This window comes from Alteraurantiacibacter buctensis, assembly GCF_009827655.1.
In the GTDB taxonomy this organism is placed as follows: Bacteria; Pseudomonadota; Alphaproteobacteria; order Sphingomonadales; family Sphingomonadaceae; genus Alteraurantiacibacter; species Alteraurantiacibacter buctensis.
The window spans coordinates 143823-199701 of the sequence record NZ_WTYV01000007.1; the positions used below are offsets into that span (position 1 = coordinate 143823).

Sequence of the window (55879 nt, forward strand, 5' to 3'; positions counted from 1 at the left end):
CCGGTCACGTCGCCGGTCACGTCGCCCGTCAGGTTGCCGGTCACGTCGCCCGTCACGTTGCCAGCCAGGTTACCGGTCACGTCGCCGGTCACGTCGCCCGTCAGGTTGCCGGTCACATCGCCCGTCACGTTGCCAGCCAGGTTACCGGTCACGTCGCCGGTCACGTCGCCCGTCAGGTTGCCGGTCACATCGCCCGTCACGTTGCCAGTGATGTTCGTGGCATTGACGTTGGTTGCATTCAGGTTAGCAACATTGTTAATGTTGCCGCCGGCTGTATTTAGGTTCCCGCCGCCGGTGTTGATGTTTCCGCCGGCTGTATTGAGGGTGCCGCCAGTGTTAGCGACGCCAGGCTGGACAGTCACGACATCGCCGCCAATAGTAACCTGCGCCATAGCAGAGCCGCTCAGCGATATTGCCGCAATGGCGGTGCCGGTGAGCCAGGCAATTTTCTTGCTATTCATGTTGGTCTCCATTCAAAACAGTTGGATCTAAAAAATCGTGCGACCTGAAGGGCAACGCAGAAAGGCCGGGAGAACCCAGCCAACCGGTCACCTCAAATTTCTGAAGGACAATACGCCCTGCCAAATCATGCATCCCCCAAGTTTGCACGTGCAAACAGCCCCGAACTGCTAGCTGCGGAATATGAACGCAGCGCGACAGCGCGTTAAGACTCATTACTGGTTGTAGACCACCGGAAGCCCCGCCAAGTCAACACCTCAAATGGGGGGGGTGGTGGAAATGAGCATGATTCCCGATACTTTTGTGGAGGCTAAGTAGAGGAACAGAGGTCGAGCTATGCCTCGATCAGCCCGAGAAGGTAGACGGGCGGGGTTAAGGGGGCACGGAATCGCGAATAAAATATACCCCGGAAATTGCCGACTTTCACGTCAAAGGCAGCACATCTCCAGTCCGGGCCTTCTATTAAAGTATATAAATCAAATATATACTTAAAGTTCGCTTCAGGCTTGCCGTGGCGCGATTGCAGATGATCTGCTTGTCAGCCCGTTCAGCAAAATGGCGCGGTAGCGTCAGCTGCGCCTTTCGACTTCTTGCCACCAGGCTTCATTATCAAGGAACCAACGCAAGGTGGCGACCAGCCCGGTGGCGAAATCATGTTGCGGTGCATAGCCCAGGTCTGATCGGGCCTTGCGCTCGTCAATCGCATAGCGCCGATCATGGCCGGCGCGGTCGGTTACAAAGGTCTTGAGTTCACTGGTGGCGCGCCCTTGTGCTGCCGGGGCCTGCGGGAAGCGGCGGGCGAGATCGGGGTCTTCAGCAAAGGTGCGGTCCACTTCGGCGCAGATGCGGTCGATCACCGCCATGTTGGGCAGTTCTTCGCCGCCGCCGATGTTGTAGGTTTCGCCCGGTTGGCCGTGCTGCAGGCAGGCATCGATCCCGCGGCAATGGTCTTCCACGTGCAGCCAGTCGCGCACGTTCATCCCGTCGCCGTAGATCGGCAGGGCACGGCCGTTGAGCGCGTTGAGAAGGAATAGCGGGATCAGCTTTTCGGGGTACTGGTACGGCCCGTAGTTGTTCGAGCAGTTGGTGGTGGTCACCTCCAGCCCGAAGGTGTGGTGATAGGCGCGCACCAGGTGATCGGATGCCGCCTTTGAAGCCGAATAGGGTGAGTTGGGCGCATATGGCGTTACCTCGCTGAAGGCCGAGTCGTGCGGACCGAGCGAGCCGTAGACCTCATCAGTCGAAATATGGTGGAAGCGGTGCGGCACGCCCGACCCGTCCAGCCACACCGCGCGGGCGGCTTTCAGCAGGCTGTTGGTGCCCAGGATATTAGTGTCGATAAACGCATCGGGACCGCTGATTGATCGGTCCACATGGCTCTCGGCGGCGAAGTGAACGATGGTGGAAAGGCTCCGCTCGCGAAGCAGGCTTTCCACCAGCGCGGTGTCGCGGATGTCGCCAACCACCAGCTCGGCCTGGGTAATGCCGGCAATGGTAGCTGGATTTCCAGCGTAAGTCAGGCTGTCGAGCACCACGATCCGGTCAGCCGGATGGTGCTGCGCCCAGTAGTGGACGAAGTTGCCGCCGATAAATCCGGCGCCGCCCGTAACCAGCAAGTCAGCCAAGCGCCTTTTCCTCCAGCAGCATACGGCGCAGGTTGGTACGCCAGTGAGTGTACCCATCCCCAAGTAGGCCACGCGTGGCGCTGCAATCGAGCAGCGAAAAAGCCGGGCGCTGGGCAGGTGTGGGATAGTCCGCAGTCTTGATCGGAATAACGGGCACGGCCTTGTCCAGCAAGCCGCAGGCCAGCGCTTCTTCCTGAATCGCCACGGCAAAATCGTACCACGAGGCGACACCCGCATCACTGTGATGCCACAAACCCGTGCCTCCCCGCGCGACCAGCTTCCAGATCGTGGCCGCAAGCCCTGGCGCCCAGGTGGGGGCGCCAATCTGGTCGGAGACAACCGACAGCCGGTCCCGCTCGGCCATCAGCCGCAGCATGTTGCGCACGAAATTCTCTCCGCCGGCGGAGTGAACCCAAGCCGAACGCACGATCAGTGCGTCAGGACCTGCGGCATCCTCGCCCGCCGCCTTGGTCCGGCCATAGACCGACAGCGGATTGCGCGAGTCGTGAGGCCGGTAGGCGCGAGCGGCTCGGCCATCAAACACGAAGTCCGTGGAGATGTGGACCATGCGGCCGGCGGTTCCAGCCAGACCTGCCGCCATAGCGGTCACGGCTCCGGCGTTGATCGCCTGCGCCAGCGCTTCCTCGCTCTCCGCTTTGTCGACGGCTGTGTAAGCGGCGGCATTGATCAGCAGGTCCGGGCTTTCGGCACGCACCCTGGCTTCCACGGCGGCGGCATCAGCGAGGTCGAGGTCTGCCCTGCCGATCGCCAGCACCCGGGCATTGGCTGGCGCGCTGGCTTGCAGGGCGCGGCCCAACTGGCCCTCTGCTCCAGTGATAAGTACCTTCACGCGAAGGCTTCCACTTGGGCCAACGTCAAGCCTGCCTTGTCCTTGGCGGACAAGGCAGGCACGATCCCGTCAAGTGGCCACTCAATACCCACTTCGGGATCGTCCCAGGCCAGCGTATGCTCGTTAGCCGGAGAATAAGGATAAGTACATTTGTAGAGGAAATCGGTATCGTTCTCCAGCGTGACGAAGCCGTGGGCGAACCCTTCGGGCACCCAGAACATCCGGTGGTTGGTCGCGCTCAGCTCAACCCCGTACCACTGGCCGAAGGTGGGCGATGAGCGTCGCAGGTCAACGGCCACGTCCCACACCACGCCGCGCACTACCCGCACCAATTTGCCCTGCGGTCCCGGATTCTGGAAATGCAGCCCGCGCAGCACCCCCTTTTGCGAACGGCTGTGGTTGTCCTGCACGAAATCGAGATGAAGCCCGGCGGCGGCAAAGGTGGCCCTGTTCCAGCTCTCGGTAAAGAAGCCGCGCTCATCACCGAACACGCGCGGTTCGATGATGAGCAGGCCGGGGATTGGGCATTCAATGATATGCACGGTTCCTGCCCCTATTGGTGGAGCAGTTGCAGCAAGTATTCGCCGTAACCCGACTTGCGCAGTGGCTCGGCCACGGCGAGCAAGCCCTCGTCGTCTATAAAGCCTTGGCGCCAGGCTATTTCTTCCGGGCAGCAGATCTTCTGGCCCTGCCGCTCCTCGGTAATGCGGACAAATTGTGCGGCATCGATCAGCGATCCGTGGGTGCCGGTATCCAGCCAGGCAAATCCCCGGCCCATGATTTCAACGTGCAGGTGACCTTCGTCGAGATACAACCTGTTCAAATCAGTAATTTCGAGCTCTCCGCGTGCGGAGGGCTCCAGGTCCCGCGCCCTGTCCACAACCGTGCTGTCGTAGAAATACAATCCCGTTAAAGCGTAATGCGTCTTGGGCTGGGCGGGCTTCTCCTCGATCGAGCATGCGCGGCCCTCACCATCGAATTCGACGACGCCGTAATCCTGGGGGTTCCCCACGCGATAGGCGAACACGCTGGCCCCATCGACGCGCTCATCGGCGTTGCGCAGCAATTGCGGCAGGCCGTGGCCGTAGAAGATGTTGTCACCCAGCACCAGGGCACTGGGCTGGCCGGCAATGTAGTCCGCGCCGATGTGGAATGCCTGGGCCAGCCCCTCAGGCTTGGGCTGCACGGCATAATCGATCGCCAAGCCCCATTCCCGCCCATCACCCAGGACGCGACGGAACTGCTCGCTGTCTTCGGGCGTAGTGATGATCAGGATCTCGCGGATCCCGGCCAGCATCAGCGTGCTGATAGGGTAGTAAATCATTGGCTTGTCGAACACCGGCATGAGCTGCTTGGAGACACCGCGCGTCAGCGGAAAGAGCCGTGTGCCCGAGCCTCCCGCCAGCACCACCCCTTTGCGCCCCTTAGCCCGATCAGCAGCCTTCAAGCCGATTGCGCAATAATCCTGCATTCATACCTTCCAAAAAACTCAGACACAACACACTAGTGCGTCGGAAAACACGCTTCGCTGGCTGAGCGGTCTAACGCAAGAAGTGTGGATTACAACTCATACAAAGGGAAACTGGGCACCCAAACAAGCTATGTTCCAAGTCGGTGGTCACCGCCGTACACATGTCTTCCGTCGCGCCGTAGCATCTGATACGGGCTCTTCGCATGAAAACGTTTCTTCATGTAGGCTGCGGGCCGGCGCGCAAAGATCTAACGACAAGGGGATTCGCAAGACCCGAATGGAGCGAGGTCCGGCTGGACATCGACCCCGCTGTTGAACCCGACGTTTTGGGTACAATGACTGACATGTCGTGCGTTGCTGACGCCAGCATGGATGCAGTCTTTTCAAGCCACAATATCGAGCACCTCTATCCGCATGAGACCCCTCTCGCACTCGGTGAGTTCATTCGTGTGCTCAAAAGTGACGGCTTTGCTGTCATAACTTGCCCAGATCTCCAATCAGTTTGTGCCTTGGTCGCAGCAGACAAATTGATGGAGCCCGCATATTTGTCTCCTGCGGGACCAATTTCACCGATCGACATTCTGTACGGGCACCGCCCTGCAATGGCACGCGGAAACCTGTTTATGGCGCATAGAAGTGGTTACACGAAGAGAGATCTGGCAGCAGCATTGCTGCGTGCAGGCTTTGCTACCGTTACAGCTCGAGCCCGGCCTGAAAGCTTCGATCTCTGGGCCCTTGCGACAAAATCACCCAGAAGTGAAAATGAGATGAGAGATTTGGCAAGTGCCCATTTCCCTTTGTGACTCAATTGCAGAAATTTTGCTGGCTTTGCATGTTCATTCAAGGGGTTGCCAATCTCGATGAGCACAGATGACGAGAATCATGATCTGGACATCAACAGTCTTTATAAAAAGGCCTGCCATCTGAAAGAAAGTGGTTCTTGCGATGACGCAAAGGTTCTTTTCGAGACGGTTTTGCTACGCAAGCCAGATTGCTGGGAAGCATATTTTCACATCGGATGTATCCTTTTTGGCGAGAATGATTTCCAGGAAGCGGCACGAAGCTTCAAGAAATCGATTGCGATAAATCGTTTTTTCTATTTCTCTTACGCCAACTTAGGCTTATGCTTTGCGCGACTTAATCGGCACACCGATGCTATCGCGATGTACTGCGCCGCCATTGCAATTCAGCCCGAGAGTTATTCTGCATATTTTAATCTGGCGCTCACGTATTCGGAGATGGGCAAGACAGAAGAGGCCATTTCGACCCTAAAACGTGCGATCATGATTGATTCGGGGGCGGCCGAAGCAATGTTCAACCTTGCGAATGTCCTTGTGTCAGCTGGACGCCTGGAAGAAGCTATCGTAAATTATCGTCAGGCATTAACTCTGAAGCCAGATCTTCCTGGTGGTTATGGTCAACTGATCCATGCTAAGATGCTTATTTGCGATTGGTCAGATTTTCAAGAAATCAAACATTCGATTTTTGAGGGCCTTGAAAACGGCAATTCGACCTGTGCTCCTTTTGTAGCACTGTCTCTAACTGATTCAATTCATTTGCAACGGGCGGCTTCAAGTGCGTGGGCGCACCGGAATTATCCAGTGACGGCCCCCGCCCAACCCAAAAGAGAGCCTAGCAAGGATGGCCGCATCCGCGTTGGCTACTATTCGATGGATTACCGGGACCACCCGGTCTCGACCCTTGTGTCAGGCCTAATCGAGGCACATGATAGGGCAAAGTTTGAGATCTTTGCCTTTTCTTACGGCAGTCAGACAGGCGGTCCAATGCGCCAGCGGATGGAAAACGCTTTTGACCATTTCCTGGACGTAAAGGACATGTCAGACTGGGAAATTCAGGCGAAGTCTCGTGAGTTGGGAATCGATATTGCGGTTGATCTGGCCGGCTACACTACGAGATCGAGACCTGGCATCATGGCCCTGAGGCCTGCACCAATACAGGTAAGCTTCTTGGGCTTTGTTGGGCCTCAAGGCGTCGACTACATTGACTATCTGATTTCGGATCCTGTAATCGTACCAGAAGAATTTAGAGAACTATATTCGGAGAAAATTGTTTACCTGCCCTGTTTTCAACCGAATGATGGTAGCAGGGTTATTTCAGACCGCACCTTCGACAGGATCGAATTCGGTCTATCTGACAAGGATTTTGTATTTTGTTGCTTTAATCACAGCTATAAATTCTCTCCAGATGTATTCTCCGCATGGATGGAAATTCTGCACTCATGCCCACAAGGAAAGTTGCTGCTTCTGGCAAGCAATTCCGCCACAGAAGCAAACTTACGGCGCGAAGCGGCCGCACGTGGGGTACACCCAGATCGCCTGGTGTTTGCTGGGCGTGTCCCACCAGCCGATTACCTGGCGCGCTTTCGCATGGCCGATCTGTTTCTAGATACCCTACCTTACAATTCAGGCACCACCGCCAGCGATGCGCTCTGGGCGGGATTACCTGTGCTGACATGCGCCGGTGAGGCCTATGCAAGTCGTATGGCGGCAAGCCTGCTGACTGCAATTGGCGCATCTGAACTTATTACGGAGAATCTAGAAGACTACACAAAGAAAGCCATAATGCTTTCACAAAATATGTCCGAAATTGCGCGTTTAAGATCTAAAATCGAGAATTCGCGAAAATTAAGAGGGGTTTATGACATCAAATTCTTCACGACGGGGCTAGAAGAGGCATACCAAAAAATGTGGAGCCTTAAGGCCAATTCGCGCAATCCTGAGCACATTTCCATTATTCGAAATCGCAAGGGGCCGAAGAAGCGCTGATTACCATTAACACCTTCCTGATGCTGAGCGAGCACTTTGGAATGGTCCATGAGGACAGCAATTTGGATTGGTGAAAGTCGATGATTAGCAAGCTTTGCTTCACGCGCAGTAAGCGCTCAATATCCTGTCTGTTGTCGGTGATGCTTTCCTTGGGGGCGCCGATACACGTTCATGCCGAAGGCTTCGTCAACAGCCGCGCCGGGTGGGCATCGCTGACGCCGGAGGCGCGCGCCGCCTATGTCCAGGGCCTCAATGACAGCCTGAACTATTTCTTTGCCGACGATACGCTGATCGAGGCGCTGGCCAAACGCGGGCGCACCCGCTGCCTGATCGAGCAGGGGGCCACCGCCGCCGGTCTCGCCGCCCAGATCACCGCCGCCTATGACGAGCCGCAGTATTTCAACTCGGCCCCCGTGGCGGTCTATATCCTCAAGATCGGCGAGCTGTGCCGCCCATACATCAACCGCGAGCGGCAGGAATACGGGCTGGCCCCGCAGTGATTGCTGCCGGATCGGGATCGGGTGCAAAGGGGCTGATCGCCGCGCTGGGGCTGGAACCGCACCGCGAAGGCGGCTGGTACCGCGAGTTGTGGCGCGGCGCGCCGGGCGCGGACGGGCGGGCCGTGGCCACCTCGATCCATTTCCTGCTGCAGGCGGATGAACGCTCGCACTGGCACCGCGTCGATGCGGCGGAGATCTGGCTGTGGCACGCGGGCGATCCGCTGGTGTTGCGCGAGGCAGCGGACGAGGCCGGACCGGCCGGCCAGGTGGTGCTTGGCCCGGACCATGCGGCAGGCCAGGCCTTGCAGCACACCATCGCCCCGCACCACTGGCAGGCGGCGGAACCCGCAGCCGGCGGCACGCACGGCTATACGCTGGTGTCCTGCGTGGTTGCCCCGGGGTTCGACTTTGCCGGCTTCACCCTGGCGGCAGAGGGCTGGGAGCCGGGCCAGCCTTGATCCGTGCGGGCCTGCGGTGGCTACTGGGCCTGTTTTACCTGGCGGCGGGCTGGTTCCACCTGACCACGCCTGCCCCGTTCCTGGCCATCATGCCCGGCTGGGTGCCGTGGCCGCTGGAGGTGGTTTACTGGACCGGCCTTGCCGAGGTGGCCGGCGCACTGGCCCTGCTGCAACCCTTCGGTCCGCTATTGAGGAAGGCCGGCGGCGCGGGCCTGGCGGCCTATGCCCTGGCCGTGTGGCCGGCCAACTTCAACCACCTGCTGATCGATCTGGCCCGGCCCGATGGCGGCTGGGGGCTGGCCTATCACCTGCCCCGCCTGGCCGCCCAGCCGCTGCTGGTATGGGCCGCCTTGTGGACGGGCGGAGTGACCGGCTGGCCATTCCGCCCGCCCCCGGCTCATTCGGCTGGTTCTGCCTCCACCGAGTAATTGATCGCGGCGTTGCGCGTCTTCTGGAAGTCCGGCACGGACATGCCCTTCATCGCCGCATAGACATCGATGTTGCCCAGCCCCACCACCGGGGCCAGCTTCTCCAGGTTGAAGAAGATCACGCCGTAATGGATCATCCCGATCCAGTTCAGGTCGCGGATCAGGGTCTTTTCTTCCTCGGTTAGCGCGTATTCGTCGGCCAGCGCCTCGAAATCGGTCTTGAAGCGGGCGCGGAAGTCCGGCTTCACGATCGAGTGCAGGAAATTGTTGATCCGCCACGCCTTTGCGCTGCGGGTAATGGTGAAGGGATAGGTTCCCTCCAGCCCCAGCGCGGGGGCCACGTCGGCATAGATCCGTTCGCCATAGGCGGCAGGCGTTTCGGGTGAGGGGTCTTCCTCGGCATCCTCGAACACCATGCTGGCGATGGAGGTCATGCTGGGCAGGAAGAAGCTGCGGTGCAGTTCCTTCACCCTGGGGGCCAGGGCACCGCGCATCAGCATCCACATGACGATTTCGGCCCCTTCCATGCCGCCCAGCCTGACCAGTTCGCCCACCGGGATATCGATCAGGCTTTCCGGGTCGTTCGCCAGCCGGTCCATGAACTCGTGATCCCAGGCCACGTTGTTGAACCCGCAGCGCTCGCCATGCACCTGGTGGCTGAGGCCGCCGGTGCCGGCGATGGCCACCTTGATATCGGCCGGATAGTTCTGGATCGCCCGGCGCAAGGACCGGCCGAAGTTCCAGAACCGCCGCGCGCGCGGGATCGGCAGTTCCAGCACGCCGCATTGCAGCGGCACGATGCGGCACGGCCAGCCGGCTTCCTCGCTGTGCGGCAGCAGGACGCTGAGCGGGCTGAACGCCCCGTGGTCCAGCCCCATGCCCTGCCAGTAGCTGAGGTCGAAATCATCCGCCACCATGCCGAAGGCGATGTGCTGGGCCAAATCGGGATCGCCCTTGATCGGCGGCACCTTGCGCGGGCCGCCGCCTTCGTCGGCCGCGGCATATTCCTCGCCGATGCCGATGGCGAAGTGGCTGTAGTGCTGCATCCAGAAGCTGGTCATGTGATCGTTGTAGACATAAACGATCACGTCGGGCTTCACCTCGGCCAGCCAGTCCTTCACCGGCTGGAACCCGTCGAAGATGGGCTTCCACACCGGATCGTCCTGCTTGCCGGCATCCTGCGCGAAGGCGATGGTGGGGGTGTGCGATACGGCGAACCCGCCGACGATCTGGGCCATGTGAGACTCTCCCTGCTGTGCTGCCCGCGCTAGGGCAGGATGGCAAAACGCTCCTTGCGGCAGGTCAAACTCCGGTGGCTGGCATTTCGCGGGCGGCGCTGGTAGGGGCGCGCCCATGCTTACGATCAGGGATCTCACCGTCCGCCTTGGCGGCCGCACCATTCTGGACGGTGCCAGCGCTTCGCTGCCGCCGGGCAGCCGCGTGGGCCTGATCGGGCGCAACGGCGCGGGCAAGTCCACCCTGATGAAGGCGCTGATCGGCGAGATCGAGCCCGATGGCGGCGATATCAGCAAGCCGCAGCGCGCACGCCTGGGCTACATCGCGCAGGAAGCACCCGATGGCGCGATCACCCCGCTGGAAGCCGTGCTGGCGGCGGACGTGGAGCGGCTGGACCTGCTGGCCCGCGCCGAGGACTGCGCCGATCCCGAACAACTGGGCGACATCTACGACCGGCTGCTGGCGATCGATGCCTACACCGCCCCCACCCGCGCCGCCGTGATCCTGACCGGCCTTGGCTTCGACGAAGAGATGCAGGCCCGCCCCTTGAGCAGCTTCTCCGGCGGCTGGAAGATGCGCGTGGCGCTGGGATCGCTGCTGTTCAGCCAGCCCGAGATCCTGCTGCTGGACGAGCCGAGCAACCACCTGGATCTGGAAGCCACGCTGTGGCTGGAGAACTTCCTCAAGTCCTACCCCGCCACCCTGCTGGTGATCAGCCACGAGCGTGACCTGCTGAACAACGTGGTCGACCATATCCTGCATCTGCAGGGCGGCAAGCTGACGCTGTACGCCGGCGGCTACGACAGCTTCGAGCGGCAGCGGGCCGAGCGCGCCACCCAGCTTGCCGCCGCCAAGGCCGCGCAGGATGCCCAGCGCGCCCGGTTGCAGGACTATGTGGCGCGCAATTCCGCCCGCGCCTCCACCGCCAAGCAGGCGCAGAGCCGCGCCAAGATGCTGGACAAGATGCAGCCGATCACCGCGCTGATCGAGGATCCCAGCCTCAGCTTCGATTTCCCCGATCCGGCCGAACTGCGCCCGCCGCTGATCACGCTGGACATGGCCAGCGTAGGCTATGCCGACAAGCCGATCCTGAAGCGGCTGATGCTGCGGATCGACCCGGATGACCGGATCGCCCTGCTGGGCCGCAACGGCAACGGCAAGACCACGCTCGCCCGCCTGCTGGCCGCGCAACTGGCGTCGATGGACGGTTCGATGGCCGCCAGCGGGCAGATGAAGGTGGGCTATTTCACCCAGTACCAGGTGGAAGAGCTGGCCGGCGGCGATACCCCGCTGGAACACATGACGCGGGTGATGAAGGATCGCACCCCCGGCGCGGTGCGCGCCCAGCTTGGCCGCTTCGGCTTCTCCGGCCCGCGCGCCACGCAGGCGGTGGAAAAGCTGTCCGGCGGCGAGCGGGCCCGGCTGGCCCTGGCGCTGATCACCTATGAAGCGCCGCACCTGCTGATCCTGGACGAGCCGACCAACCACCTGGATGTCGATACCCGCGAGGCGCTGGTTCAGGCATTGAACGCCTATACCGGCGCGGTCATCCTGATCAGCCACGACCGGCACATGGTGGAACTGACCGCCGACCGGCTGGTGCTGGTCGATAACGGCACGGCGCGCGATTACGACGGCAGCATGGAGGACTACATCGACTTCGTGCTGGGCCGTAACCAGCCGAAGGATGCCAGCGGCAGCAAGGGCGCGAGGAAGGGCGGCAAGGCCGCTGTTGCGGAGCGTGACGAGGCGCGCCAGTTGCGCAGCAACGTCACCGCAGCGGAAAGCGCGATGGCGAAACTCCAGCAAGATTGCGCCGCGCTGGATGCCGCCCTGGCCGATCCCGCCAGCGCCACGGGCTGGATGGCCCGCATGAGCGCGGCCGAACTCGCCAAGCGTCGCGCCAGGGTGGCCGCGCAACTGGAAAGCGCCGAGGCCGAGTGGCTGGCCGCCAGCGAGGAACTGGAAGCTCTGGGCTAGCCCAAAGCGCGCACCAGCGGCTGCAGAAACTGCCGGTACGGGCCGGCCGAGCCAACCCCCGCGCGGTTGATCGGCTGGCGCACCTGAGCCGCGCTGGCCGTGGTGACGGCCCGCTGCGCCTGGTGCGGGGTGAAGACCTGCGGCTCCACCGCCAGCCCGCAATGGGTCAGCAGGCGGGGTATCCAGGCTTGCGGGTCGGTCACCAGTTCCTCGTAGGGGAGCACCAGCAGCCGTTCGCCCAGCAGGTCCTGCCAGCGGGCCAGCAGCTCCATCTCGTGGCGGAACTGCCAGCCGATATCGGCAAGCTCGTAGGTCCACGGCAGGCTCTGCGGAAAGAAGGTGCGGAACGCCGACCAGCCGCAATCGAGCGGGTTGCGCAGCACCCACACCACCGGCGCGTGCGGCGCCACCGTTGCGGCCAGGCCAAGGAAGCGGCTGGTGTTGAGCGACTTGTCGACCACCAGCCCGGCCCCGGGGAAGCGCTGGGCCAGCAGGTGGTCCCACAGGTCGGCCAGCGCCGGCATATCGGCCCGGGCCAGCGCAGCGGCATCGGGGCCGCGCACCTCCTGCGCGACCAGGGGCAGCAGGCTCAGCTCCGCGCCGCCGGCCACCTGGCTATGGCTGGTCAGGATCTGCTCGACCAGCGTGGTGCCCGATCGCGGCAGCCCGGTGACGAACAGCGTGCGGTTGGCCCTTTCGCCCGCCCGCCGGCCCGCTGCCGCCAGGCTTGCACGGCTGTGGCCTGCCAGCGCCAGCGCTCCGTGGCGCCGGTCCGCCGCGCGGTCGAACGGCTCCACCCGCCGCATGATCGCAGCCCCTTCGCTGAAGGCGGCAAAGGCGCGCGCATGATCGTGGCGAGCGTGGAACAGGTTGCCCACGGCATAGAGCCAGGCCGCGCGCAGCACGGGGGCCGCCCGTTGCGCATGCGCTTCGGCGGCCAGCATCTGCCGGGCCAGCGCATCATCCCGGGCCAGGTCGCTGACCATGCCCAGCGACAGCCAGGCAAAGCCGTTGCCCGGCTCCAGCCGCACCGCCTTGGCCAGGTCTGTGCGGGCACTATCGGCCAGGCCGAGGTGCAGGGCGCTGGTGCCCAGGCCAAAGGCATGGGCCGCGGGCGTGGGCACGGTGCGCGGGACGCCGGCCATCACCGCCCGCGCCTCCGCCAGGCGACCGGACTGCTCCAGCACCGCCGCCTTGAGGCACAGCGCCAGCGGCGCGCCGTTCTCGTGGGCGATGTGCAGGTCGGCAATCGCGACCGCCAGGTCCAGCTCGCCCGTGGCCACGGCCACCTGCGCCAGGTGCTGCCACTGCGGGCCCAGAGGAGCCCCGATCCGCACCAGTTCGCGCATGATCGCCACCTGGCGCGCGCGATCGGCCCGCGCGATGGCGGGCGACAGCTGCTGCAGCAGGGCAAGGGCATTGGCGAGGCCGCGCTGCCCGGTGGCAGGCGGCCCGGGAGAGGGAGGCACCAGGTCTCTCGTTTCGGTTTGATCGCCGGAAAACCTTGGCAGCGGGCGGTAAGGTTGCAACCCCCTGAAGTGTCGCGATTTGTAATCCGCCGCCCCGGACACAAATCTGTGACAGTTGTCGCAAATTGTATTGAACGGACACTGTCAACAAGTCATAGTCGGAAGCGGGAGATCGGGACCTGCCTCGCATGTGACGGCGCGGGCCCGGCCAAGTGGGGAGGCTTGGGGTCGTCAAATGCCGGCAGGGTCGCGGCGCAGTGCGCCATTGCAACTTCGTTCTCAGGGATTGGCCGCCGTGCCGGCCCACCGTGCAGGCAGCGGACTGTCCGCCTTTGCGGCCTTTCCGACAGACATGGCAGCGAAAATTCGCAAGCCCGGCCACTGGCGCGAGCGGGACCTGCGCCGCGCTCTGCTGGTGGCGCGGCAGGCTGGCCTGGGCAACTACCGGGTGGACATCGCCCCCGACGGCACGATCAGCATCATGGTGATCGAGGGCAAGGCGGGCGCGCGCCGCTAGGCTCCCTCGGCGCGCGCGCCGCCGCCTGTCCTACTTTTCCTTGCCGGCCACGCCGTAGTTGATCGCCGCGTTGCGGGTCTTCTGGAACTCGGGCACGGTCATGCCCTTCATGCTGGCGTAGATGTCGATGTTGCCGATGCCGGTGACGGCGCCCAGCTTTTCCAGCATGAAGAAGATCACCCCGTGGTGGATCATGCCGATCCAGTCGCGGCGGCGCACAAGGTCGGCCTCTTCCTCGGTCAGGCCGGCCTGCATGTAGGCGGCTTCCTCGTCCTCGCGGAACAGCTTGCGGACCGCGGGATCGGTCAGCGAGTGGAGGAAGTGGTTGAGGCGGAAGCCCTTGACGCTGCGTTCGATGGTGAAGGGATAGGTGCCTTCCATCTCCTCGGCTCCGACATACTGGTGATCGGCGCGGGCGCGGGTCACTTGCGGATCTTCCACCGGCGCATCGGGGGTGCGCTCCTCCAGGATCATCGTGGCGATCGGGCACATGGAGGGCAGGAAATAGGTCTTGTGGGTGCATTCCACGTCAGCCGACAGCGCGCCGCGCATCATCAGCCACATGACCACCTCGGCCCCTTCCCAGCCGCCCAGCTTGGCCAGCTCGGCCACGGTCATGTCGAGCAGGCTTTCCGGGTCCTTCTCCAGCCGCTCCATGAACTCGGCATCCCAGGCCGGGTTGTTGAACCCGCAGCCTTCGCCGTGGACCTGGTGGCTGAGGCCGCCGGTGCCGGCAATCGCCACCTTGATGTCTTCCGGGTAGCTCAGGATCGCCTGCCGCAGGCTCTTACCGAATTTGTAGAACCGGCGCGCGGAGGGCAGCGGCACGGTCAGCACGCCGCAGACCACCGGCAGCAGCTTGCAGGCCCAGCCGTCCGCTTCGTTGTAATCGACCATCACCGACAGCGGAGAAAAGGCCCCGTGGTCCAGCCCCTTGCCCTGGAAGTAGGACAGGTCGAATTCATTGGCGACCATCACGCGGGCCACGTGTTCGGCAAACTTCGGATCGCCCTTGATCGCCGGAATATCGCGCGGGCCGCCGCCTTCGTCCGCCGCCTTGAACTCTTCCCCCACGCCCAGTGCAAAGTGGCTGTAGTGGTCGAAGAACGAGGTCATGTGATCGTTGTAGATATAGACCAGGACGTCCGGCTTTTTCTCGCGGAACCACGCCTGCACCGGCTCATAGCCTTCGAAGATCGGCTGCCACACGGGATCGTTCTGCTTGCCGCCATCCTTGGCGAACGCGATGGTGGGGGTGTGCGACGTGGCGACGCCGCCAACGATGGTAGCCATGTGATCCCTTGTCCTCTCGTGCGGCGGGCGGCGCGCCCGCGCGCTCCTGCCGATATGGTGGCGCGGGTTTTGCCAGCCAAGGCGGGGCTGGGCAAGGCGCAATTCCGCATGGATGAAGTTTTCACATGGGCGAAACGACGGGCGCGGGAACCTTGGGCCAAGGTCCGGCTTACCGTTGCAGCAACCGGATGTGAAAATGTCCATGATGAAACCCCTGCATGCCCTCCTCGCCACGGCCGCCGGCCTCGCCGCCGCGCCCGCCTCCACCCCCGCCATGGCCCAGGGCGGCCCGCCGCCAGCGGGCGATACCGTAACCGTGGGCCTTGGGGTGGGCGTCACCACCGATTATGACGGGGCTGACGAATACAAGCTGATCCCCGGCGGGGTGCTGCAGGGCACCGTGGGCGGGCACGACTTCCGCCTCAACGGCCTGCAACTGTTCGTCGACGCCATTCCCAACGACCCTGCCCGCACGGTGGAGCTGGAGCTTGGCCCCGTGGCCGGCCTGCGCTTCAACCGCAGCGGCGGCGTGAAAGACCCGCAGGTGGCCGCGCTGGGCAAGCTGGACGAGGCGGTGGAACTGGGCCTCGCCGGATCGGTGGGTCTGCGCGGCGTGGGCAGCCGCACCGGCACGCTGTCATTGGGCACCAGCATGGTGTGGGACGTTGCCGGCGCGCATGGCGCATGGCGGCTGAACCCTTCGCTGGGCTATTCCACGGTTGTCGGTCGCCGCACCTTCGTGCGCGCCGCGCTGAGTGCCACCTTCGCGCCCGATGCCATGCCGACTATTACTTCGGCGTCAGCCCGACAGGCGCGCTGGCCAGCGGCCTGGCCCCGTTCGACCCCGACGGCGGGCTGGAGAGCCTTGGCGCGAACGTGCTGGCCACCCACTCGCTGTCCGGCGGGCGCAAGGGGTGGTCGGTATTCGGCATCGCCAGCTTCAGCCGGTTGCAGGGGGACTTTGCGCGCAGCCCCATCGTGCGGGATGCGGGATCGGCGGATCAGGTGTTTGGTTCGGTGGGGGTAGGGTATACTTTTTGAGGGGGGCTCAGCCGAAATGCTCTATGTGGCAATCACCCGTGCGCCCGAAATAGAGCACCCGCGCCCCGCTGAATGACGCGATATAGCCCGCGCATCCTGCCATCTTTACCCGGGTGCTGAAGGCCGGGAAGCTGTAGGCCGGATCGCCCGATTGCGCCCATTCGATAGCACGCCTGATCTCTTCCTGGTCGAAGGTGGCGACCACTTCGCCCGGATAGGCATCCAGCGGCATGGTCAGCGCCTCTCCCGACGGCAAGTAGAAGGTTTGTGAGGCAGCGCGGTAATCGACAAGGTAGCCTTCGAACTCTGCTGCCCTCAGCCTGCCGATGATCTGCGGGAAGGCCATCGAGCCATCGTGGGCGGCAGCGAGGCACGTGGCGGCGGTGTGTTTCTGGGAGGGTGTCATTGGAGGCTTCCGGTTGGCGATTGCAGGATCAGTCAACCGCCACGCCGGTAAGCGCGTGGTGGGTAATCAGCGCCTGTGCCAGCTTACGCAGGGTAGCGTTTTCAACGGGGGAAAGGGCGGCGAAGAACTCGCTGTCGTTGGTGTCGGCAATGGCGGCGAGATTCGGGACCAGTGCCCGGCCCGGCTCCGTGAGTTCCAGCATCTGCGCTCGTCCATCGTCCGGGTGGGCCCTGCTGGCCAGCAGGCCCTTGCCTGTCAGCCGCAGGGCCAGCTTGCTGATTGCCCCGCGGGTCATGCCCATCCGCGCCGCGAGCGCAGCCGGAGCGATCCCCGGCACGTCATACAGCACGCGGAGCAGCGCCCATTCGGCCACGGTCACTCCCTCCGATGTCAGCTTGCGTGCAAAAGCGTGCGAGACGGCATTGGAAACGGTGCGCAGCAGGTAGCCAAGATGGCCATCAAGTGGGGCGGGGTCGGGGGCCTGGCTCTTCATGTTGACTAGGAAGCTAATACAGATTTGTTTCCTTGTCAACATAATGAGCAGAAAGTGCTGTCCTACAAACCCTTCGTTCTGCCAGCACCAAATGCAGCTCTTTGCCCTGTCCAGCCCCTCTTTCCCACACGCCCCGCGCGGTCGCACCGGCGCGGCGGCCGTTCGTGCAACCGCGCGCCTTTGGGTCTTGTACAAGCCCCCGCCCCGGTATGTATTTCATCAACTAACCCTGCCCGCCCAAAAGAAACGGGCGGGAAGCCATCGCCTCCCGCCCGCTCGTAAAGTCCTGCCCCGAAAGGCGAAAGACGACTTAGCTCAGGTGCTTCGACACCGCGGCGGTCATCTTGAACATGCTGATCTGGTCCTTGCCGATCACGGCGCCCAGCTTGGCGTCCGGGTTGATCTGGCGCTTGTCCTTGGTGTCCTGCAGGCCGTTGGCCTTGATGTATTCCCACACCTTGCTGGTCACTTCGGCGCGGGTCATCGGGCCCTTGCCGACCACGGCTTCGAGATCGCCCGACACGGTAACCGGCTTGTTCAGCGCGTTGTTCTTGGCAGCCATTTCCACTTCCTTCCCTTACAAAAAATCGCCGGGCAGCTTACTGACAAAAAGGTCAGTCCGCATCCTCGGCTTCCCAGTTTTCCCAATCCTCGTCGGCCTCCTCGCGGGCATAAGTGCCCGTCAGGATGGCCACGGCGGATACGTGGCCAGTCATGGCCTTTACCAGATCCTCGCGGGATGCGCCGGGCATCAGGGCCAGCGGCTGGTCCAGCGCGAAGAGCTGGAATACGTAATCGTGCGGCTCGTCCCCCTGCGGCGGGGCGGGCAGCAGCCATTCGGAATTGCCATGGGCGTTCTTGCCCACGCGCGGCGGCACCTCGCCCTCCAGCAGCTTGCCGCGCTGGGCGGCCAGGCCCCAGACCAGCCAGTGGCAGGCCACCTTGCCCGGAGCGTCGGGATCTTCCACCACCAGCACCAGTTCCTGCGAACCGGCGGGCGGCGCGGTCCATTCCAGCGGCGGTGCAACCGAGTCTTCCTCGTCCGCGGTGAAGCTGGGATCCAGTTCCTCGCCGTGGAGGAAGGCGGCGCTGGTCAGCTCGAACCCGCCGGCGCCCACCATCTCGGCCGTCACCGCCCCGGCGTTGGCCAGCGTGGCAACCACCAGCCCGGCGTGCCCGGGACCGGGGTTGAGCAGCACGCCCTGCAGCCACTGGGGCACGGTCTGGGCCATGTGAACTCCACCATGCAGCCTGCAAAATGGCTGCCATTGACGACTCCCGCCCCCGTGGGAGCGGCCTTGTGGGGTGCGGCTGTGCCCGTGCCAAAGCGCCTTGGCAAGGGCAGCAGGGCGCAAACAGGGCGTAAATGGGCCCAAACGCACCCGCGCATGTGGATATCGGGGGCAATTCGCCCCCGAACACGGCCCCTGTAACCGCTTGAAAGGCCACGGATCGGCGAATACCGTATCATCCGCAACTGTCGCCCGGCGGGGGTTTCCGCCCGCTCAGCCACGGCAGATTCGGCAGAAAGGCCCGTTTGATGACCGCCCCCCGCACCCCCGCCCGCCTGGCCCTGACGCTGGGCTGTGCCGCCATGCTGGCCGCCTGCGGGGGCAGTTCGGGCGGCGGCGGGCTGCTCGGCGGCACGCCCACCCCGTCCCCCACGCCCACGCCATCGCCCAGCGCCACCACGGCCAGTTGCTCGCTCTCCGCCCGGCAGGACTGGGCGCTGGAACAGCTCAACGAATGGTACCTGTTCCCCGAACTGATGGTCCCCGGCACCAGCAAGACGGCCCATGCCGACCTGCAGAACTACATCGATGCCGTGGTCCAGCCCGCCCGGGACCGCTCGTTCGACCGCTACTTCACCTACGTCACCTCGATCAGGGAGGAGACCGCCTTCTTCCAGAGCGGTTCCAGCGCCGGCTTCGGCTTCCGCCTGGGTTACGACACCTCGGCGCGCCGGGTGTTCGTGATCGAAAGCTTCGAAGGCGCCCCCGCGCTGGCGCAGAACATCGACCGGGGGGCGGAGATCACCGCCATCGGCACCACCGGCAGCAACCTCCAGACGGTCAATGCGCTGATGGCCGGTGGCGGCGCGCAGGCGGTGGTGGATGCGCTGGGGCCGTCCGATCCGGGCGTGACCCGGGTGCTGCGGGTGCGCGACCCATCGGGCGCGGAACGCACGCTGACGTTGGCCAAGACCGACTTCACGCTGGACCCGGTTTCCAGCCGCTATGGCTACAGGATCATCAACGATGGCGGCAGGCAGGTCGGCTATATCAACCTGCGCACCTTCATCGACACCGCCGGGCCGGACCTGCGGGCCGCCTACCAGGCCTTCCGCGACGCGGGCGTTACCGACCTGGTGATCGATTTCCGCTACAACGGCGGCGGCCTGATCGACGTGGCCGAGCTGATGGGTGACCTGATGGGCCGCGACAAGGTGGGCCAGGTATACGATTACATCACCTTCCGGCAGTCCAAGTCCTCCGAGAGCTCGACCTACCTGTTCCGCTCGCAGCCGCAGGCGATCGCCCCCACCAGCATCGCCTTCATCGGCACCGGCGGCACGGCCAGTGCCAGCGAGATGGTGATCAATTCGATGCAGCCCTACCTGCCCAACACCCGCCTGGCGCTGGTGGGTGAGAATACATATGGCAAGCCGGTGGGCCAGATCGCGCTCGACCGGTCGGCCTGCGATGACCGGCTGCGGGTGATCGCCTTCCGGCTGGAGAACGCCAACCGCCAGGGCGACTACTACACGGGTCTCGCCAGCACCGTGCCCAACACCTGCCGCGCCACCGACGACATCAGCCGCCAGCTCGGCGACCCGGCGGAGCGGATGCTGGCCGTGGCGCTCGATTTCGTCAGCGGGCGGGGCTGCAGCCCCTTCTCCGCTACTACGCAGGCTACCGGGCGCGAGATCCTCCAGCCGCGGCGGCCCGATGCCGTGCAGGCCAACCTGCCGGGGAGTTTCTAGGCGACCGGCTATTCGCCGCCGGTGTAGCCCTGCCGGTCGGTCCATCCGCACCCGCTCAGCTGCTGCGCACCCACCTGCACCGTGACGGCATAGGGATAGGTCCGGTCGCTCATCCCGTCAGAACAGGTGGCGGGCGTGACGGCCATGTCGAACTGCTGGCCCTGCAGCGTCCCGGTGAACGAAAGGCCACCGCGCCCGGCAAAGCGGGAGACGGTGATGGTCTCGCCATCGGGGTTCTCCGGAGTGGACCAGCGCAAGGCCGTGCCATTCACCTCGCCGCCCCAGAACGGTTCGGTGCCCACGAAGCTGACCACCTCGTCCGCGGCGATGGCATGGAAGGGCACGCTGTCCCCGCCATCGCCGGGCACCTCGGCAGGGGCGCCGTCTGTCGGGCTGTCGGACGACGTGCAGGAGGCCAGCAGGGCCAGGCTGGCGCACAGGGGGGCGATTATTCTCATGCACCCGCCATAGACCACGATGCCTGCGGACGCTATCCGCGAGCTGGGCCAAACAGACCGGCCAGCAACGGATAAGGCGCAGATGAACGGGTTGCACACACCATGCTGATCCAGCTGGCCATCGCCACTGCCATGGTTCTGGCAACGGTCATCATGCACGGGCTGGGCCTGCTCGGGCTAACACGCGTGCTGCGGGCGGAGCGGAATGAGGAACGCCTTGCCAACCTCTCCCCTTTTTCGCTGCGAGGCCTTGCCGCTACCATCGGCGTGGTGCTGGCGCTGTTTGCCCTGCACGGGACGGAAATCTGGCTTTACGCGCTGGTCTACCTCCAGATCGGGGCGCTGCAGGGGCTGGAAGAAGCAGTCTACTTCTCGACCATCACCTACGGCACGGTGGGTTATGACGACGACGGCTTCCACCCGGCCTGGCAACTTGTCGCGGCTGTCGAGGGCATCAACGGCGTACTGCTGCTGGGCTGGTCGACCGCCTTCTTCATTTCACTCGCCGCGCGCCTGCGCTTGCACTAGGGACCGGACATGAGCGACGAAGACTACGTGTACGACGAGGACAGCGGCGAATGGCTGCCTGCATCCGAACTGGCCGCCCGCCGTGCCGAGGCCGACCGGGTGGAGGTGCGCGACGCGGTGGGCAACCTGCTGGCCGATGGCGATGCCGTTACCCTGATCAAGGATCTGACCGTCAAGGGCGCAGGCCAGACCCTGAAGCAGGGCACGGTGATCCCCTCTATCCGCCTGACAGGCGATGCGCAGGAGATCGACTGCAAGTACCCCGGCATCAAGGGCCTGGTGCTGCGGGCCGAGTTTGTCCGCAAGCGCTGATCGCTCAGCGGGCTGGTTCGATCACCTTGCCCAGCAGCCGCACCGAACACCGCTCCACCCCGCCTCCGGGACGCGGCACCAGCAGCGTTTCGTTGGTGCCGGTGCAAAGGCTGGTCATGGTACGCGGGTCGAACGCCACCCCTTGCGCGAAGTCGAGATCGTTGCAGCTGTTGCCGAAGGCCTCGAACAGCCATCCGTCATTGGGCCCGGTATGCACGATAAGCCGTTCCTCACCGTTGGGGCCGTCGGGGGCGTTGGAGAACCCGTTGACCTGACTGGTGAAGAAGCATTGGCGGGTGGTATCGAAGGCAACCTGGGCTTCGGGTTCGTCGGTCGTGGTGGCCGCACAGCCCCCCAGGGCCAAGGCCGATACGGCAAGGCTGAGATGCAGGCGATTCATGTCACGTACTCCTCTCTATGCCGATGAAATGGACCAGATGCAGCGGCCTATCCTTGTTGCAGGTCAAACCCGGACAGAGGCCGTCCGCGCCCGTCACGCACAGCCTTCCACATATCCCAGCACCGGCATCATGCCCACGTGCATGGCGCTCACCATCCCGTCGCCGTCCAGCTCGAAGCGCACCGCGGCATCGCCGCTGGCCGCGTTGGGGGCGGTGAGGTAGAGCCCGCCATCCACATACTTGTGCGGTTCCTCGGCAAAGCCAGGCAGGTCCGCATCGATGTTGGCGCGGGTGGAGCCGACGCCTAGGCCCTCCACCAGCTTGACCGCCGAGGCTCCGGCCACGGTGATACGCCGCACCGTTCCGCCTTCCACGATGGCATAGACCCCGGGGTAATCGGGCGAGCTGACCACGCGGCACTGGTCGCTGGTCTGCGCCCCGCGCTCGGCCCAGGTGCCGCGCGCCGGCACCGGCTGGCCCAGCTTCAGGGAGCCGAGCCCTTCCAGCGTCAGCGTGTTGAGCGCGGCGGGGGTGGCACCGGCAGGAGCAACCGGCAGCGAGGGATCGGCGGAGGGGGCGGCCGAGGCGCTGGCCTGGTCAGCCGGCACAGTATCGCCGCCCGACGAGCAGGCGGCAACGGTCGTAGTCAGGGCAAGCACGGCGGCAATAGCGGTGGTGATGCGGGGGTTCTTCATGCCCGTTACAACCGCCCACACGGCCTGCCGGTTCCAGCCATCGCGGCAGGGGCACGGTTTGTCGAGGTTGGCCTCAGCGCGCCTCGCGCCGGATCGTTTCCCTCAGCCGCGCCACGGTGATGCCGAAGCGCTTGATGCGCATAACGTTCTGCGCGCTCTGCCCGCCGGGGTTGACGGTGATTTCCTGGTGCACGCCCAGGTGGTTGTCCATCGTGTAGGTCAGGGTCAGCGTATCGCCTGACAGCGTGCCTTCCAGATCGTCCGCCGCATCGCTGATCGTGCCCGTAAAGCGCCCGGGCGAGGTTTCGCGCAGCCGCCACGTGCGGTTACGCACCGGCTGGTCGCCGATCTGCACCTGCTGGTCCAGCACCATGTCGCCGTTTCGCTGGCGGGTGCCGAAGGTGGATACGCGGGTGGTCTTGGTGCTGGCGAAGATCTGGCTCAGCGTGCCCTCGCTGGTGGTGCGCCCGGTGAAGAAGGCGGCCGGATCGAACGCGCGCGTGGCATTCTGGGCGTGCAGGCCGGACGAGGCGGCCAGCACCAGCGGCAGGGCCAGCGCCCGGCGCGAAACTGCAATCATGAAAATCGTGCTACCCTTCCAGCCGGCGCCGGTTCGCCCTTACCGTTCTGCCATAGGTCCGGACCGCCGTTGTTGCCGCAGCCTGCGGGCTGGTCAAGCCGCCCGTGAGCAGCAGCGCGGCCAGTTCCGCGTTGGCAGCGGCCTTTTCCGCCACCATCCGCTGCCCTTCGCGCGCCGCCAGCGGCCCGCCACCGGCCATGCGCGCAGAGCGCAGCCACATCACCGCAGCGGCATCCCACCACAGCGTCCAGCCGTCGAACCAGAGGTTTGACCATGCAGCATAGTCAGGGGCGAGCGAGGGGGTGGGTCTGGCCATGCAGGGGATACGGTTGCCGCGCGCGGCTGTTCCGCCCGCCACAGGAAAAAGGCGAGCCTTGCGGCCCGCCTTTCCCCGTTCGTCAAAACGATGCCTGCCGGATCAGGAGGGCATCAGCACGGTATCGATCACGTGGATCACGCCATTGTCGGCGGCCACGTCGGTCATGGTCACGGTGGAGGTGCCACCGGCGGCATCGGTGAGCTGTACCTTGCCGTCCACCAGCTTGGCATTCAGCGTGCCGCCGTTGACCGTGGTGATGGTGTAGCCGGCATCGCCCGCGCCCTCGATCGCGGCCAGCAGGTCGGACGAGTTCACCTGCCCGGCCACCACGTGATAGGTCAGGATGCCGCCCAGGGTATCGGTATCGGTGGTGGTCAGCGTTTCCACCGTGCCCTCGGGCAGCTTGGCGAAGGCGGCGTTGGCGGGCGCGAAGACCGTGAACGGGCCGGGGCCGCTCAGCGTCTCGGCGAGCCCTGCGGCCTGAACGGCGGCGACCAGGGTGGAGAAGTCCGGGTTGCCCACGGCCACGTCGACCACGGTGTTGCTGGCCACCGGCTCGGCGGTGGGGGTGGCGGCGGCCTGGTCGGCCTCGGCCGGCTCGCTGGAGCAGGCGGTCAGCACCAGGGCGGTGCCAGTCATCAGCGGGAGAAGGAAACGCTTGGTCATGGGTCAATCCTTTTGAAATCGTGTCGCGTAAAGGGATTCCCGTCCCGGACCGGGAACATGGGGATGGGCGCCGGGCGTTGCGACCTGACCGAAAGGGCAGCCTGCCCCAAAGGACAGGGTGCTTGCAGGGTGCCGGTTCAGCCCCCGGCAAGCGGCCAGCCTTGCGTCCGCCACCCGATGCGGCATGACGGGCGCGGAACGTTGGCGAGGAGGGGCAGAACGATGCACAAGGTCCGGATCATGGCGCTGGCGGCGCTGGCCACGCTGACCGCCGCCCCATCGGCGCAGGCCCAGCAGGGGGCCAGCTTCACCGTCGCGGTGAGTGAGCTGCGCTCCACCCAGGGGCAACTGATCGTCTGCCTGTTCGCCACGCGGGATCGCTTCCCCATCTGCCGCCAGGGCGACGGCGTGCCGCGTCATGTGTTCCGCGTGACCGGCCAGACGATGCGCGTGACCGTCCCCCTCCCCCGCCCCGGCAGCTACGCGGTGACCGTGATCCACGACGAGGACATGAACGGCCGCCTGAAGCAGAACTTCATCGGCATGCCGACCGAAGGCGTGGGCGTGACCGGCAACCCGGGCGGAATCCCGCGGTTTGCGGGGAGCGTGGTGGATTTGGCGGCGGGGTCTGTGGTGGGGGTTCGGGTGCGGTATTTGTGAGGGCTGTGGAGTGAGTTCGAGCGGAAACTCATCATATGTGCGGCCATGGAGTTCGCGCCCTTTAAGGGTCAATCCGGCATCACCGATTTCATACCCCCTCCCGCCCCCAACGCGCCTATACCCGCGCCAGGCATCTCGCCTGCAAGGAGCCCGGCCATGGCCAAGGGTCAGAAGAAATCGAACAAGGAAATCCGCAAGCCCAAGGCGGAAAAGCCCAAGGCCACGCCCGGCCTGCCGCCCCGTGAAGGCGCGGTGAAGGGGCTGGAGAACATGCGCAACACTTGAGGGGCGGCGGCTTGAGGGGGTTTGCGGCCCGCCCGCCGGTGTTACCCGGCGGGTTTGGCCTGCTTTGCCTTGTGGGCCGCTATCGCCTCGTCAATTGCGGCGATGCGCTGGCGTTCGGGCGTGTTGCGCGCCAGCCCTTTCAGCCGGCAGGTGGCCCACAGCGTCTTGCGTTCGGACTCGAGCTTCTTGAGGTAGAGGTCCGCCATCAGTCGTGCTCGCGCCCGCCCGCGCCGAGATAGAGCTCGCGGCCCATCTCGTCATACTTGCGGCTCATCTCGGCCATGCCCTTCTCCGCCTCCTCGGCGGCGATGAAGGCGCTGCTTTCCTGGTTCTGCTTCGCCGCAAAGTCCCGCACTTCCTGGGTGATCTTCATGGAGCAGAACTTGGGCCCGCACATGGAGCAGAAGTGCGCCGTCTTCGCGCCTTCGGCGGGCAGCGTCTGGTCATGGTACTGCTCGGCCGTATCGGGATCGAGGCTGAGGTTGAACTGGTCGCGCCAGCGGAATTCGAAGCGGGCGCGGCTGAGCGCGTCATCGCGCACCTTGGCGGCCGGGTGGCCCTTGGCCAGGTCCGCCGCGTGGGCGGCCAGTTTGTAGGTCACCACGCCAACCTTCACGTCATCCCTGTCAGGCAGGCCCAGGTGTTCCTTGGGCGTGACGTAGCAGAGCATGGCCGTGCCGTACCACCCGATCATGGCCGCGCCGATGCCGCTGGTGATGTGGTCGTACCCCGGCGCGATATCGGTGACGAGCGGCCCCAGGGTGTAGAACGGCGCTTCGCCGCAGGCGGCAAGCTGCTTGTCCATGTTCTCCTTGATCTTGTGCATCGGCACGTGGCCGGGGCCTTCGATCATCACCTGCACGTCCTGCTCCCAGGCGCGCTTGGTCAGCTCGCCCAGGGTGTAGAGCTCGGCGAACTGCGCCTCGTCGTTGGCATCGGCGATGGAGCCGGGGCGCAGGCCATCACCCAGCGAATAGGCAATGTCATACGCCTTCATGATCTCGGTGATCTCGTCGAACTTCTCGTAGAGGAAGCTCTCCTTGTGGTGCGCCAGGCACCACTTGGCCATGATCGAGCCGCCGCGCGAAACGATGCCGGTGACGCGCTTGGCGGTCATCGGGATGTACGGCAGGCGCACGCCGGCGTGGATGGTGAAGTAGTCCACGCCCTGTTCGGCCTGTTCGATCAGGGTATCGCGGAACACCTCCCACGTCAGGTCCTCGGCAATGCCGCCCACCTTCTCCAGCGCCTGGTAGATCGGCACGGTGCCGATGGGCACGGGGCTGTTGCGGATGATCCATTCGCGCGTGTCATGGATGTTGCGGCCGGTGCTGAGGTCCATCACGGTATCCGCACCCCAGCGGATCGACCAGACCATCTTGTCCACTTCGCTGGCGACATCGCTGGCGACGGCGGAATTGCCGATGTTGGCGTTGATCTTGACCAGGAAGTTGCGGCCGATCGCCATCGGTTCGCATTCGGGGTGGTTGACGTTGCTGGGAATGATGGCGCGGCCGCGCGCCACTTCGTCGCGCACGAATTCCGGCGTCACGTAATCGGGAATGGCGGCACCGAAATCCTGCCCGTCGCGCACATATTCGCGCAAGCGCTCGCGCCCCAGGTTCTCGCGGGTGGCGACGTATTCCATCTCCGGCGTGATGATGCCCCGGCGGGCATAGTGCATCTGGGAAAGGTTAGCGCCCGCCTTTGCACGCAGCACGCGCTTGTAGACGTTGGGGAAGGCCGGCACGCCGCCGCTGCGATCCGGGCCAAGCTGCCCGTTGTCTTCCGGCTTCACTTCGCGCGCGGCATATTCCTCCACGTCACCGCGTTCGAGCTGCCACTGGCGGCGCAGTTGCGGCAGGCCGGCGGCGATGTCGATGGTGGCGGCGGGATCGGTGTAGGGGCCGGAGGTGTCATAGACGCGCACCGGCGGCTCGCCGCTGCTGGGCTCCAGCTCGATCTCGCGCATGGCCACCTTGCGCGGCCCCACGTGGACCTTGCGGCTGCCGCGGATCGGCCCGGTGGTGACGCCGATTTCGAGGCGGGAGTTGATGTCGGCCATAGTCGCGCTCTCCTTGGAAGGCGGGAGAGGGTGCTGCGGCGCTGGCGACCGGCCCTTCCCTCCGCCCGTGCTAACGGGTTCAGGTTCAACGGGTCGGGCAGAGCTTACCTGCCCCTCTCAGCCACAGCAGGCTCCCCGGGGATGGCTGGACAATAGGCGAGGCGGCCAGCACAGTCCAGCCGAATGCCTGCCTTCTACCGCCTTGATGCCCCCGCCGCCGCGATCGCGCGCGCCTTTGCCGTGCCGGCGGGTGACGATCCATGGCAGGGTGGCGTGGTCGCCCCCGGCCAGTTCGCCCCCGTGATAACGGCAGGGCGCGAGTTCGTGGCCGGAGCGCGGCTGGAACGTCAGCCCCGCCGCCTGGTGCCGCGCCTGTGGGGCGTGCCGCCGCCGCCCTCCGCGCCCGACCAGCGCCGCGCCGTTCTGATCGTGCGCAACGCCGAAAGCCCGTTCTGGATCGGCAACCTCAGGAACAGCGAGTTCCGCTGCCTGGTGCCCGCCACCGGCTTTGCCGAGTGGGGTAGCGGCATCGATACCGAAGGGCGGCGGCTGCGCCACCTGTTCCGGGCAGGCAGCGGGGGACTGCTGGCGATGGCCGGCGTGTGGAAGGATGCCGAAGTCCCGGGTTTTGCTCTGGTCACCTGCCCGGCCAGAGGTGAAGCGCGGGCCATGGGCGTGGAGCGGCTGCCGGTGGTGGTGGCGCCTGCCGATTACGATACCTGGCTGCACGGCGGCTGGGATCGTGCGGGGGCGCTGCTCGCGCCGGCTCCCGAAGGAACGCTGCGGCTGCTCGATTGAGGGCGCGGCTCCGGCGTGGTATGCTGCGCGGTAGAGGGGGTCCCGACCTTGAGGAGAAGGACCATGCATTTACGCCTGATCGTGGCCGCCGCCACGCTGGTTGCCGTTCCGCTGACCGCCGCCGCCCACCACGGCTGGGGCTGGACGCAGGACCGCGAGAGCCGCCTTGCCGGCACGATCCAGTCAATCAGCTTCGGCAATCCGCACATGCATCTGCAACTGCGTGACGGCGATGGTGCGATCTGGGAGGTGGACCTGTCGCCCCCCATCGTCGGCCGCGCATCGGGCTTTGCGGCCGAGCATGCGCGCGCAGGTGACCGCGCAATCGTGACCGGTCACCGCGCCCGTGACATGGCCGTGCGCGGCTTCAAGGGCGAGACGATCACCGTGCGCGGGCGGACGTTTGACGTCTACCCGCAGCGTGAAAAGACGCTCTCGGCAGACTGATCTATCCGGCCTGCCAGGTTGCCACGGCTTCGAGGGGATAAAGCAGCATCAGCACGTTCAGCGTCAGGTTGTCGCGGATTACCGCCAGGGCAAGCAGTTCCAGGAACAGGCCCAGCGCCACGCTGGCCCACCAGGGCAGGCGCAGGGCCAATAGGAAGCCGGCCACCATCCAGCCGATGTCAGCGGCGGAATTGACGATGGAATCGCCCGAATAGCCCCAGCTTATCGTCACCTCGCGATAGCGGTTGATGATCAGCGGCGAATTCTCGGCAATCTCCCACGCGGCTTCCACGAAGACCGCGATCGGCAAGGCCCACCGCGCGGGCCGGCCACCGAACAGGTGCCACTTGCGCCACAGCAGAAAGGCCGCGCCTGCCATCAGCAGGCCATGGGTGAAATGGCTGGGGGCATACCAGTCGGTGATATGCTGGCTGTTCTCGGCAGACTGGACCACGCCGTGCCACAGCTTGATGGTGCCGCAGGCGCACATCGGCGGACGATCCATGAGGAACAGGGTCGCCACGGCGAGGACGAACAGCGCCAGCGTAGCCAGCCAGGCGCGGCTGCCGGGCCATAAGGTTGCTGCGCTTTTCATTCGATCTCCCCCGGTCCTGCCTGCAGCTTGTTCCGCCTCGCCCGCCGGATGGCAAGCCACTACCGCCCTAGTCCCGTCATTGCGCTGCCCATCCAATCGGCTAAGGCCTGCGCATGACCGGGCGCGACTGTGATATTGCCATTGCGGGCGGCGGGCTGGCCGGCGGGCTGATCGCGCTGGCGCTGGCACGGCACCGGCCGGACATGACGTTCCGCCTGGTGGAAGCCGGGCTGGAGCTGGGCGGCAACCACCGCTGGTCGTGGTTTGCCAGCGATCTTAAGGCCCCCGCGCAGGACCTTTTGCAACCGGTTCACACCAACCGTTGGCCGGCGGGCAACCAGGTGATCTTCCCGGGCCATCGCCGCCAGCTCGGCACGCCCTATTGCTCGATCGGATCGGCCGACTTTGCCGCCGCGCTGCACCGCGATCTGCCGCAGGGCACCATCATGACCGGGCGCACCGTGGCCGCGATCGACGCGCGCGGGCTGACCCTGGCCGATGGCGAGCGGATTGGCGCGCGCACGGTGATCGATGCCCGCGGCTTCGTGCCATCGCCCCACGTCCACGGGGGCTGGCAGGTGTTCATGGGCCGCCACCTGCGCGTGGGCCAGCCGCACGGGCTGGAGCGGCCAATCATCATGGACGCCAGCGTGGAGCAGCTTGGCGGCTACCGCTTCGTCTATGTCCTGCCGCTGGGCGTGGACGAGCTCTTCGTCGAAGACACCTATTACCAGGACACGCCCGCGCTGGATCGCGGGGCGCTGGCCGCGCGGATCGATGCCTATTGCGCCGCGCAGGGCTGGACGGGGGAGACGCTGGGCGAGGAAACCGGCGTGCTGCCGGTGATCACTGGCGGCAATCACCAGCGCTATTTCGACCAGGTGGCCACTCCAGGCGTGGCGCTGGCGGGCGCGCGCGGGCTGTTTACCCATCCGCTGACCAGCTACACCCTGCCCTTCGCCACCCAGGTGGCCCTGGCCGTGGCTGAAAAGGCTGACCTGCCGGGTGAGCAGATGGCGGCTCACCTGGCCGACCTGTCGCGCCGCCACTGGGCTGCAACCGGCTTCTACCGCCTGCTGGGCACCATGCTGTTCGGCGCTGCGGAACCCCACCGGCGCGTGGCCATTTTCGAACGGTTCTACCGCCTGCCCGAACCGTTGGTGGAGCGCTTTTACACCGGCCGATCCACCCTGGCGGACAAGGCCTGCGTGCTGGTGGGCAAGCCGCCCGTCCCCGTCACCCGCGCGATCCGCGCGCTGGCCTCGACCCGTCCTCCCCTGCTCCCGCAAACCGAAAGCCTCAACCCATGACCGCCATCAAGCCTGCCACTGCCTGCGTGATCGGAGCCGGCTTCGGCGGCATGGCGCTGGCCATCCGCCTGCAGAGCGCCGGGATCGCCACCACGGTGATCGAGGCGCGCGACAAGCCGGGCGGGCGCGGGTATTTCTGGCAGAAGGACGGCTTCACCTTCGATGCCGGCCCCACCGTGGTGACCGATCCCGACTGCCTGAAGGAGCTGTGGGCGCTGAGCGGCCATGACATGGCCGAGGACGTGGAACTGATGCCGGTGATGCCGTTCTACCGGCTGAACTGGCCCGACGGGACCAACTTCGACTATTCGAACGACGAGGCGAACCTGCGGCGCGAGATCGAGAAGCTCGATCCGGCGGACGTGGCCGGTTACGATGCCTTCCTGCGCTATTCTGCGGGCGTGTACGAGGAAGGCTACGTCAAGCTGGGCCACGTACCCTTCCTTGACTTCAAGTCCATGCTGAAGGCGGCCCCGGCGCTGGCGAAGTACCAGGCCTGGCGCAGCGTCTATTCGATCGTCAGCAAGTTCATCCGCAACGAGAAGCTGCGCGAGGCCTTGAGCTTCCACACCCTGCTGGTGGGCGGCAATCCGATGAACACCAGCTCCATCTATGCCCTGATCCACAAGCTGGAGAAGGACGGTGGCGTATGGTGGACGCGCGGGGGCACCAACCGCCTGATTGCCGGCATGGTCCGCCTTTTCGAGAGGCTGGGCGGCCAGATGCGGCTGGGTGACGGGGTGGCCCGGATCGAGACCAGCGGCAACCGGGTAACCGGCGTTACTACCAAGTCCGGTTGGTCCGCCCAGTTCGATGCCGTGGCCAGCAACGGCGATATCATGCACACCTATCGCGACCTGCTGGGCGATAATGCGCGCGGGGCCAGCCAGGCCCGCAGCCTGAAGCGCAAGCGCTTCTCGCCCAGCCTGTTCGTGGTCCACTTCGGCATCGAGGGCACCTGGCCCGGCATCCCGCACCACATGATCCTGTTCGGCCCGCGCTACAAAGGCCTGCTGGACGACATCTACAGCAACGGCGTGCTGCCGGCCGATTTCTCGATCTACCTGCACCACCCCACGGTGACCGATCCGGCCATGGCGCCGGAGGGGAAGAGCACGTTTTATGCCCTCGTCCCCGTGGCCCACATGGGCAAGCTGGCGGTGGATTGGGACGTGGTCGGCCCGCAACTGGAAAAGCGCATTTTGGACGAGGTCGGCCGCCGCCTGATCCCCGACATCCACGACCGCATCGTGACCAGCTTCCACTATACCCCCAAGGACTTCAGCCACGACCTGTCGGCCCACCTGGGAAGCGCCTTCAGCCTTGAGCCGGTGCTGTGGCAGAGCGCCTGGTTCCGCGGCCACAACCGCGATGACGTGCTGAAGAACCTCTACCTGGTGGGCGCGGGCACGCACCCAGGTGCGGGGATCCCGGGCGTAGTGGGTTCGGCAAAGGCCACGGCGGGGCTTATGGTGAAGGACCTGATCGGCTAACGACCGGCCATGACCGACACGATCAAGCGCCTCGCCGTCTATTGCGGGTCCGCCACCCCGGCCGATCCGCGCTACATCGACTTTGCCCGCGAAGTGGGCCGGACTTTGGCCGAGCGGGGCATCGGCGTGGTCTATGGTGGCGGCAAGCTGGGCCTGATGGGGGCGGTGGCCTATGGAGCGCTGGATGCCGGCGGCGAGGTGATTGGGGTGATCCCCGAGGCGCTGGAAGGCATGGAAGTGGCCAACCATGATTGCACCCGGTTGCACGTGGTCCCCGGGATGCATGAAAGGAAGCGCGCCTTCACCGACCTGTCCGATGGCTTCATCACGCTGCCTGGCGGGGTGGGCACGATGGACGAGCTGTGGGAGGCCGTAAGTTGGTCGCAGCTTGGCTATCACACCAAGCCGGTGGGTCTGCTCAACGCCTTCGGGTTTTATGACGGGCTGCTGACCTTCAACCGCCACATGGCCGAAGTGGGCTTTGTCCGCCCGCAGCATCGCGGGATCATCATCGACGATGCCACGCTGGACGGGCTGCTGGACAAGATGGCCGCCTTCCGCCCCGTGACCAGCATCGTGCAGATAAAGGCATCGGATCTGTGAGGGGCGATCTTTGAGGCGCACCCGCACCTACACCCCCTCCGCCGTACTGCGCGAAACGCCGCGCGTGGCGGGTGGCGGGCATCCGCGCCAGCAACTGGTAGCAGCGGCAGCGGAAAGCATCGCCAAGGGCAGCAAAAGCTTCGCCCGCGCCAGCCAGTTGTTCGACCGGCAGACGCGCGAGCGCGCGCAACTCCTATATGCCTGGTGCCGCCGGTGCGATGACATTGCCGACGGGCAGGACCACGGCGGGGAACTGCACCACGATGGCAGCGACGCGAAGGACCGGGTGGAGGCGATGCGGGTGCTCACCCACCGCGCCATCGACGGCCAGCCCACGGCGGACCTGGCGTTCGACGCGCTGGGCCAGGTCGCGTCCGAATGTGGGCTGACCCACGAAATGGCCGATGACGTGATCGACGGCTTTGCCCTGGATGCCGACGAATGGCGCCCGCGCACCGAGGGCGACCTGATGCGCTACTGCTTCCACGTGGCCGGGGCCGTGGGGGTGATGATGGCCCGCGTGATGGGCGTGCCTGCCGATGACGAGGAAACGCTGGACCGCGCCTGCGACCTGGGCCTGGCCTTCCAGCTCGGCAACATTGCCCGCGACGTGAGCGAGGATGACGCGGGCGGGCGCTGTTACCTGCCGGTAGAATGGCTGGTGGAAATGGACATTCCCCCCGGCCAGCACATGAAGCCTGCCTATCGCCAGGAACTGGTGGTGCTGGTGCGCCGCCTGGTGGACCTGGCGCAGGAGCACGAGGCCGCCGCCCGGCTGGGTGCAGCGCGCCTGCCATTCCGCAGCCGCTGGGCGGTGCTGGCTGCCGCCAACATCTATGGCGCGATCGGGCGCGAGGTGCGCGCCAAAGGCGGCGCTGCCTGGGATCACAGGGTCTATACCAGCAAAGCGGCCAAGCTGCGCTTCGTGGCGCAGGCTTTCTGGCAAGCGCTGGCCAACCAGCCAGCCCCGGCCAAAATGCCGAAATGGACGCGCGCTGGGCTGGAGGCGATGGCCGACGCCGCGCCACCTGACTGAGGTCACCCGCCCATGAAGTCCTTCAGCGCGGCCTGCTCTCCGGCATCCATATGCAGGCCCAGCTTGGTCCGCCGCCACAGCACGTCCTCGGCACTTACCGCCCATTCCTGCTGCTGCAGGTAACGCACCTCCGCCTCGCTCAGCCCGCAGCCGAAATCGCGCCCCAGGTCAGCCCAGCCTTTCGCCTCGCCCAGCCAGGTGATCGCATCCAGGCCATAGGAGCGCGCCAGCCGTGTGGCATCGTGGCTGGCGAGGAACGGATACTCGCGCAACAGTTCGGCCACCAGCAGGCCCAGCGCGTCACGCGGGAAATCTCCGCCGGGCAGGTGTTCGCACGCCGTCCAGTGCGCCCCCTTCAGCACCGGCAGGCGCGCGGCCAGCAGGTCCACCGCTTCCTCCGCCATGTGGCGATAGCTGGTGATCTTGCCGCCATAGATGCCCAGCATCGGCGCGCCTTCCTCGGGCGCGCTCAGCACCAGGCGATAGCCGCGCGTGGCGGCCTCCGGCCTGTCCTTCCCGAAATCGACCAGCGGGCGCACCCCGGCGAAGGACCAGACGATATCCTTCTGGGTGATGTTCTTCACGAAATAGCGGTTCACCGCATCGCACAGGTAGCGCAGTTCCTCCGCATCGGGCTCTACCTGGTCCAGCGGGCCCTTGTGGTCGGCGTCGGTGGTGCCGATCAGGGTGAAGCGGTCCTCGTAAGGAATGGCGAAGCAGATCCGCGTATCGGGCTGCTGGAAGATGTAGGCATAATCGTGGTCGAACAGCTTCGGCACCACGATGTGCGATCCGCGGACGCGGCGCACGGCATACTTGGGCGCGGTGCCCGCCAGGCGCGCCACATCGTCCACCGCCGGCCCTGCCGCGTTCACCAGCGCGCGGGCGGTGAACGCCTCCCCGCCGGCGGTAACGCGCCACAATTCGCCAGCGCGGGCGATCGCGCTCACCGGGCAGCGGGTGCGCACCACGGCCCCGCGCCGCGCGGCATCGAGCGCGTTCAGCACCACCAGCCGGGCATCGTCCACCCAGGCATCGGAATAGACGAAGCCGCCGGTGATCTCGGCATAGAGCCCCGCGCCCGCCGGATGCCTGTCCAGCGAGATCGCCTCGCTGCCGGGCAGGGTGCCCTTGCCGCCGATATGGTCATAGAGGAACAGCCCGGCGCGCAGCTTCCAGTGGGCGCGCATGGCCTTGTTGACCGGCAGCACGAAGCGCATCGGGCGCACGATGTGCGGGGCGATTTCCCACAGCACCTCGCGCTCGGTCAACGCCTCGCGCACCAAGCCGAACTCGCCGTATTCCAGATAGCGCAGGCCGCCGTGGACCAGCTTGGTGCTCTTGCTGCTGGTGCCGCTGGCCAGGTCGCCCGCTTCCAGCAGCAGCACGCTGGCGCCGCGACCGGCGGCATCGCGCGCCACGCCCGCACCGTTGACCCCGCCGCCGATGACGATGAGGTCAAAAGTGTCGCTCATGGAATAATGCGCTCCGTCGGCGGTTTCACATTCAGGCGGCGGAACAGCCGCCCCTTCTCGCTGTAAAGCACGAAACACAGCGCCAAGGTAGAACTGATCAGCAGCGCCCAGGCAAAGGGCCGTGCGGTCCCGTCATAGGACTGGCCGATCACCAGCCCCACCATGGCCGCGCCGAACATGCGGAAGAAGGCCTGCACGCTACTCGCCGCGCCGGCGATGTGGGCAAAGGGCTGCATGGCGATGGAACCGAAGTTGGCCCCCAGGAAGCCCAGCAGCCCCAGGTTGCAGGCCATCAGCGGCACGAACCAGCGGATATCGCCCGGGTGATAGTAGCTGGCCCACACCTGCAGGGCGGACACGGTGATGAACACCATCACGCCGGTGTGGCTGACGCGGCGCGCGCCGAACTTCATCACGATGCGCGAATTGGTGATGTTGGCCACCGCCATCATCGCCGCCGTGGCGCCGAACAGCATGGGGAACAGGTGGTCATCCACCCCGAAATGTTCGGTATAGAGCTGCTGGGCGATGTTCACGTAACCGAACACCCCGGCCATCACCAGCAGGGTGCCCAGAACGTAGCCGATCGACTGGCGATTGACCAAAGCGGCATGCATGTTGCGGGCGATCACCGGCAAGTTGATCTCCTGCCGGTTGGCCTCGGTCAGCGTCTCTGGCAGGCGATAGTAGACCCACACGGCCGCCAGCGCGCCGATGGCGGCCTGGGTCACAAAGATCCACCGCCAGCCGGCCACCAGCAGCACCGCCTGCCCCAGGCTGGGGGCGATTACCGGCACGGTGATGAACACGGCGGCGATCACGCTCATCAGCCGGGCCATGCGGTCGCCTTCGTAAAGGTCGCGCACGATGGCCATCGGGGCCACCATCAGGCCCGCCGCCAGCACCCCGCCGACGCCGCGCGCCAGCAGCACCATGTCGAAATCGTGCAGCAGCGAGACCACCAGCGCGAAGCCGACATAGCACCCCAGCGCCAGCAGCAGGATCGGCCGCCGGCCATAGCGGTCGGCATAGGCGCCGGGCACCAGGCAGCCGATGCCCATGGCAATGGAATAGACCGCGATCACCAGTTGCCGGCGGTTGCCGTCCAGCACGCCAAGCTCGCGCGCCATCTCGTCCATGCCGGGCAGCACGGCATCGATGGCAAGGCCGTTCAGGCTCATCAACAGGGCCAGCAGCACGATCAACTCGCGCATGCCCATGCCGATCGGCTTGGCGGTTCGTGAAGAATCCATTGCGGCCCCATAGATCATGGTGCGCTGCGGTGAAAGTGGCCTAAGATAAGGAGATGGCAGGTTCCGCTGGCGAGACGGATGACGAGGACGAGGCCCCCACCGGCCTGCGGAAAATCATCCATGTCGATATGGATGCCTTCTTCGCCAGCGTGGAACAGCGCGACTATCCGGATCTGCGCGGCAAGCCGGTGGCCGTAGGCGGTGCGGGCGGGCGCGGGGTGGTGGCCGCCGCCAGTTACGAGGCGAGGACATTCGGCGTGCGGAGCGCCATGCCATCGGTCACCGCCGCGCGGCTGTGCCCGAACCTCGTTTTCGTGAAACCCCGGTTCGATGCCTACAGGGAAGTCTCGCAGCAGATCCGCGCGATCTTTCACCGCCACACCCCGCACGTCGAGCCGCTAAGCCTGGACGAAGCCTATCTGGACGTGACGCATGACCTGCAAGGCATCGGCAGCGCCACCCGCATCGCGCAAGGCATCCGCGCGGCGATCCAGGCCGAGACCGGCCTCACCGCCAGCGCCGGCGTGTCCTACAACAAGTTCCTGGCCAAGCTGGCGAGCGACCAGAACAAGCCCGACGGGCTGTGCGTGATCCGCCCTGGCGAAGGGGCGCAGTTCGTGGCCGGCCTGCCGGTCCGCCGGTTCCATGGCGTGGGTCCGCGCGGGGCGGAGAAGATGGCGCGCCTCGGCATCGAGACGGGTGCGGACCTGGCGGCAAAGGACATCGCCTTCCTGCGCCAGCACTTCGGCAGCTTCGCGGAATACCTCTACCGCGCGGCGCGGGGGATCGACCTGCGGCCGGTAAAAGCCAACCGCGTGGCCAAGTCCATCGGCGGGGAACGCACCTTCAACGCCGACCAGTCCGATGCCGAGGAACTGCGCGATACGCTGGAGCGCATCATTGCCATCGTCTGGGACCGGGTACTGGCCGCGCAGGCCAAGGGCCTGACCGGCGGGCGCACCGTGGTGCTGAAGCTGAAGTATACCGATTTCCAGATCGCCACCCGCTCGCGCAGCCAGACGCAGCCGGTGACCGACCGGCAGACCTTCGCCCGGCTGGCGCGCGAGCTGCTGGAAGCCGAGCTGCCACTGGCCCAGCCGATCCGCCTGATGGGGCTGACGCTGGCCAACCTGGCCAACGCAGCCGGCAAGGGCCCGCCGGAGCCGCCCCGCGACGAGGCGCAGCTAAGCCTGCTCTAGGAACCGGGCGAGCAGTTCCAGCCGGGGGGCAACGGTTTGCGAGCAGCGGTCCGGCAGGGCATCCACCGCGAAGAAGCGTGCCTCCACGATCTCGCGCATGTCCGGGCGTGGGTTCCCGTCGATCAGGCCGGTGAACACATAGGCCACGTTGTTGCCGCCGTGATAGTCTTCACCCAGCTTGCCCAGGTGAACCGGGTCGCGCACCGTGCAGCGCAGCTCTTCGGCAAATTCGCGGATAGCGCCGGCAAGCGGGTCTTCCGTCCGGCCCAGCCCGCCGCCGGGAAAGGCCCACAGGCCACTGCCATAGGAATGGCGCACCAGCAGCACTCGCCCTTCCCCGTCGCGCGCCACCATCGAGCAGCCGCGGATCGTCGCGCCCGACCAGCGCAGCCACGCCGAGCGCAGCCGGTGCGCCACGCGGTAGGCCTGCCGGTGCAGCGGTGCCGGCAGGATCAGGTGAAGCATGTCACCGGGCAGGTGGCGGCGCGCAACAGGCGGGCCACCGGCAGGTCATGCCCGCCCGCCACGGCAGCGGCGAACAGCGCTGCCTTCTCTTCCCCGCGCGCCACGAACAGGATCTCGTCGGTATCGACCAGCGCGGGAATCGTCAGGCTCAACCGGTCAAATGGGGCTTCGGGCGGCAGGGGGTCCGGCGTCAGCCGCAGCACGGCGCGCGGGGCATCGGCCTGCGGATCTGTGTTGGGAAACAGGCTGGCGATGTGGCCATCCGTGCCCATGCCCAGCCAGCTTAGGGCAAAGCGCGGAGGCACGGCCCCTTCCGCCAATGCCACCACCCGCGCACCCAGCGGCTCCAGCGCGGCGCGGATGCGGCCGACGTTGCTGGCGGGGTGCTCTTCGGGCACCACCCGGTCATCACCCGGCCAGATATCGATCCGCGACCAGTCAAGCGCCTTGCCAGCCATCGCGGCGAGAATGGGGAACGGGGTGGAGCCGCCCGGCAGGGTCACGGCCAGCCGGCCGGGCGCGGCAGCCAGGGCCGCCTGCAGGCGCGCGGCCAGCCACTCGGCAATGGCGGCATTGTCGGCATGGTCGATGATAGTCGGTGCGCTTGTCATGCCCCACGCCCTAGAGCAAAGGCCGCACCGATGCGAGCATCGGCGCCGGCCTCCACCACGTTATCGAAGCAAATCAGGCGAGCAGGTTGCTGAGGAACCACACGCGCTGCTCGGCCATGTCGGTCCAGTCGTCGATCAGCCCGTCGGTGGCGTTGTCCCCCGCCTTGTCGGCCACGTCTTTCAGGGCCTTCAGCGATTCCACCAGCGCGGCATTCTCGTCGCGCAGTTCGGTGATCATCTGCTTGGGGGACAGGTCGCCCCTGTCCTGGTCCTTGATGCTGGCAGCGGCCGCGATGGTACCCAGCGAGGTGAGCGTGGCAGCCCCGTTCTTGCGCACGCGCTCGGCAATCACGTCCACCTGGCCAAAGATGGCGGTCGCCTGTTCGTCGAACAGCAGGTGCAGGTCGCGAAAGTCCGGGCCGGTCACGTGCCAGTGGAAGTTCTTGGTCTTGAAATACAGCGCCACGTGGTCGGCCAGCAGGCCGTTGAGCCCCGTGACCAGTTCCGCTTTCGAGTTGTCGCCCTTGGCAGCCATGAGTGAAAGTCCCTTTTCGGTTGAGTGGTGATCCCATCATAACACCGAGGGCGCTTATCGGTTTCCCGCATAAACAGGTGAAGTATGATCGATTCTGACGATCAGCCGAGAAGTCCGCGGGCATCCAGGCCAAGCACCACGGCAAATCCCAGCAGAAGCGCGGCAATAACCAGGCGCACCAGCCGTAGCCGTTGCCACGCAGGCCAGGCCGCGCCTGCCAGTGCCGCCAGGGTGAGCGCTGCGCCACTCGCCAGCGCACCTCCGGCAGCCGCTGCCAGCGGAACCTTGGTGGCCAGCGCCAGCGCCAGCACGATCAGCCGCGCTCCGTCGGTGATCTGCGCCGCCAGCAGCACCACCAGCATGGCCCCGGCAGACCGCGTCGGCTCGGCCGGGGCACGCGGCGCGCGGCGCAGGGCCAGCTCCAGCGCTGCAAGGGCCAGGGCGAAGGCCACCAGCATCTGCCGCGCCGCGCCGGGCAGCAACGGCGCCATCAGGCCGGCGGCAACCACGGCCAGCGCGCTGGCTGCCAGCGCACTGATCCAGATCGCCGCCAGCAATCCCGCCCCTGCCCCCAGCTTCGCCGACAAATGCGCCACGCGCACACTGTCGCGCCCGGGCAGTTCCACGGCCAGGCAGGCCAGCAGGGTCAGGAAGAAACCGGTCATCGGGAGGGGCTTAGCGGAAGGGCTGGAGCGGGTGAAGGGAATCGAACCCTCGTATTCAGCTTGGGAAGCTGCTGCTCTACCATTGAGCTACACCCGCATCTCATTGAGAGATGTGCGAAAACCAACTGGTCCCGGTGTGCGGTTTACAGTTCGGCTAACACCGCATCCGACAGTGCGCTGGCCCATTGCCACGATTGCGCGTGACTGGTCAACACCGGTTCGGCGGATGCCCGACAGCTTTCCGACCGGAGGGGCCATCGGCTTGCGTGCCACGCTGCCCCACGCGGCCGGAAAGTTCCCGCCCTGGTCGCTCCCCGCTTGAGCAATCCATTGTGCAGTGCAATACGAACGTACATGAAGATCGCCATCATCGATGAAAACCGCGCCCGCGCCTCGATCATCGAGGAAGGGCTGGCGGGCTTTGATGGCGAGATCCACGTGATTGCCGGGCGCGAAGGCCTGCTGGCCAGGATCGAGCAGATCGCGCCCGACATCGTGCTGATGGACCTGGGCAACCCCTCGCGTGACGTGCTGGAGGAATATTTCATGGTCAGCCGCGTGCTGGCCCGGCCCATCGCCATGTTCGTGGACGAGAGCGATGACGATGCCATCGCCGCGTCTATCGATGCGGGCGTATCGGCCTATGTGGTGGACGGGCTGGCTGCGGGCCGCATCCGCCCGCTGCTGGATCTTGCGGTCAAGCGGTTCAACGCCTTCGCCCGCCTGCAGGCCGACCTGGCCGAAGCCAAGGGCAAGCTGGCCGAGCGCGAGACGATCGACCGGGCCAAGCGCATCCTGATGGACAGCAAGCGCATTTCCGAGCCCGAAGCCTATGCCGAACTGCGCAAGAAGGCGATGAGCTCCAGCCGCCGGATCATCGACATCGCCGAAGCGGTCGTCACCGCGCACGACCTGATGGGAGGAAACTGAACCGTGGCCACGCGAGACCTCACCATCGGCTTCCTGCCCCTGGTCGATGCCTGCCTGCCGATCCTGGCGCACGAGCATGGCTTTGCCGAGGAAGAAGGGCTGCACCTGTCGTTCCTGCGCGATGTCAGCTGGGCGACCGTGCTGGACCGGCTGCTCTACGGCCATTCGGACGCGGCGCACATGCTGGCCCCGCTGGCCATTGCCACCACGCTGGGCGTGGGCCGACCGGCCCGGTCGCTGGTGGCGCCCTTCGTGCTGGGCCTGAACGGCAACGGCATCACCCTGCGCAAGGACCTTGCGGCGCGGGTCTGCCAGCCGGGCGCGTTTGGCGAACCGCAGGCTGTGGGCGCGGCCTTGCGGGTCGAGGTGGAGGCGGCGCTGGCGGCGGGCAAACGCCTGCGGCTGGGGGTGGTGCACCGCTATTCCAGCCACAACTACAAACTGCGCTACTGGCTGGCAGCCTGCGGTATCCGGCCCGACGAGCAGGTGGAGATCGTGACCGTGGCCCCGCCGTTCGTGGCCGATGCCATGGCCGGTGGCGAGATCGATGGTGCCTGCGTGGGCGAGCCGTGGAACAGCCTGTGCGTGGAGCGGGACGTGGGCACCATCGTGATGGCCACGGCGCAGATCTGGCGGCGCGGGGTGGAGAAGGTGCTGGCCATGCGCGAGGACCGGCTCGACGAGCGGCGTGAGGACGTGGAGGCGCTGATCCGCGCCATGCGCCGTGCCGGGCGGCACTTCGTCGACCCCGCCAACTGGGAAGCCAATGCCGCGATTCTCGCGCGCCCCGAATATGTCGGCGGGCCGGAAAGCCTGATCCTGCGCGCCATTTCCGACCGGCCGGTGCTGGTGCATGGCGGCGAGCCGGTGCCATTCCCCGATTTCATGTTCCAGTACAGCGAGGCGGCGAACTTCCCGTGGAACAGCCAGGCGGCCTGGCTTTATTCGCAGATGGTGCGCTGGGACCAGCTCCCCTATTCGGACGAAGCGGCGCACCGGGCAGCAGCGGTGTTCCGGCCCGATGTATACCGCAGTGCACTAAAATCGACCGGGGACGACCTTCCGGCAGCCAATTCAAAAGTTGAAGGCAGCGTTACCCAGCTTACCCAGGTAGGCGCGCAGCAGGGTTCTATCACACTGTCGGAAAACCGATTTTTTGACGGTCGCACGTTCGACCCCGACGATATCCGGGGCTATCTGGCCCAGCACGGCTGACCAGCAATTTACGCTGCACTGCAAAAAGACCCTTGCGCTGCCGCCGCCGAATCGCTTATCCCATCGGTGAACGGAGCATGGCTGCCCAGGGTTGGTCAGACGCAGAAGGCTCCGATCATTCGAAACATTGCGTGGCAACGTCGCCGCCCGATCTGATCCTTCCGGGGTCAAGTCGTGGCGGCTTTTTGTTGTTGTCCGCGGGGCTGGAGACGAAACGCATGACGGACTTGTTCAAGGGGCAGCTCAACCGCCGCACGGCCATGGGCACGCTGGCCGGCTTTGCCGCCGCGATCATGTTGGCGGGGTGCAGCAGCGGCGATGACGGGGCTGCCGCCCCGGTCGCCGCCGCCAATGCCGATGGCCCGCCGGAAAAGCCCAACCTGAAGCTGGGCTTCATCAAGTTGACCGACATGGCCCCGCTGGCCATCGCGCTGGAGAAGGGCTTCTTCGTGGAGGAAGGCCTGAATGTCACGCTGGAGCCGCAGGCCAACTGGAAGGTGCTGCTGGACGGGGTGATCGGCGGGCAGCTTGATGCCGCGCACATGCTGGCGGGCCAGCCGCTGGCGGCAACGCTTGGCTACGGCACGCAGGCCAACCTGATCGCGCCCATGAGCCTGGACCTGAACGGCAACGCCATCACCCTGTCCAATCGTGTTTGGGAGATGATCAAGCCCAACCTGCCGATGGAAGGTGGCAAGGTGCGCCACCCCATCTCGGCCGAGGTGCTGAAGCCCGTGGTAGAACGCTTCAAGGCGCAAGGCCAGCCGTTCAACATGGGCATGGTCTTCCCCGTCTCCACCCACAATTACGAACTGCGCTACTGGCTGGCGGCGGGCGGGCTGAACCCCGGATTCTATACGCCCGGTGACGTCGGCGGCACCGTGGCGGCGGACGTCAACCTGTCGGTCACCCCGCCGCCGCAGATGCCGGCCACGCTGGAGGCCGGTACGATCGACGGCTATTGCGTTGGCGAGCCGTGGAACCAGCAGGCCGTGGTGCGCGGGATCGGCGTTCCCGTGATTACCGACGACCAGATCTGGCACAACAACCCGGAAAAGGTGCTGGGCCTGCGCGAGGACTTTGCCGCCAGCAACCCCGCCACCGTGGCCGCCATGGTGCGCGCGATCATCAAGGCGCAAGCCTGGCTGGATGCCGATAACGGCGGCAACCGGGCCGAGGCGGTGGAGATCCTCAGCCGCCCCAACTATGTCGGGGCCGATGCCGCCGTGCTGGCCGCCAGCATGACCGGGCAGTTCACCTTCGAAGCCGGCGACACCCGCCCGGCGGAAGGGTTCAACGTGTTCTTCAACGACTTTGCCGGCTACCCCTATTACTCGGATGCCGTGTGGACCCTGACGCAGATGCGCCGCTGGGGGCAGATCGCCGAGGATCACCCGGACATCTGGTATGTCGATACGGCCAAGCGGGTCTATCGACCCGACCTCTACCTTGCAGCCGCTAACAAGCTGGTGGCAGCGCAGGTGATCCCCGCCGAGGCCGTGCCCGAGACGGACGGGTTCCGCGCGCCAACGGCCGAGTTCATCGACGGCATGAGCTATGACGGGCGCAAGCCGAACGCCTACATCGCCGGTTTCGCCATCGGCCTCAAGGAAGGCCAGCGGGTGACCGCATCGGGCGTCAGCGGGGCCTGATCCGCCGCACCCGCCACCAGCAGAACACCAAGGAAACCCCACAATGGCCACCGCATTCGCCAGCATCGTCGAAGACCAGCCGGACCCCACCGTGGCCCGGACCACCAGCCAGGCCGCGCCGCCGCCCCCCTTCGCCAAGGAGCCTGCGAAGGCAAGTCCGCTGGCCGGTAAGCTGGCCGGATGGAGCCGCGACCTGCTGGCCCCGCTGGCCGGCATTACCATCTTCCTGGCGCTGTGGGCGCTGCTGGCCCCAACGGTGCAGACATCGCTGGGCGCGTTGCCCGGCCCGCTGGACGTAGCCGGGCAGGGGGTGGCGCTGTTCGAGGAATGGCAGGCCGCCAGCGCGCAGGAAGCCCAGTTCTATGCCGACCAGGACACGCGCAACGCCGCCGCCATGGCGGCGGGCAACGCTGCCGGGGTGACCGATTTCGAATATTCCGGCCCGCCCACCTTCCTTGACCAGATCCTCACCAGCCTGAAGACCGTGGCGCTGGGCTTCGTGCTGGCAAGCGTGGTTGCCGTGCCGATCGGCCTTGTCTGCGGCCTGTCGCAGCGGGTCAACGCGGCGATCAACCCGCTGGTGCAGATCATGAAGCCGGTCAGCCCGCTGGCCTGGCTGCCGATCGTGACCATGGTGATCAGCGCCATGGTGGACAGCAACGATCCCCTGCTGGCCAAGAGCTTTCTGGTGTCCGCCCTTGTGGTGATGCTCTGCTCGCTTTGGCCCACCCTGATCAACACCGCCGTGGGCACCGCCAGCATCGACAAGGACCTGCTGAACGTTGGCCGCGTGCTGAAGCTGGGCTGGTTCGCCAAGCTGACCAAGCTCGTGCTCCCTTCCAGCCTGCCCTATATCTTCACCGGCATGCGCCTGTCGCTGGGCGTGGGCTGGATGGTGCTGATCGCGGCGGAAATGCTCAGCCAGAACCCGGGCCTGGGCAAGTTCGTGTGGGATGAATTCCAGAACGGCTCCAGCCAGTCGCTTGCCCGCATCATGTTCGCGGTGGTGGTGATCGGCTTCATCGGCTTCGGGCTCGACCGGCTGATGATGGCCCTGCAGAGCGCCGTGTCGCGCAACCGGGTGGCCTGATCATGAGCGACCCCATCCTGACGCTCAAGGGCGTAACCAAGAGTTACACCGGCAAGACCGGCGGCGTAACACAGGTGCTGGGCGGCGTGGACCTGCACGTGACTGAGGGCGAGTTCATCGCCATCCTGGGATTTTCCGGCGCGGGCAAGACCACGCTGATCAACACCATCGCCGGCCTGATCGAGGCTGACAGCGGGGACATCCTGCTGCGCGGCCAGCCGATCAGTGGCACCAGCAAGGATCGCGGCGTGGTGTTCCAGTCGTACAGCCTGTTCCCGTGGCTGACGGTAGAGCAGAACGTGGCCCTGGCGGTGGATGCCGTGCACCAGGGCCGCTCTGCCGCCGACCGGGCCGCGCTGGTGCGGCAGAAGGTGGAACTGGTGGGCCTGGGCCACGCGATGGACCGCAAGCCCGCGCAGTTATCGGGCGGCATGCGACAGCGCGTGGCCGTGGCCCGCGCCCTGGCGATGGAGCCGGAAATCCTGCTGCTGGACGAGCCGCTGTCCGCACTCGACGCCCTCACCCGCGCCAAGCTGCAGGACGAGATCGAGCGCATCCGCAAGGAGGAGGGTCGCACCATTGTCCTGGTCACCAATGACGTGGACGAAGCGCTCCTCCTGGCCGATCGGGTCGCCGTGCTGACCCCCGCACCGGCGACCCGCATCGGCCGCATCTGGCCGGTGGCCGTGCCGCGTCCGCGCGACCGCGAGGCGGTGAACGATGATGCCGCCTTCCAGTCGCTGCGGCGCGAGATCGTGTCGTACCTGGGCCAGTTGAATGCCGAAAGCGGCACGGTTGGCGAGAGCGCGGTCACGCTGCCCAACGTCACCCCACTTGACCTGGCGCCGCCCCCGCAGGCCTATCGCGATGCGGCACAGAGCGCAGTGGAGAAGCGCTATCTGGAGTTCTACAAGCTCGACAAGGTCTACCCCACGCCCAAGGGGCCGCTAAAGGTGGTCGACAACTTCGACCTGATCATGAACCGGGGTGAGTTCGTGTCCCTGATCGGCCATTCGGGTTGCGGCAAGAGCACGGTGCTGACCATGGCCGCCGGCCTGAATGAAATTTCCGGCGGCGGCATCGTGCTGGAGAACCGCGAGATCAGCGTGGCCGGGCCGGACAAGGCGGTGGTGTTCCAGTCGCCTAGCCTGATGCCATGGCTGACCGCGCGGCAGAACGTGGCCTTGGGGGTGGAGCGGGTCTACCCCCACGCCAGCCGAGCCGAGCGGCGCGATATCGTCGACTATTACTTGGACCGCGTGGGCTTGCGGGATGCCAAGGACAAGATGGCCGCCGAGATGTCAAACGGCATGCGCCAGCGGGTTGGCATCGCCCGCGCCTTTGCCCTGTCTCCCCGGCTGCTGCTGCTGGATGAGCCCTTCGGCATGCTCGACAGCCTGACCCGTTGGGACCTGCAGGACGTGCTGGTCGATACCTGGAACCGCACCAAGGTTACCGCGATCATGGTGACGCATGACATGGACGAGGCGATCCTGCTGGCCGACCGGGTGGTGATGATGACCAACGGCCCCAACGCCACCATCGGCAAGGTGCTGGAAGTGGACCTGCCGCGCCCACGGAACCGCAAGGAACTGCTCGATCATCCGAAGTTCTACCAGTACCGGCAGGAGGTGCTGCACTTCCTGGCCGAATACGATCACGGACCGGGCGCCAAAGCCGCCTGACGGTTCGCAGCGGGGGGAAAGCGGATGGCGGCAAGGGGGCCGCCTTCCGGGCTGAAAGCACCAGCTTGCCGGCACTGTCCGGCGTACCGGCGGGCAACGGGGTTCGCCAGATCCTGAATTCTCGGGAGGAGAACCCCATGCGTAATTTTGCTATTCTGCTTGCTGCCACTGCCCTGTCCGCGATCGCCACTCCTGCCCTCGCCGCGCCGGGCGATCCGATCGTGCTGGGCGAGGATGTGAAGCTAGACGTGCAGGCGGCCACCCGCCTGCGCTATGAAGCGGTCGACCAGGCCAACTTCCCCAGTGATGCTGAAGCGCTGACCTTCCGCATGCGGATGGGGGCAGAGCTGGACATCGACGGCTTCAAGGCGCTGGTCGAGGCCGAAGGCACCGCCGGCCTTTCAAATCGCTACAACGATACCCTGGGGTTCAACGGCGTCGAACCGTACCCTACGGTGGCCGACCCGGAGAACGTCGAGCTAAACCGCGCGCAACTGTCTTACGTCAGGAACGGCACCGGGATCACCCTGGGCCGGCAGCGGATCAACCTGGGCAACCAGCGCTTCGTGGGCAGCGTGGGCTGGCGGCAGAACGAGCAAACGTTCGATGCCGTGCGCGGCCAGTTGAAGAGCGGCATTTTCCTGGCCGATGCCACCTATGCCACGTCCCAGCGGACCATCTTTGGCGTGGACAGTACCAGTGAGCACTTCGATGGCAACCTGGTGCTGCTGAACGCCGGGATCGATACCGCAAACCTCGATGCCACGGCATTCGCCTATGTGCTGGATTATGATAGCCGCGCCGCCTTCGCCAGCCAGACCTATGGCGTGACGGCAACCTATTCTCGCACGCTTGGCCCCGGTGCGACTGTGGCCATCACCCTTACCCTTGCCAGCCAGTCGGACACCGGCATCAACCCCTCCGATTACCGCGCCGATTACCTGTCTGGCGAGGCCAGCGGCACACTGGCGGGCTTCACCCTGTCCGCCGGCTACGAGGAGCTGGGCAGCGATGGCGGGCGTGCCGCCTTCCAGACCCCGCTGGCCACCCTCCACGCCTTCCAGGGCTGGGCCGACCTGTTCCTGACCACGCCCGCCAATGGCGTGCGCGACTACCAGGTTTCGCTGAAGAAGGGCTTCACCCTGCCGGGGCTGGGGCCGGTGACGGCGCAGGTGGCATTTCACGAGTTTGACAGCGATTTCGGCCGGATCGGCTACGGCAGCGAGTGGGATGCCTCGCTGGCCTTCCGCCTGGGGCCGGTCAACCTGATGGCCAAGTTTGCCGACTACAACGCCGACCGGTTCGGGGTGGATACGCAGAAAGTGTGGCTGCAGGCAGAGTGGGGTTTCTGACGCGAATTCGCAGTGCCGGGCCAGCGATGTTGCAATGCAATATTTGCTTGCCCGGCCAGGGCAAATCGGGTTAGGTCAAAGGCAAGACGGGAGTCGCCCGGTCCACAGCCGGACCGCAACAGGGCACCCCGCCGGTTTTTTCATCAGCGTGGCAACGAAGCCGCCGATTGTTCCCTTCACCGGGCACGATCAGGCGGCTTTTTCGCGTGCGCGTTTTCGGAGTGAGCAGGGTGAATGCAGCAACAGGCTTCCACGGGGCGACCCAGATGAAAGAGCGGCTGGTGGTAATCGGCAACGGCATGGCCGGATGCCGCGCGGTGGAGGAAGTGCTGGCCCGCGATCCGGACCGCTTTGCGGTGACGATCTTCGGCGCGGAGCCGCGGGTGAACTACAACCGCATCATGCTCAGCCCCGTGCTGGCGGGCGAGAAGACGTTCGACGAGATCGTGATCAACGGGCCCGACTGGTATGCAGGCAACGGCGTCACGCTGGTCAGCGGCGATCCGGTGGTCGCCATCGATACCCTCACCCGCACGGTCACCGCGCGCAGCGGGCACGTGGAGCCGTACGACAAGCTGCTGATCGCCACCGGCAGCGATCCCTTCATCATCCCTGTTCCGGGCAACAGCCTGCCCGGCGTAGTCACCTTCCGCGACCTGGATGACGTGGACAAGATGTTAAGCGCTGCCGAACAGGGCGGGGATGCCGTGGTCATCGGCGGCGGGCTGCTGGGACTGGAGGCGGCGCACGGCCTGTCCCTGCGCGGCATGAAGGTCACCGTGGTCCACCTGATGCCCACGCTGATGGAGCGACAGCTTGACGAGGCCGCCGGCTGGCTGCTGCGGCAGGAACTGGAGCGGCGCGGGCAAACCATCCTGACCGGGGCGAATACGAAGGCGATCCTCGAAGCCGATGGCCGCGTGGCCGGGGTTGAACTGGAGGACGGCACCCGCTTGCACGCCGATATCGTGGTCATGGCCGTGGGCATTCGCCCCGCCACCGCGCTGGCCAAGGCGGCCGGGCTGGCCGTGGAGCGCGGCATCTTGGTGGACGATCACATGGTCACCAGCGATCCCAACGTGCTGGCCGTGGGCGAATGCGTGCAGCATCGCGGCGCCTGCTATGGCCTGGTCGCACCGTTGTGGGACATGTGCCGCTCGCTCGCCGGCTACCTCACCGATGCGCCGCAGGGCTACGAAGGATCGGCCACCAGCACCAAGCTGAAGGTTTCGGGCATCGACCTGTTCTCCGCCGGAGACTTCTCGGGCGGCGACGGGGCCCAGGACATCGTGATGCGCGATGCCGCGCGCGGCGTCTACAAGCGGGTGGTGCTGCGCGACAACAAGGTGGTGGGTGCGGTGCTTTACGGCGATACCGCCGATGGCAACTGGTACTTCGACCTCCTCAAGAAGGGCGAGGACGTCTCCCCCATCCGCGAGGCGCTTATCTTCGGCCAGGCCTTCGCCAGCGGGGGCGCCCTCTCGGACCCTAATGCCGCCGTTGCCGCCCTTCCGGACGACGCAGAGATCTGCGGCTGCAACGGCGTATCCAAGGGCCAGGTCGTCGGCTGCATCAACGCGGGGGCGCACAGCCTGGATGCCGTGCGCTCGCAGTGCAAGGCCAGCGCCAGTTGCGGTTCCTGCACCGGCCTGGTCGAAAAGCTGCTGGCGATCACGCTGGGCGGTGAGGTGGAGAGCGGCCCCAAGCCGATGTGCAAGTGTACCAGCTTCACCCATGACGACGTGCGCCGCAACGTGGTGGACAAGGGCCTGAAGGCCATCCCGCAGGTGATGCAGGAACTGCACTGGACCACGCCCGATGGCTGTTCCAGCTGCCGCCCCGCGCTCAACTATTACCTGCTGTGCGCCTGGCCGGGCGAGTACGTGGACGACCAGCAGAGCCGTTTCGTCAACGAACGCCTGCACGCCAACATCCAGAAGGACGGCACCTATTCGGTGGTCCCGCGGATGTGGGGTGGCCTGACCAACCCGCGAGAGCTGCGCGCGATTGCCGACGTGGTCGAGAAGTACAACGCCCCGATGGTCAAGGTCACCGGCGGCCAGCGGCTGGATATTTTCGGCATCAGGAAGGAAGACCTGCCCGCCGTGTGGGCCGACCTCAACGCCGCCGGGATGGTTTCGGGCCATGCCTATGGCAAGAGCCTGCGCACGGTGAAGACCTGCGTGGGCAGCGAATGGTGCCGCTTCGGCACGCAGGATTCCACCGGCCTTGGCGTGAAGATCGAGCGTATGACCTGGGGCTCCTGGATGCCGCACAAGTTCAAGATCGCCGTCAGCGGCTGCCCCCGCAACTGCGCCGAGGCGACCATAAAGGACTTTGGCGTGGTCTGCGTGGACTCGGGCTATGAACTGCACATCGGCGGCAACGGGGGCATCCATGTGCGCGCCACCGACCTGCTGACCAAGGTGGCCACCGAGGAAGAGGCGATGACCATGTGCGCCGCCTTCATCCAGCTTTACCGCGAGGATGCCCACTACCTGGAACGCACCGCCCCCTGGGTGGAACGCAAGGGCGTGGACTGGGTGCGCGCGCAACTGCTGGACGATCCGGATGCCGTCGGCCGGCTGGCCCGCCGCTTCCACTATTCGCAGCGCTTCTCGCAGGACGATCCCTGGGCCGCGCGCGCGGCGGGAGAACGGCGCGACCTGCACGCCCACCTGGCCGAAGTGCGGCCCCTGCAACTGGAGAACGCATGATGCTGACCGGCAAGTGGCTCGATATCGGCCCCACCACCCAGATCGAACCCGGCACAGCGCGCACGCTGCCTGTCGCTGGCGGCGAGGAGATCGCCGTGTTCCACACCATGCGCGGCGAATTCTATGCGCTGGTCAACAAGTGTCCGCACAAGGCCGGTCCGCTGAGCCAGGGGATCGTCCACGGCGACACCGTGTCCTGCCCGCTGCACAACTGGCGCATCAGCCTTCGCACCGGCGAGGCGCAGGGGGACGACAAGGGCTGCACCCCCACCATCCCGCTGAAGGTCGATGGCGGGCGGCTGTTCCTGCTGCGCGATGCGGTGATGGCAGGGGTGGTTGCTTGAGCGCCGTCCGCACCACCTGCCCATACTGCGGGGTCGGCTGCGGGATTGTGGCCAGCCCCACTGCCCAGCGCGATGTGGCGATCAAGGGCGACACGGCGCACCCCGCCAATCGGGGCAAGCTGTGCTCCAAGGGCACGCACCTGGGCGAGACGGTGGGGCTGGAAGGCCGCCTCCTCCATCCGATGATCGGCGAAACCCGCGTCACCTGGGACATGGCGCTGGACGATGTTGCCGCTCGCCTGGCCGACACGGTGGCCGATTACGGGCCTGATAGCGTAGCCTTCTACGTCTCCGGCCAGCTCCTCACGGAGGACTATTACGTCGCCAACAAGCTGATGAAGGGCTTCATCGGCAGCGGCAACATCGATACCAACAGCCGCCTGTGCATGGCCAGCGCAGTCGCCGCGCACAACCGCGCCTTCGGGGAAGACCTGGTGCCGTGCACCTATGCCGATCTCGACGCGGCCGAGCTGATCGTGCTGGTGGGCAGCAACACCGCCTGGTGCCACCCGGTGATCTGGCAGCGGATCGAGGCTGCGCGCGAGCGGACCGGCGCGAAGCTGGTGGTGATCGACCCGCGCCGCACCGAGACGGCGGAACGGGCCGACCTCCACGTGGCCATAGCGCCCGATGGGGATGTAGCGCTGTTCAACGCCCTGCTGGCCGAACTGGCGGCACGCGGGCAACTGGATACCGGCTATCTCGCTGCACATTGCGAGGTGCCGGTGGGCTACATCGCCGGGCTGGATGCCGCCGCCCACGGCATCGACCCCGCCACCTTTGCCGCGCTGGCCGATCTCGTTGCCGCCCACCCGCGCATGGTCACCATGTTCAGCATGGGCGTGAACCAGTCGGTCTGCGGAACGGACAAGGCCAACGCGATCATCAACCTGCACCTGGCCACGGGTCGCATCGGCCTGCCCGGCGCGGGGCCGTTCAGCATGACCGGCCAGCCCAATGCCATGGGCGGGCGCGAAGTGGGTGGCCTTGCCAACATGCTCGCCTGTCACCTGGGCTTTGCGGAGGACGAGCGCGCCGCCGTGCGGCGGTTCTGGAAGGCCCCCAACCTGTGCGGCGGACCCGGCCTGAAGGCTGTCGACATGTTCCGCGCGGTGCATGACGGGCGGATCAGGTTCCTGTGGGTCATGGCCACCAATCCCGCCGTCTCCATGCCCGATGCCGCTTTCGTGCGCGAGGCGCTGGCCCGCTGCCCCAACGTGGTGGTGTCCGATGTGATCGCCGATACCGATACCTCCCGTTTCGCCCATGTGCGCCTGCCAGCTCTGGCCTGGGGGGAGAAAGATGGCACGGTGACTAATTCAGAGCGGGTCATCAGCCGCCAGCGCCCGTTCTTTGCCCCTCCCGGAGAGGCGCGGGCCGACTGGCGCACCCTGTGCGATGTTGCCGCGCGGCTGGGGCACGGGTCTGCCTTTGCCTTCGCCAGTCCCGCCGCCGTGTTCCGCGAATATGCGGCTATGACGGCGCTCGCCGCCGGGCGCGGCAAGGTGCTGGACCTGGTGGCGCAGGCGAGCCTGACCGATGCCGGTTATGACGCGTTGGAGCCCTCCCGCTGGGGCGGCGAGCATCCGTTACGCCGCCGCTATCCCACGCCATCGGGCAGGGCGCGGGTGGTGCCGGTAGAGCCGCCACCAGCCAGCACCGGCCTGCGCCTTAACACCGGCCGCTACCGCGACCAGTGGCACACGATGACGCGCACCGGGCTGTCGCCCCGCCTTGCAGCCCATCGGCGCGAGCCGCTGCTGGAAGTCTCACCGGGCGATGCAGCGACGATGGGGCTGGTCGATGGCGGGCTGGGTCAGGTCACCACCCCCGCGGGCGCCGCTGTGTTCCGCGTTGCGGTCCACGACGGGCAGGCGCCCGGCGCGGCGTTCGCGCCCATGCACTGGACCGATGCCATGGCCTCTTCCGGGCGCACCGGCGCGCTGGTGGTGGCCGCAACCGATCCGCACTCGGGCCAGCCGGGCTTCAAGAACGTGGGGGCCACGCTTGCTCCGGTGGTGAGTGACTGGCACGCCTTCGTGCTCTCCCGCGAACCCGTTACGCCCGTCGCGCCTTACTGGGTGCGCTCGCGCATTGCGGGCGGCTGGCTGACAGAGGTGGAAGGGAAAGGTGAAGCCGATCTGCCTGCCATGCTGCCGGCAGGCACCTCCAGCGAAGTGCGGGACGCGGCACACGGCATGGTGCGCACGGCCGTGACTGGTCCCGATGGAGCCCTGCTGGCGCTGGCCTATGTCACCCGCACCGGCACCCTGCCCCAGCGGGACTGGCTGGTGCGCCAGTTTGCCGGCAGCACAGCGGCCCTGCCTGAACTGCTCGCCGGCAGGCCCGCGCAGCCCCAGCCAGACAGCGGGCCGCTGGTCTGTGTCTGCCATGACGTTGGCGAAAATGCCGTGCGGGCAGCCATCTGTGCCGGTGCCGGTACGGTGGCAGCGGTGGGCGCGGCAACGTGCGCCGGAACCAATTGCGGATCGTGTCGCCCGCTGATCTCCAGACTGATCGCACAGGAACAGACCGCTTTGCAGGAGGCAGCCGAATGATCGGGCCCGGAGAGGTCTGGCTGGTGGGCGCCGGCCCCGGTGATCCCGACCTGCTGACCCGCAAGGCCGAAAAGCTGATCCGCGCCGCCAGCGTGGTGTTTTACGATGCGCTGGTTGGCCCGGGCGTGCTGGCGCTGGTGCCACCCGGCGCGCGGATGGTCAGCGTGGGCAAGCGCTCCGGACGGCACAGCAAGGACCAGCGCACGATCGATGCCCTGCTGGTGGAAGCTGCGCTGGCGGGCGAGCGGGTGGTGCGCCTGAAGGGTGGCGATCCCTCGATCTTCGGCCGGTCGATGGAGGAGCTGGTCGCATGCCGCAGTGCCGGCATCGCGGTCCATATCTGCCCCGGCATTACTGCCGCCAGCGCGGCCGCCGCCAGCCTCGGCACGTCGCTGACCCTTCGCGGCCTTGCCCGCCGGGTGACCTTCGTGACTGCGCATACCCGCTCGGGGCAGGCGCTGGATCTCGACTGGCAGGCGCTCGCCGATCCGCAGGCGAGCCTGGCGATCTACATGGGCAAACAGGCAGCGGGAGACATTGCCGGCGGGTTGCTGGCTGCCGGACTCGCGGGCTCCACCCCCGTGGCCATGGTGGAAGATGCCAGTCTGCCCACGGAACGTCTGTTCCGCACCCGGCTGGACCTGCTGGCCATCGCTGCCCGCACGGCGCTGGGCGATGGTCCCGCCCTGCTGCTCGTTGGCGAGGTGGCAGGCTCCGGGCATCCACAAGGCCGGTCGCCCGGATCGGCAGTGGTCAGACATAGAACCGCTGCCTGAAGACCCGGTCTTGCCCGGCGGGCGCGAGCGGGGCGCGAGTGGCAGATCATCTGGCAATATCGTGTCTTTTCCGGTTTTCCTGCCCCGGACCGGGCCCGGACAAGGTCACCGGCCAAGCTTGCGCGGGCCTCACGGACAAAATCAACGAACAATTCCCCGCAAAGCCCCGCATTGACGGGTAGCAGGCCCGCCCGACTCTGGTTATGGAGCCGAGTCGAAGGGCCTTGTAGCTGGGGAGCTAGGGCTGGCCCTTTCGGATCCAAAAGGAGCTTAGAGACATGCCGCTGGTCAACATGAAACCGCTGCTTCGCCACGCGATGGACAACCACTATGCCGTCGCCGCCTTCAACCTGGTGGACTACAACACCACCAAGGCCATGGTGAAGGCCGCCGAGGGCCTCAACGCCCCGGTGATCTGCCAGACCAGCAGCAAGACCATCAAGTACTACAGCCACAAGGAAATCGTTTCCTGGGTGCGCACCGTGGCCGAGGATTCGCCGGTGCCGGTGGTGCTGCACCTGGACCACTGCCACGACATCGCGATGATCGAGGAATGCGCCAAGGCGGGCTGGACTTCCATCATGATCGACGCGAGCGAACTGCCGTTCGAGGAGAACCTGGCGCAGAGCCTGAAGGTGCGCGCCATCGCCGAGAAGTACGGCGTGGGCATGGAAGCCGAACTGGGCCAGATCATGGGCGTGGAAGACGACATGGTGGTGGACGAGGCCGACAGCGTGCTGACCGATCCCGCCGATGCCGGCCGCTTCTGCGATGCGCTGGACCTGTCCGCCTTCGCCTGCGCCGTGGGCACCGCGCACGGTTACTACAAGGGTGAGCCGGTGGTCGATTTCGACCGCATCCAGGCGATCAACACCCGCACCCGCACCCCGATGGCGCTGCATGGCGGCACCGGCCTGTCCGACGAAACCTTCGCCAAGGCGATCGAGCGCGGCGCGGCCAAGATCAACATCTCGACCAACCTGAAGCACGTGTGGGTCAAGAGCTTCGTGGACTACCACCTGGCCAACCCCAAGGACTTCGAGCCGCTGCGCGTGGGCGATGCCCAGTACCAGGCGTGCAAGGCCATGTTCGCCGGCTTCATCGAGAAGTTCGGCGGCAGCGGCCAGGGTTCGGCCTTCCTGGCCGCCCAGTCGGTCCCGGCGTAAGGGAGCGCCGGGGCAGATGTTCAAGGCACTGATTTTCGACTGCGACGGCGTGCTCGTCGATACCGAGCGCGATGCGCACCGGGTGGGCTTCAACAAGGCGTTCCGTGAATTCGGCATCGACGCGGAGTGGAGCGTGGAGCTCTACGCCCGCCTGTTGCTGACCGCCGGCGGCAAGGAACGCATGACGGTCTATTTCGACGAGTTCGGCTGGCCGGCCGAGCAGGTGGACAAGTTCGGCGGGCAGCAGGAACTTATCGCCGCGCTGCACAAGGAAAAGACCCGCCTTACCAGCGAGATCGTGGCCGAGCTGCCGGTGCGCCCCGGCATCCTGCGGATCATCGACGAGGCGATGGCCCGCGGCGTGCGGCTGGGCGTGTGCACCACGTCCAACCCCAAGTTCATCGATGCCGTGCTCGACCTGTTCGGCCCGGAGCGGAAGGCGGCTTTCGAGTTCGTCCACGCGGGTGACGTGGTGGCCAAGAAGAAGCCCGCGCCGGACATCTACCTGATGGCGCTGGAAACGCTGGGCCTGCCCGCAGCCGATTGCCGCGTGGTGGAAGACAGCCGCAACGGCCTGCTCGCCGCCACCGGTGCCGGCATCCCCACGCTGATCACCACCAGCACCTACACCGTGGAGGAAGACTTCGCGGAGGCCGCGCGGGTGGTGCCCGAGCTGGGCGATGACCCGGTGCTGATCACCATCGACGATCTTGACGCTTTGCATAAGGCGACAGCCGCCTGACCGGAACAGGACATCAAGGGAGAGTTTATGTCCACGCTTACCATTGCCGACGTCGAACAGGCGATCGACATCACCTGCGACACCGTGATCCGTAACGAGAAGTACTTCTCGGACCTCGATGGCCTGGCCGGTGACGGTGACTTCGGCACCAGCCTGGCCACCGGCTTCAAGGTGATCAAGGCCGACCTGCCCACGATCGACAA

60 protein-coding genes, 1 tRNA gene, 1 pseudogene and 1 riboswitch (1 of these 63 running past the window's edge) are annotated in these 55879 nt (G+C 65.9%); of the genes and pseudogenes, 34 read left to right on the plus strand and 28 right to left on the minus strand.

Annotated elements, in window-relative coordinates; translation table 11 throughout:
• From GRI99_RS18555 to rfbA, 5 genes are all read right to left on the minus strand, one after another.
• Positions 1-461 (minus strand): hypothetical protein (locus tag GRI99_RS18555; RefSeq protein WP_202393135.1); only part of this gene is annotated, 461 nt, incomplete at its 3' end.
• Positions 462-1028: 567 nt separating this feature from the next.
• Positions 1029-2084, minus strand: a complete 1056-nt coding sequence (gene rfbB, locus GRI99_RS15790; RefSeq protein WP_160773027.1) for a dTDP-glucose 4,6-dehydratase — start codon at positions 2082-2084, stop codon at positions 1029-1031.
• Entirely contained in the window at positions 2077-2934 is an 858-nt protein-coding gene (gene rfbD, locus GRI99_RS15795; protein ID WP_160773028.1) for a dTDP-4-dehydrorhamnose reductase, read from the minus strand. Before rfbD ends, rfbB begins: the two co-directional genes overlap by 8 nt.
• Positions 2931-3476 (minus strand): dTDP-4-dehydrorhamnose 3,5-epimerase, encoded by a 546-nt coding sequence (rfbC, locus tag GRI99_RS15800; protein ID WP_160773029.1) that lies wholly within the window; start codon positions 3474-3476, stop codon positions 2931-2933. The genes rfbD and rfbC overlap by 4 nt, the downstream gene beginning before the upstream one ends.
• Before the next feature lie 11 nt (positions 3477-3487).
• Entirely contained in the window at positions 3488-4381 is an 894-nt protein-coding gene (gene rfbA / locus GRI99_RS15805; protein WP_237438397.1) for a glucose-1-phosphate thymidylyltransferase RfbA, read from the minus strand.
• Positions 4382-4608: 227 nt separating this feature from the next.
• Here rfbA and GRI99_RS15810 point away from each other — a divergent pair, with 227 nt between their 5' ends.
• The 5 genes from GRI99_RS15810 to GRI99_RS15830 all read left to right on the plus strand — a co-directional run bounded on the left by GRI99_RS15810 (position 4609) and on the right by GRI99_RS15830 (position 8577).
• Complete coding sequence (locus GRI99_RS15810; protein ID WP_160773031.1) at positions 4609-5208, plus strand: class I SAM-dependent methyltransferase; 600 nt, start codon at positions 4609-4611, stop codon at positions 5206-5208.
• A gap of 57 nt (positions 5209-5265) precedes the next feature.
• Complete coding sequence (locus tag GRI99_RS15815) at positions 5266-7191, plus strand: O-linked N-acetylglucosamine transferase, SPINDLY family protein (RefSeq protein ID WP_160773032.1); 1926 nt, start codon at positions 5266-5268, stop codon at positions 7189-7191.
• Positions 7192-7328: 137 nt separating this feature from the next.
• Entirely contained in the window at positions 7329-7691 is a 363-nt protein-coding gene (locus tag GRI99_RS15820; protein ID WP_237438398.1) for a hypothetical protein, read from the plus strand.
• A complete protein-coding gene (locus tag GRI99_RS15825; RefSeq protein WP_160773102.1) occupies positions 7691-8149 on the plus strand; it encodes a cupin domain-containing protein in 459 nt (152 codons plus the stop codon). The genes GRI99_RS15820 and GRI99_RS15825 overlap by 1 nt, the downstream gene beginning before the upstream one ends.
• Positions 8146-8577: a DoxX family protein gene (locus GRI99_RS15830; RefSeq protein ID WP_160773034.1), complete on the plus strand. Its 432-nt coding sequence runs from the start codon at positions 8146-8148 to the stop codon at positions 8575-8577. The genes GRI99_RS15825 and GRI99_RS15830 overlap by 4 nt, the downstream gene beginning before the upstream one ends.
• On the opposite strand, the gene GRI99_RS15835 is transcribed toward GRI99_RS15830, so the two are convergent.
• Entirely contained in the window at positions 8547-9815 is a 1269-nt protein-coding gene (locus GRI99_RS15835; protein ID WP_160773035.1) for a gallate dioxygenase, read from the minus strand. The genes GRI99_RS15830 and GRI99_RS15835 overlap by 31 nt on opposite strands.
• Before the next feature lie 115 nt (positions 9816-9930).
• On the opposite strand from GRI99_RS15835, the gene GRI99_RS15840 reads away from it, so the two are divergent.
• Positions 9931-11793: an ABC-F family ATP-binding cassette domain-containing protein gene (locus GRI99_RS15840; protein ID WP_160773036.1), complete on the plus strand. Its 1863-nt coding sequence runs from the start codon at positions 9931-9933 to the stop codon at positions 11791-11793.
• Here GRI99_RS15840 and GRI99_RS18990 read toward each other — a convergent pair.
• Complete coding sequence (locus GRI99_RS18990; RefSeq protein WP_160773037.1) at positions 11790-13262, minus strand: sulfotransferase; 1473 nt, start codon at positions 13260-13262, stop codon at positions 11790-11792. The genes GRI99_RS15840 and GRI99_RS18990 overlap by 4 nt on opposite strands.
• A 352-nt stretch (positions 13263-13614) precedes the next feature.
• On the opposite strand from GRI99_RS18990, the gene GRI99_RS15850 reads away from it, so the two are divergent.
• On the plus strand, positions 13615-13779 hold the full coding sequence (locus tag GRI99_RS15850; RefSeq protein WP_160773038.1) for a hypothetical protein: 165 nt from the start codon (positions 13615-13617) through the stop codon (positions 13777-13779).
• Between the two features lie 30 nt (positions 13780-13809).
• Here the strand turns inward: GRI99_RS15850 and GRI99_RS15855 are convergent, their stop codons facing one another.
• Positions 13810-15072: a gallate dioxygenase gene (locus GRI99_RS15855; RefSeq protein WP_160773039.1), complete on the minus strand. Its 1263-nt coding sequence runs from the start codon at positions 15070-15072 to the stop codon at positions 13810-13812.
• Between the two features lie 274 nt (positions 15073-15346).
• Here GRI99_RS15855 and GRI99_RS19015 point away from each other — a divergent pair.
• A pseudogene (locus GRI99_RS19015) lies at positions 15347-15829 on the plus strand (MipA/OmpV family protein); the annotation flags it as partial.
• On the plus strand, positions 15757-16113 hold the full coding sequence (locus tag GRI99_RS19020; protein ID WP_369126904.1) for a MipA/OmpV family protein: 357 nt from the start codon (positions 15757-15759) through the stop codon (positions 16111-16113). The pseudogene GRI99_RS19015 and the gene GRI99_RS19020, both read left to right, overlap by 73 nt.
• 7 nt (positions 16114-16120) lie before the next feature.
• Here the strand turns inward: GRI99_RS19020 and GRI99_RS15865 are convergent, their stop codons facing one another.
• From GRI99_RS15865 to GRI99_RS15880, 4 genes are all read right to left on the minus strand, one after another.
• On the minus strand, positions 16121-16519 hold the full coding sequence (locus tag GRI99_RS15865; protein ID WP_160773041.1) for a DUF1398 domain-containing protein: 399 nt from the start codon (positions 16517-16519) through the stop codon (positions 16121-16123).
• Positions 16520-16547: 28 nt separating this feature from the next.
• Entirely contained in the window at positions 16548-17012 is a 465-nt protein-coding gene (locus GRI99_RS15870) for a MarR family winged helix-turn-helix transcriptional regulator (RefSeq protein WP_160773042.1), read from the minus strand.
• 310 nt (positions 17013-17322) lie between these two features.
• Positions 17323-17574 carry an SWIB/MDM2 domain-containing protein gene (locus GRI99_RS15875; RefSeq protein WP_160773043.1) on the minus strand — a complete coding sequence of 84 codons (252 nt, stop codon included), beginning with the start codon at positions 17572-17574 and terminating at the stop codon, positions 17323-17325.
• A 52-nt stretch (positions 17575-17626) separates the two neighbouring features.
• Complete coding sequence (locus tag GRI99_RS15880) at positions 17627-18244, minus strand: YbhB/YbcL family Raf kinase inhibitor-like protein (protein WP_202393136.1); 618 nt, start codon at positions 18242-18244, stop codon at positions 17627-17629.
• 308 nt (positions 18245-18552) lie between these two features.
• On the opposite strand from GRI99_RS15880, the gene GRI99_RS15885 reads away from it, so the two are divergent.
• Complete coding sequence (locus tag GRI99_RS15885) at positions 18553-19995, plus strand: S41 family peptidase (protein WP_160773044.1); 1443 nt, start codon at positions 18553-18555, stop codon at positions 19993-19995.
• 8 nt (positions 19996-20003) lie between these two features.
• Here the strand turns inward: GRI99_RS15885 and GRI99_RS15890 are convergent, their stop codons facing one another.
• Positions 20004-20453, minus strand: coding sequence for a COG3650 family protein (locus tag GRI99_RS15890; protein WP_160773045.1), 450 nt, complete (start codon positions 20451-20453; stop codon positions 20004-20006).
• A gap of 102 nt (positions 20454-20555) precedes the next feature.
• Here GRI99_RS15890 and GRI99_RS15895 point away from each other — a divergent pair, with 102 nt between their 5' ends.
• Positions 20556-20981 (plus strand): ion channel, encoded by a 426-nt coding sequence (locus GRI99_RS15895; protein ID WP_160773046.1) that lies wholly within the window; start codon positions 20556-20558, stop codon positions 20979-20981.
• 9 nt (positions 20982-20990) lie between these two features.
• Positions 20991-21293, plus strand: coding sequence for an alkylphosphonate utilization protein (locus GRI99_RS15900; RefSeq protein ID WP_160773047.1), 303 nt, complete (start codon positions 20991-20993; stop codon positions 21291-21293).
• Between the two features lie 4 nt (positions 21294-21297).
• Here the strand turns inward: GRI99_RS15900 and GRI99_RS15905 are convergent, their stop codons facing one another.
• The 5 genes from GRI99_RS15905 to GRI99_RS15925 all read right to left on the minus strand — a co-directional run bounded on the left by GRI99_RS15905 (position 21298) and on the right by GRI99_RS15925 (position 23954).
• On the minus strand, positions 21298-21693 hold the full coding sequence (locus GRI99_RS15905; RefSeq protein WP_160773048.1) for a DUF6491 family protein: 396 nt from the start codon (positions 21691-21693) through the stop codon (positions 21298-21300).
• Positions 21694-21786: 93 nt separating this feature from the next.
• Entirely contained in the window at positions 21787-22389 is a 603-nt protein-coding gene (locus GRI99_RS15910) for a hypothetical protein (RefSeq protein WP_160773049.1), read from the minus strand.
• A gap of 73 nt (positions 22390-22462) precedes the next feature.
• Entirely contained in the window at positions 22463-22969 is a 507-nt protein-coding gene (locus GRI99_RS15915) for a DUF3833 family protein (protein WP_160773050.1), read from the minus strand.
• Between the two features lie 10 nt (positions 22970-22979).
• Positions 22980-23285, minus strand: coding sequence for a hypothetical protein (locus GRI99_RS15920; protein WP_160773051.1), 306 nt, complete (start codon positions 23283-23285; stop codon positions 22980-22982).
• Between the two features lie 102 nt (positions 23286-23387).
• Positions 23388-23954, minus strand: a complete 567-nt coding sequence (locus GRI99_RS15925) for a fasciclin domain-containing protein (RefSeq protein WP_160773052.1) — start codon at positions 23952-23954, stop codon at positions 23388-23390.
• A 222-nt stretch (positions 23955-24176) separates the two neighbouring features.
• Between GRI99_RS15925 and GRI99_RS15930 the strand changes: the two genes are divergently transcribed.
• Together GRI99_RS15930 and GRI99_RS18910 are read left to right on the plus strand one after the other, a co-directional pair.
• Entirely contained in the window at positions 24177-24614 is a 438-nt protein-coding gene (locus tag GRI99_RS15930) for a DUF2141 domain-containing protein (RefSeq protein WP_160773053.1), read from the plus strand.
• A 156-nt stretch (positions 24615-24770) separates the two neighbouring features.
• A complete protein-coding gene (locus tag GRI99_RS18910; RefSeq protein WP_272917419.1) occupies positions 24771-24899 on the plus strand; it encodes a hypothetical protein in 129 nt (42 codons plus the stop codon).
• A gap of 41 nt (positions 24900-24940) precedes the next feature.
• On the opposite strand, the gene GRI99_RS18560 is transcribed toward GRI99_RS18910, so the two are convergent.
• Together GRI99_RS18560 and thiC are read right to left on the minus strand one after the other, a co-directional pair.
• Positions 24941-25105: a hypothetical protein gene (locus GRI99_RS18560; protein ID WP_202393137.1), complete on the minus strand. Its 165-nt coding sequence runs from the start codon at positions 25103-25105 to the stop codon at positions 24941-24943.
• On the minus strand, positions 25105-26964 hold the full coding sequence (gene thiC / locus GRI99_RS15935) for a phosphomethylpyrimidine synthase ThiC (RefSeq protein ID WP_160773054.1): 1860 nt from the start codon (positions 26962-26964) through the stop codon (positions 25105-25107). The genes GRI99_RS18560 and thiC overlap by 1 nt, the downstream gene beginning before the upstream one ends.
• Positions 26965-27003: 39 nt before the next feature.
• Positions 27004-27112, minus strand: a riboswitch (TPP riboswitch).
• Between the two features lie 35 nt (positions 27113-27147).
• Here thiC and GRI99_RS15940 point away from each other — a divergent pair.
• Together GRI99_RS15940 and GRI99_RS15945 are read left to right on the plus strand one after the other, a co-directional pair.
• The gene (locus GRI99_RS15940; RefSeq protein ID WP_160773055.1) at positions 27148-27762 is read left to right on the plus strand and encodes an SOS response-associated peptidase family protein; all 615 of its coding nucleotides are present in this window, start codon (positions 27148-27150) and stop codon (positions 27760-27762) included.
• Between the two features lie 63 nt (positions 27763-27825).
• The gene (locus GRI99_RS15945; RefSeq protein WP_160773056.1) at positions 27826-28209 is read left to right on the plus strand and encodes a DUF6152 family protein; all 384 of its coding nucleotides are present in this window, start codon (positions 27826-27828) and stop codon (positions 28207-28209) included.
• Position 28210: 1 nt separating this feature from the next.
• On the opposite strand, the gene GRI99_RS15950 is transcribed toward GRI99_RS15945, so the two are convergent.
• Positions 28211-28804, minus strand: a complete 594-nt coding sequence (locus tag GRI99_RS15950) for a DUF2585 family protein (RefSeq protein WP_160773057.1) — start codon at positions 28802-28804, stop codon at positions 28211-28213.
• Positions 28805-28917: 113 nt separating this feature from the next.
• Between GRI99_RS15950 and crtY the strand changes: the two genes are divergently transcribed.
• From crtY to GRI99_RS15970, 4 genes are read left to right on the plus strand one after another with little or no spacing between them, the layout of a single operon-like run.
• Positions 28918-30114, plus strand: coding sequence for a lycopene beta-cyclase CrtY (crtY, locus tag GRI99_RS15955; protein ID WP_160773058.1), 1197 nt, complete (start codon positions 28918-28920; stop codon positions 30112-30114).
• Positions 30111-31607: a phytoene desaturase gene (locus GRI99_RS15960; protein WP_160773059.1), complete on the plus strand. Its 1497-nt coding sequence runs from the start codon at positions 30111-30113 to the stop codon at positions 31605-31607. Before crtY ends, GRI99_RS15960 begins: the two co-directional genes overlap by 4 nt.
• A gap of 21 nt (positions 31608-31628) precedes the next feature.
• The gene (locus tag GRI99_RS15965; RefSeq protein ID WP_160773104.1) at positions 31629-32210 is read left to right on the plus strand and encodes a TIGR00730 family Rossman fold protein; all 582 of its coding nucleotides are present in this window, start codon (positions 31629-31631) and stop codon (positions 32208-32210) included.
• 10 nt (positions 32211-32220) lie between these two features.
• Positions 32221-33246 carry a phytoene/squalene synthase family protein gene (locus GRI99_RS15970; protein ID WP_439098444.1) on the plus strand — a complete coding sequence of 342 codons (1026 nt, stop codon included), beginning with the start codon at positions 32221-32223 and terminating at the stop codon, positions 33244-33246.
• Between the two features lie 2 nt (positions 33247-33248).
• Here GRI99_RS15970 and glpD read toward each other — a convergent pair whose 3' ends face one another.
• Together glpD and GRI99_RS15980 are read right to left on the minus strand one after the other, a co-directional pair.
• Positions 33249-34721, minus strand: coding sequence for a glycerol-3-phosphate dehydrogenase (glpD, locus tag GRI99_RS15975; protein ID WP_160773060.1), 1473 nt, complete (start codon positions 34719-34721; stop codon positions 33249-33251).
• Positions 34718-35974, minus strand: coding sequence for a multidrug effflux MFS transporter (locus tag GRI99_RS15980; RefSeq protein WP_160773061.1), 1257 nt, complete (start codon positions 35972-35974; stop codon positions 34718-34720). Before GRI99_RS15980 ends, glpD begins: the two co-directional genes overlap by 4 nt.
• 53 nt (positions 35975-36027) lie before the next feature.
• Here GRI99_RS15980 and dinB point away from each other — a divergent pair, with 53 nt between their 5' ends.
• The gene (gene dinB, locus GRI99_RS15985) at positions 36028-37173 is read left to right on the plus strand and encodes a DNA polymerase IV (protein WP_160773062.1); all 1146 of its coding nucleotides are present in this window, start codon (positions 36028-36030) and stop codon (positions 37171-37173) included.
• Here dinB and GRI99_RS15990 read toward each other — a convergent pair.
• From GRI99_RS15990 to GRI99_RS16010, 5 genes are all read right to left on the minus strand, one after another.
• A complete protein-coding gene (locus tag GRI99_RS15990; RefSeq protein WP_160773063.1) occupies positions 37159-37638 on the minus strand; it encodes an NUDIX hydrolase in 480 nt (159 codons plus the stop codon). The genes dinB and GRI99_RS15990 overlap by 15 nt on opposite strands.
• Complete coding sequence (locus tag GRI99_RS15995; RefSeq protein WP_160773064.1) at positions 37626-38249, minus strand: 6-phosphogluconolactonase; 624 nt, start codon at positions 38247-38249, stop codon at positions 37626-37628. Before GRI99_RS15995 ends, GRI99_RS15990 begins: the two co-directional genes overlap by 13 nt.
• A gap of 73 nt (positions 38250-38322) precedes the next feature.
• Entirely contained in the window at positions 38323-38784 is a 462-nt protein-coding gene (locus GRI99_RS16000) for a Dps family protein (RefSeq protein ID WP_160773065.1), read from the minus strand.
• A gap of 101 nt (positions 38785-38885) precedes the next feature.
• A complete protein-coding gene (locus GRI99_RS16005) occupies positions 38886-39449 on the minus strand; it encodes a hypothetical protein (protein WP_160773066.1) in 564 nt (187 codons plus the stop codon).
• A gap of 23 nt (positions 39450-39472) precedes the next feature.
• Positions 39473-39546 (minus strand) — tRNA-Gly (locus GRI99_RS16010).
• A gap of 257 nt (positions 39547-39803) precedes the next feature.
• Between GRI99_RS16010 and GRI99_RS16015 the strand changes: the two genes are divergently transcribed.
• From GRI99_RS16015 to dhaL, 13 genes are all read left to right on the plus strand, one after another.
• The gene (locus GRI99_RS16015) at positions 39804-40379 is read left to right on the plus strand and encodes an ANTAR domain-containing response regulator (protein ID WP_160773067.1); all 576 of its coding nucleotides are present in this window, start codon (positions 39804-39806) and stop codon (positions 40377-40379) included.
• A gap of 3 nt (positions 40380-40382) precedes the next feature.
• Positions 40383-41594 carry an ABC transporter substrate-binding protein gene (locus GRI99_RS16020; RefSeq protein ID WP_160773068.1) on the plus strand — a complete coding sequence of 404 codons (1212 nt, stop codon included), beginning with the start codon at positions 40383-40385 and terminating at the stop codon, positions 41592-41594.
• Between the two features lie 218 nt (positions 41595-41812).
• Positions 41813-43246 (plus strand): CmpA/NrtA family ABC transporter substrate-binding protein, encoded by a 1434-nt coding sequence (locus GRI99_RS16025; RefSeq protein ID WP_237438399.1) that lies wholly within the window; start codon positions 41813-41815, stop codon positions 43244-43246.
• A 43-nt stretch (positions 43247-43289) separates the two neighbouring features.
• Complete coding sequence (locus GRI99_RS16030; RefSeq protein WP_160773069.1) at positions 43290-44336, plus strand: ABC transporter permease; 1047 nt, start codon at positions 43290-43292, stop codon at positions 44334-44336.
• A gap of 2 nt (positions 44337-44338) precedes the next feature.
• The gene (locus GRI99_RS16035) at positions 44339-46021 is read left to right on the plus strand and encodes an ABC transporter ATP-binding protein (protein WP_160773070.1); all 1683 of its coding nucleotides are present in this window, start codon (positions 44339-44341) and stop codon (positions 46019-46021) included.
• 137 nt (positions 46022-46158) lie between these two features.
• Positions 46159-47373, plus strand: coding sequence for an alginate export family protein (locus tag GRI99_RS16040; RefSeq protein ID WP_160773071.1), 1215 nt, complete (start codon positions 46159-46161; stop codon positions 47371-47373).
• Between the two features lie 266 nt (positions 47374-47639).
• Complete coding sequence (nirB, locus tag GRI99_RS16045) at positions 47640-50090, plus strand: nitrite reductase large subunit NirB (RefSeq protein WP_160773072.1); 2451 nt, start codon at positions 47640-47642, stop codon at positions 50088-50090.
• Positions 50090-50434 (plus strand): nitrite reductase small subunit NirD, encoded by a 345-nt coding sequence (gene nirD / locus GRI99_RS16050; protein WP_202393148.1) that lies wholly within the window; start codon positions 50090-50092, stop codon positions 50432-50434. The genes nirB and nirD overlap by 1 nt, the downstream gene beginning before the upstream one ends.
• Complete coding sequence (locus GRI99_RS16055; RefSeq protein ID WP_160773073.1) at positions 50431-52992, plus strand: nitrate reductase; 2562 nt, start codon at positions 50431-50433, stop codon at positions 52990-52992. Before nirD ends, GRI99_RS16055 begins: the two co-directional genes overlap by 4 nt.
• Positions 52989-53768 carry a uroporphyrinogen-III C-methyltransferase gene (gene cobA, locus GRI99_RS16060; RefSeq protein ID WP_160773074.1) on the plus strand — a complete coding sequence of 260 codons (780 nt, stop codon included), beginning with the start codon at positions 52989-52991 and terminating at the stop codon, positions 53766-53768. Before GRI99_RS16055 ends, cobA begins: the two co-directional genes overlap by 4 nt.
• Positions 53769-54046: 278 nt before the next feature.
• Entirely contained in the window at positions 54047-54934 is an 888-nt protein-coding gene (locus tag GRI99_RS16065) for a class II fructose-bisphosphate aldolase (protein WP_160773075.1), read from the plus strand.
• A gap of 16 nt (positions 54935-54950) precedes the next feature.
• A complete protein-coding gene (locus GRI99_RS16070; protein WP_160773076.1) occupies positions 54951-55676 on the plus strand; it encodes an HAD-IA family hydrolase in 726 nt (241 codons plus the stop codon).
• 27 nt (positions 55677-55703) lie between these two features.
• Positions 55704-55879 carry the 5' portion of a dihydroxyacetone kinase subunit DhaL gene (dhaL, locus tag GRI99_RS16075; RefSeq protein ID WP_160773077.1) on the plus strand. Its footprint extends 487 nt past the window's final position, so only the first 176 of its 663 coding nucleotides appear in the window; its start codon is at positions 55704-55706; the stop codon falls past the right edge of the window.

Coding starts and splice junctions, on each gene's coding strand:
- GRI99_RS15810 (WP_160773031.1), top strand. CDS start 4,609: ATGAAAACGTTTCTTCATGTAGGCTGCGGGCCGGCGCGCAAAGATCTA.
- GRI99_RS15815 (WP_160773032.1), top strand. CDS start 5,266: ATGAGCACAGATGACGAGAATCATGATCTGGACATCAACAGTCTTTAT.
- GRI99_RS15835 (WP_160773035.1), bottom strand. CDS start 9,815: ATGGCCCAGATCGTCGGCGGGTTCGCCGTATCGCACACCCCCACCATC.
- GRI99_RS15840 (WP_160773036.1), top strand. CDS start 9,931: ATGCTTACGATCAGGGATCTCACCGTCCGCCTTGGCGGCCGCACCATT.
- GRI99_RS15850 (WP_160773038.1), top strand. CDS start 13,615: ATGGCAGCGAAAATTCGCAAGCCCGGCCACTGGCGCGAGCGGGACCTG.
- GRI99_RS15855 (WP_160773039.1), bottom strand. CDS start 15,072: ATGGCTACCATCGTTGGCGGCGTCGCCACGTCGCACACCCCCACCATC.
- GRI99_RS19020 (WP_369126904.1), top strand. CDS start 15,757: ATGGCGGCTGAACCCTTCGCTGGGCTATTCCACGGTTGTCGGTCGCCG.
- GRI99_RS15865 (WP_160773041.1), bottom strand. CDS start 16,519: ATGACACCCTCCCAGAAACACACCGCCGCCACGTGCCTCGCTGCCGCC.
- GRI99_RS15870 (WP_160773042.1), bottom strand. CDS start 17,012: ATGAAGAGCCAGGCCCCCGACCCCGCCCCACTTGATGGCCATCTTGGC.
- GRI99_RS15875 (WP_160773043.1), bottom strand. CDS start 17,574: ATGGCTGCCAAGAACAACGCGCTGAACAAGCCGGTTACCGTGTCGGGC.
- GRI99_RS15880 (WP_202393136.1), bottom strand. CDS start 18,244: ATGGCCCAGACCGTGCCCCAGTGGCTGCAGGGCGTGCTGCTCAACCCC.
- GRI99_RS15885 (WP_160773044.1), top strand. CDS start 18,553: ATGACCGCCCCCCGCACCCCCGCCCGCCTGGCCCTGACGCTGGGCTGT.
- GRI99_RS15890 (WP_160773045.1), bottom strand. CDS start 20,453: ATGAGAATAATCGCCCCCCTGTGCGCCAGCCTGGCCCTGCTGGCCTCC.
- GRI99_RS15895 (WP_160773046.1), top strand. CDS start 20,556: ATGCTGATCCAGCTGGCCATCGCCACTGCCATGGTTCTGGCAACGGTC.
- GRI99_RS15900 (WP_160773047.1), top strand. CDS start 20,991: ATGAGCGACGAAGACTACGTGTACGACGAGGACAGCGGCGAATGGCTG.
- GRI99_RS15905 (WP_160773048.1), bottom strand. CDS start 21,693: ATGAATCGCCTGCATCTCAGCCTTGCCGTATCGGCCTTGGCCCTGGGG.
- GRI99_RS15910 (WP_160773049.1), bottom strand. CDS start 22,389: ATGAAGAACCCCCGCATCACCACCGCTATTGCCGCCGTGCTTGCCCTG.
- GRI99_RS15915 (WP_160773050.1), bottom strand. CDS start 22,969: ATGATTGCAGTTTCGCGCCGGGCGCTGGCCCTGCCGCTGGTGCTGGCC.
- GRI99_RS15920 (WP_160773051.1), bottom strand. CDS start 23,285: ATGGCCAGACCCACCCCCTCGCTCGCCCCTGACTATGCTGCATGGTCA.
- GRI99_RS15925 (WP_160773052.1), bottom strand. CDS start 23,954: ATGACCAAGCGTTTCCTTCTCCCGCTGATGACTGGCACCGCCCTGGTG.
- GRI99_RS15930 (WP_160773053.1), top strand. CDS start 24,177: ATGCACAAGGTCCGGATCATGGCGCTGGCGGCGCTGGCCACGCTGACC.
- GRI99_RS18910 (WP_272917419.1), top strand. CDS start 24,771: ATGGCCAAGGGTCAGAAGAAATCGAACAAGGAAATCCGCAAGCCCAAG.
- GRI99_RS18560 (WP_202393137.1), bottom strand. CDS start 25,105: ATGGCGGACCTCTACCTCAAGAAGCTCGAGTCCGAACGCAAGACGCTG.
- thiC (WP_160773054.1), bottom strand. CDS start 26,964: ATGGCCGACATCAACTCCCGCCTCGAAATCGGCGTCACCACCGGGCCG.
- GRI99_RS15940 (WP_160773055.1), top strand. CDS start 27,148: ATGCCTGCCTTCTACCGCCTTGATGCCCCCGCCGCCGCGATCGCGCGC.
- GRI99_RS15945 (WP_160773056.1), top strand. CDS start 27,826: ATGCATTTACGCCTGATCGTGGCCGCCGCCACGCTGGTTGCCGTTCCG.
- GRI99_RS15950 (WP_160773057.1), bottom strand. CDS start 28,804: ATGAAAAGCGCAGCAACCTTATGGCCCGGCAGCCGCGCCTGGCTGGCT.
- crtY (WP_160773058.1), top strand. CDS start 28,918: ATGACCGGGCGCGACTGTGATATTGCCATTGCGGGCGGCGGGCTGGCC.
- GRI99_RS15960 (WP_160773059.1), top strand. CDS start 30,111: ATGACCGCCATCAAGCCTGCCACTGCCTGCGTGATCGGAGCCGGCTTC.
- glpD (WP_160773060.1), bottom strand. CDS start 34,721: ATGAGCGACACTTTTGACCTCATCGTCATCGGCGGCGGGGTCAACGGT.
- GRI99_RS15980 (WP_160773061.1), bottom strand. CDS start 35,974: ATGGATTCTTCACGAACCGCCAAGCCGATCGGCATGGGCATGCGCGAG.
- dinB (WP_160773062.1), top strand. CDS start 36,028: ATGGCAGGTTCCGCTGGCGAGACGGATGACGAGGACGAGGCCCCCACC.
- GRI99_RS15990 (WP_160773063.1), bottom strand. CDS start 37,638: ATGCTTCACCTGATCCTGCCGGCACCGCTGCACCGGCAGGCCTACCGC.
- GRI99_RS15995 (WP_160773064.1), bottom strand. CDS start 38,249: ATGACAAGCGCACCGACTATCATCGACCATGCCGACAATGCCGCCATT.
- GRI99_RS16000 (WP_160773065.1), bottom strand. CDS start 38,784: ATGGCTGCCAAGGGCGACAACTCGAAAGCGGAACTGGTCACGGGGCTC.
- GRI99_RS16005 (WP_160773066.1), bottom strand. CDS start 39,449: ATGACCGGTTTCTTCCTGACCCTGCTGGCCTGCCTGGCCGTGGAACTG.
- GRI99_RS16015 (WP_160773067.1), top strand. CDS start 39,804: ATGAAGATCGCCATCATCGATGAAAACCGCGCCCGCGCCTCGATCATC.
- GRI99_RS16025 (WP_237438399.1), top strand. CDS start 41,813: ATGACGGACTTGTTCAAGGGGCAGCTCAACCGCCGCACGGCCATGGGC.
- GRI99_RS16030 (WP_160773069.1), top strand. CDS start 43,290: ATGGCCACCGCATTCGCCAGCATCGTCGAAGACCAGCCGGACCCCACC.
- GRI99_RS16035 (WP_160773070.1), top strand. CDS start 44,339: ATGAGCGACCCCATCCTGACGCTCAAGGGCGTAACCAAGAGTTACACC.
- GRI99_RS16040 (WP_160773071.1), top strand. CDS start 46,159: ATGCGTAATTTTGCTATTCTGCTTGCTGCCACTGCCCTGTCCGCGATC.
- nirB (WP_160773072.1), top strand. CDS start 47,640: ATGAAAGAGCGGCTGGTGGTAATCGGCAACGGCATGGCCGGATGCCGC.
- nirD (WP_202393148.1), top strand. CDS start 50,090: ATGCTGACCGGCAAGTGGCTCGATATCGGCCCCACCACCCAGATCGAA.
- cobA (WP_160773074.1), top strand. CDS start 52,989: ATGATCGGGCCCGGAGAGGTCTGGCTGGTGGGCGCCGGCCCCGGTGAT.
- GRI99_RS16065 (WP_160773075.1), top strand. CDS start 54,047: ATGCCGCTGGTCAACATGAAACCGCTGCTTCGCCACGCGATGGACAAC.
- GRI99_RS16070 (WP_160773076.1), top strand. CDS start 54,951: ATGTTCAAGGCACTGATTTTCGACTGCGACGGCGTGCTCGTCGATACC.